The sequence below is a fragment of the Mobilicoccus sp. genome (assembly GCF_032060985.1).
In the GTDB taxonomy this organism is placed as follows: domain Bacteria; phylum Actinomycetota; class Actinomycetes; order Actinomycetales; family Dermatophilaceae; genus Mobilicoccus.
Genome location: NZ_DAMBGD010000018.1, coordinates 1 through 57,671 on the forward strand (window position 1 = coordinate 1; position 57,671 = coordinate 57,671).

47 protein-coding genes and 4 tRNA genes (1 of these 51 running past the window's edge) are annotated in these 57,671 nt (G+C 71.5%); 30 read left to right on the forward strand and 21 right to left on the reverse strand.

Features of this window, described 5'->3' with window-relative positions:
- Positions 1–608: 608 nt before the first annotated feature.
- Entirely contained in the window at positions 609–1,841 is a 1,233-nt protein-coding gene (locus RT054_RS13175; RefSeq protein WP_313024332.1) for a hypothetical protein, read from the forward strand.
- 196 nt (positions 1,842–2,037) lie between these two features.
- On the opposite strand, the gene RT054_RS13180 is transcribed toward RT054_RS13175, so the two are convergent.
- Positions 2,038–3,648 (reverse strand): alpha-amylase family glycosyl hydrolase, encoded by a 1,611-nt coding sequence (locus RT054_RS13180; protein ID WP_313024336.1) that lies wholly within the window; start codon positions 3,646–3,648, stop codon positions 2,038–2,040.
- A 196-nt stretch (positions 3,649–3,844) separates the two neighbouring features.
- Here RT054_RS13180 and RT054_RS13185 point away from each other — a divergent pair, with 196 nt between their 5' ends.
- From RT054_RS13185 to RT054_RS13195, 3 genes are all read left to right on the forward strand, one after another.
- On the forward strand, positions 3,845–4,432 hold the full coding sequence (locus RT054_RS13185; RefSeq protein ID WP_313024339.1) for a hypothetical protein: 588 nt from the start codon (positions 3,845–3,847) through the stop codon (positions 4,430–4,432).
- A gap of 12 nt (positions 4,433–4,444) precedes the next feature.
- Positions 4,445–4,630: a hypothetical protein gene (locus RT054_RS13190; protein WP_313024341.1), complete on the forward strand. Its 186-nt coding sequence runs from the start codon at positions 4,445–4,447 to the stop codon at positions 4,628–4,630.
- Between the two features lie 147 nt (positions 4,631–4,777).
- Positions 4,778–5,551, forward strand: coding sequence for a DUF4352 domain-containing protein (locus RT054_RS13195; protein WP_312717830.1), 774 nt, complete (start codon positions 4,778–4,780; stop codon positions 5,549–5,551).
- A gap of 234 nt (positions 5,552–5,785) precedes the next feature.
- Here the strand turns inward: RT054_RS13195 and RT054_RS13200 are convergent, their stop codons facing one another.
- On the reverse strand, positions 5,786–7,447 hold the full coding sequence (locus tag RT054_RS13200; RefSeq protein WP_313024344.1) for a helicase HerA-like domain-containing protein: 1,662 nt from the start codon (positions 7,445–7,447) through the stop codon (positions 5,786–5,788).
- 136 nt (positions 7,448–7,583) lie between these two features.
- Here RT054_RS13200 and RT054_RS13205 point away from each other — a divergent pair, with 136 nt between their 5' ends.
- From RT054_RS13205 to RT054_RS13240, 8 genes are all read left to right on the forward strand, one after another.
- Positions 7,584–8,081 carry a LytR C-terminal domain-containing protein gene (locus RT054_RS13205; protein WP_313024534.1) on the forward strand — a complete coding sequence of 166 codons (498 nt, stop codon included), beginning with the start codon at positions 7,584–7,586 and terminating at the stop codon, positions 8,079–8,081.
- A gap of 334 nt (positions 8,082–8,415) precedes the next feature.
- Positions 8,416–8,604, forward strand: coding sequence for a hypothetical protein (locus RT054_RS13210; protein ID WP_313024346.1), 189 nt, complete (start codon positions 8,416–8,418; stop codon positions 8,602–8,604).
- Between the two features lie 294 nt (positions 8,605–8,898).
- The gene (citC, locus tag RT054_RS13215; RefSeq protein WP_313024349.1) at positions 8,899–9,978 is read left to right on the forward strand and encodes a [citrate (pro-3S)-lyase] ligase; all 1,080 of its coding nucleotides are present in this window, start codon (positions 8,899–8,901) and stop codon (positions 9,976–9,978) included.
- Positions 9,978–10,262: a citrate lyase acyl carrier protein gene (gene citD / locus RT054_RS13220; protein WP_313024352.1), complete on the forward strand. Its 285-nt coding sequence runs from the start codon at positions 9,978–9,980 to the stop codon at positions 10,260–10,262. Before citC ends, citD begins: the two co-directional genes overlap by 1 nt.
- A gap of 44 nt (positions 10,263–10,306) precedes the next feature.
- Complete coding sequence (locus RT054_RS13225; RefSeq protein ID WP_313024355.1) at positions 10,307–11,350, forward strand: aldolase/citrate lyase family protein; 1,044 nt, start codon at positions 10,307–10,309, stop codon at positions 11,348–11,350.
- Entirely contained in the window at positions 11,347–12,939 is a 1,593-nt protein-coding gene (gene citF / locus RT054_RS13230) for a citrate lyase subunit alpha (RefSeq protein ID WP_313024357.1), read from the forward strand. Before RT054_RS13225 ends, citF begins: the two co-directional genes overlap by 4 nt.
- Positions 12,936–13,604, forward strand: coding sequence for a citrate lyase holo-[acyl-carrier protein] synthase (citX, locus tag RT054_RS13235; RefSeq protein ID WP_313024360.1), 669 nt, complete (start codon positions 12,936–12,938; stop codon positions 13,602–13,604). The genes citF and citX overlap by 4 nt, the downstream gene beginning before the upstream one ends.
- The gene (locus RT054_RS13240; RefSeq protein WP_313024364.1) at positions 13,601–14,578 is read left to right on the forward strand and encodes a triphosphoribosyl-dephospho-CoA synthase; all 978 of its coding nucleotides are present in this window, start codon (positions 13,601–13,603) and stop codon (positions 14,576–14,578) included. Before citX ends, RT054_RS13240 begins: the two co-directional genes overlap by 4 nt.
- A gap of 218 nt (positions 14,579–14,796) precedes the next feature.
- Here the strand turns inward: RT054_RS13240 and RT054_RS13245 are convergent, their stop codons facing one another.
- The gene (locus RT054_RS13245) at positions 14,797–16,104 is read right to left on the reverse strand and encodes a glycosyltransferase (protein WP_313024367.1); all 1,308 of its coding nucleotides are present in this window, start codon (positions 16,102–16,104) and stop codon (positions 14,797–14,799) included.
- Positions 16,105–16,168: 64 nt separating this feature from the next.
- Here RT054_RS13245 and RT054_RS13250 point away from each other — a divergent pair, with 64 nt between their 5' ends.
- Entirely contained in the window at positions 16,169–17,107 is a 939-nt protein-coding gene (locus tag RT054_RS13250) for an ABC transporter ATP-binding protein (protein WP_313024371.1), read from the forward strand.
- A complete protein-coding gene (locus RT054_RS13255) occupies positions 17,104–18,051 on the forward strand; it encodes an ABC transporter permease (protein ID WP_313024375.1) in 948 nt (315 codons plus the stop codon). The genes RT054_RS13250 and RT054_RS13255 overlap by 4 nt, the downstream gene beginning before the upstream one ends.
- Positions 18,052–18,296: 245 nt before the next feature.
- Here RT054_RS13255 and RT054_RS13260 read toward each other — a convergent pair whose 3' ends face one another.
- Positions 18,297–19,970: a glycosyltransferase gene (locus RT054_RS13260; RefSeq protein WP_313024378.1), complete on the reverse strand. Its 1,674-nt coding sequence runs from the start codon at positions 19,968–19,970 to the stop codon at positions 18,297–18,299.
- Positions 19,971–20,741, reverse strand: a complete 771-nt coding sequence (gene ddaH / locus RT054_RS13265) for a dimethylargininase (RefSeq protein ID WP_312717851.1) — start codon at positions 20,739–20,741, stop codon at positions 19,971–19,973.
- Between the two features lie 764 nt (positions 20,742–21,505).
- Here ddaH and RT054_RS13270 point away from each other — a divergent pair.
- The gene (locus tag RT054_RS13270) at positions 21,506–22,585 is read left to right on the forward strand and encodes an exonuclease domain-containing protein (RefSeq protein WP_313024383.1); all 1,080 of its coding nucleotides are present in this window, start codon (positions 21,506–21,508) and stop codon (positions 22,583–22,585) included.
- A 9-nt stretch (positions 22,586–22,594) separates the two neighbouring features.
- On the opposite strand, the gene RT054_RS13275 is transcribed toward RT054_RS13270, so the two are convergent.
- From RT054_RS13275 to RT054_RS13295, 5 genes are all read right to left on the reverse strand, one after another.
- Positions 22,595–24,346, reverse strand: a complete 1,752-nt coding sequence (locus RT054_RS13275; protein ID WP_313024386.1) for an FAD-dependent monooxygenase — start codon at positions 24,344–24,346, stop codon at positions 22,595–22,597.
- A 132-nt stretch (positions 24,347–24,478) separates the two neighbouring features.
- On the reverse strand, positions 24,479–25,438 hold the full coding sequence (locus tag RT054_RS13280; protein WP_313024389.1) for an MBL fold metallo-hydrolase: 960 nt from the start codon (positions 25,436–25,438) through the stop codon (positions 24,479–24,481).
- A gap of 55 nt (positions 25,439–25,493) precedes the next feature.
- Entirely contained in the window at positions 25,494–26,870 is a 1,377-nt protein-coding gene (locus RT054_RS13285; protein WP_313024392.1) for an MFS transporter, read from the reverse strand.
- 402 nt (positions 26,871–27,272) lie between these two features.
- Positions 27,273–27,359 (reverse strand) — tRNA-Ser (locus RT054_RS13290).
- A gap of 83 nt (positions 27,360–27,442) precedes the next feature.
- A complete protein-coding gene (locus RT054_RS13295; protein ID WP_313024395.1) occupies positions 27,443–27,988 on the reverse strand; it encodes a nucleoside deaminase in 546 nt (181 codons plus the stop codon).
- Positions 27,989–28,004: 16 nt separating this feature from the next.
- Here RT054_RS13295 and upp point away from each other — a divergent pair, with 16 nt between their 5' ends.
- The 3 genes from upp (at position 28,005) to RT054_RS13310 (ending at position 30,010) form a co-directional block, all read left to right on the forward strand.
- Positions 28,005–28,643 carry a uracil phosphoribosyltransferase gene (gene upp, locus RT054_RS13300; RefSeq protein ID WP_313024398.1) on the forward strand — a complete coding sequence of 213 codons (639 nt, stop codon included), beginning with the start codon at positions 28,005–28,007 and terminating at the stop codon, positions 28,641–28,643.
- Between the two features lie 287 nt (positions 28,644–28,930).
- Complete coding sequence (locus RT054_RS13305; RefSeq protein WP_312717861.1) at positions 28,931–29,104, forward strand: hypothetical protein; 174 nt, start codon at positions 28,931–28,933, stop codon at positions 29,102–29,104.
- A 15-nt stretch (positions 29,105–29,119) separates the two neighbouring features.
- Positions 29,120–30,010, forward strand: coding sequence for a PH domain-containing protein (locus RT054_RS13310; protein ID WP_313024401.1), 891 nt, complete (start codon positions 29,120–29,122; stop codon positions 30,008–30,010).
- A gap of 54 nt (positions 30,011–30,064) precedes the next feature.
- Here RT054_RS13310 and RT054_RS13315 read toward each other — a convergent pair whose 3' ends face one another.
- Complete coding sequence (locus RT054_RS13315; protein ID WP_312717863.1) at positions 30,065–30,631, reverse strand: VOC family protein; 567 nt, start codon at positions 30,629–30,631, stop codon at positions 30,065–30,067.
- Between the two features lie 173 nt (positions 30,632–30,804).
- Between RT054_RS13315 and RT054_RS13320 the strand changes: the two genes are divergently transcribed.
- Positions 30,805–31,467: a hypothetical protein gene (locus RT054_RS13320; RefSeq protein WP_313024404.1), complete on the forward strand. Its 663-nt coding sequence runs from the start codon at positions 30,805–30,807 to the stop codon at positions 31,465–31,467.
- Between the two features lie 240 nt (positions 31,468–31,707).
- Here RT054_RS13320 and RT054_RS13325 read toward each other — a convergent pair.
- Positions 31,708–31,783, reverse strand: a tRNA-Arg gene (locus RT054_RS13325).
- A 452-nt stretch (positions 31,784–32,235) separates the two neighbouring features.
- Here RT054_RS13325 and RT054_RS13330 point away from each other — a divergent pair.
- The 5 genes from RT054_RS13330 (at position 32,236) to RT054_RS13350 (ending at position 41,177) form a co-directional block, all read left to right on the forward strand.
- The gene (locus RT054_RS13330) at positions 32,236–34,050 is read left to right on the forward strand and encodes a phosphoenolpyruvate carboxykinase (GTP) (RefSeq protein ID WP_313024408.1); all 1,815 of its coding nucleotides are present in this window, start codon (positions 32,236–32,238) and stop codon (positions 34,048–34,050) included.
- Positions 34,051–34,245: 195 nt separating this feature from the next.
- Positions 34,246–36,393 carry a glycosyltransferase family 39 protein gene (locus tag RT054_RS13335; RefSeq protein WP_313024411.1) on the forward strand — a complete coding sequence of 716 codons (2,148 nt, stop codon included), beginning with the start codon at positions 34,246–34,248 and terminating at the stop codon, positions 36,391–36,393.
- Between the two features lie 11 nt (positions 36,394–36,404).
- A complete protein-coding gene (locus RT054_RS13340; protein WP_313024414.1) occupies positions 36,405–37,730 on the forward strand; it encodes a bifunctional glycosyltransferase family 2/GtrA family protein in 1,326 nt (441 codons plus the stop codon).
- 1,225 nt (positions 37,731–38,955) lie between these two features.
- Positions 38,956–39,678: a response regulator transcription factor gene (locus RT054_RS13345; RefSeq protein ID WP_312717872.1), complete on the forward strand. Its 723-nt coding sequence runs from the start codon at positions 38,956–38,958 to the stop codon at positions 39,676–39,678.
- Positions 39,675–41,177 (forward strand): HAMP domain-containing sensor histidine kinase, encoded by a 1,503-nt coding sequence (locus RT054_RS13350; protein ID WP_313024419.1) that lies wholly within the window; start codon positions 39,675–39,677, stop codon positions 41,175–41,177. Before RT054_RS13345 ends, RT054_RS13350 begins: the two co-directional genes overlap by 4 nt.
- Positions 41,178–41,426: 249 nt before the next feature.
- Here RT054_RS13350 and RT054_RS13355 read toward each other — a convergent pair.
- Positions 41,427–41,520, reverse strand: a tRNA-Ser gene (locus RT054_RS13355).
- A 372-nt stretch (positions 41,521–41,892) separates the two neighbouring features.
- Between RT054_RS13355 and RT054_RS13360 the strand changes: the two genes are divergently transcribed.
- Entirely contained in the window at positions 41,893–43,374 is a 1,482-nt protein-coding gene (locus tag RT054_RS13360) for an LCP family protein (RefSeq protein WP_313024422.1), read from the forward strand.
- On the opposite strand, the gene RT054_RS13365 is transcribed toward RT054_RS13360, so the two are convergent.
- From RT054_RS13365 to RT054_RS13380, 4 genes are all read right to left on the reverse strand, one after another.
- Positions 43,358–43,975: a hypothetical protein gene (locus tag RT054_RS13365; RefSeq protein ID WP_312717876.1), complete on the reverse strand. Its 618-nt coding sequence runs from the start codon at positions 43,973–43,975 to the stop codon at positions 43,358–43,360. The genes RT054_RS13360 and RT054_RS13365 overlap by 17 nt on opposite strands.
- Positions 43,976–44,118: 143 nt before the next feature.
- A complete protein-coding gene (locus RT054_RS13370) occupies positions 44,119–45,084 on the reverse strand; it encodes a VTT domain-containing protein (RefSeq protein ID WP_313024426.1) in 966 nt (321 codons plus the stop codon).
- A gap of 210 nt (positions 45,085–45,294) precedes the next feature.
- On the reverse strand, positions 45,295–45,498 hold the full coding sequence (locus RT054_RS13375; RefSeq protein ID WP_040159283.1) for a cold-shock protein: 204 nt from the start codon (positions 45,496–45,498) through the stop codon (positions 45,295–45,297).
- Positions 45,499–45,960: 462 nt separating this feature from the next.
- Complete coding sequence (locus RT054_RS13380; protein ID WP_312717880.1) at positions 45,961–46,971, reverse strand: LacI family DNA-binding transcriptional regulator; 1,011 nt, start codon at positions 46,969–46,971, stop codon at positions 45,961–45,963.
- Between the two features lie 179 nt (positions 46,972–47,150).
- On the opposite strand from RT054_RS13380, the gene RT054_RS13385 reads away from it, so the two are divergent.
- The 3 genes from RT054_RS13385 (at position 47,151) to RT054_RS13395 (ending at position 47,916) form a co-directional block, all read left to right on the forward strand.
- Positions 47,151–47,237: transfer RNA gene (locus RT054_RS13385), tRNA-Ser, on the forward strand.
- A 164-nt stretch (positions 47,238–47,401) separates the two neighbouring features.
- Positions 47,402–47,728 carry a YtxH domain-containing protein gene (locus RT054_RS13390; RefSeq protein ID WP_312717882.1) on the forward strand — a complete coding sequence of 109 codons (327 nt, stop codon included), beginning with the start codon at positions 47,402–47,404 and terminating at the stop codon, positions 47,726–47,728.
- On the forward strand, positions 47,725–47,916 hold the full coding sequence (locus tag RT054_RS13395; protein ID WP_312717884.1) for a hypothetical protein: 192 nt from the start codon (positions 47,725–47,727) through the stop codon (positions 47,914–47,916). Before RT054_RS13390 ends, RT054_RS13395 begins: the two co-directional genes overlap by 4 nt.
- Positions 47,917–48,016: 100 nt before the next feature.
- Here RT054_RS13395 and epsC read toward each other — a convergent pair whose 3' ends face one another.
- Both epsC and cysK read right to left on the reverse strand, forming a co-directional pair.
- On the reverse strand, positions 48,017–48,799 hold the full coding sequence (gene epsC, locus RT054_RS13400) for a serine O-acetyltransferase EpsC (protein WP_312717886.1): 783 nt from the start codon (positions 48,797–48,799) through the stop codon (positions 48,017–48,019).
- Between the two features lie 43 nt (positions 48,800–48,842).
- Entirely contained in the window at positions 48,843–49,778 is a 936-nt protein-coding gene (gene cysK, locus RT054_RS13405) for a cysteine synthase A (protein ID WP_312717887.1), read from the reverse strand.
- Positions 49,779–50,196: 418 nt separating this feature from the next.
- Between cysK and RT054_RS13410 the strand changes: the two genes are divergently transcribed.
- Both RT054_RS13410 and RT054_RS13415 read left to right on the forward strand, forming a co-directional pair.
- A complete protein-coding gene (locus tag RT054_RS13410; protein WP_313024436.1) occupies positions 50,197–53,994 on the forward strand; it encodes a (Fe-S)-binding protein in 3,798 nt (1,265 codons plus the stop codon).
- Between the two features lie 514 nt (positions 53,995–54,508).
- Positions 54,509–54,844, forward strand: coding sequence for a YnfA family protein (locus tag RT054_RS13415; RefSeq protein ID WP_312717890.1), 336 nt, complete (start codon positions 54,509–54,511; stop codon positions 54,842–54,844).
- A 32-nt stretch (positions 54,845–54,876) separates the two neighbouring features.
- On the opposite strand, the gene RT054_RS13420 is transcribed toward RT054_RS13415, so the two are convergent.
- On the reverse strand, positions 54,877–55,950 hold the full coding sequence (locus tag RT054_RS13420) for an alpha/beta hydrolase-fold protein (protein WP_313024440.1): 1,074 nt from the start codon (positions 55,948–55,950) through the stop codon (positions 54,877–54,879).
- A gap of 222 nt (positions 55,951–56,172) precedes the next feature.
- Positions 56,173–57,671, reverse strand: the 3' portion of a protein-coding gene (locus RT054_RS13425) for an ABC transporter ATP-binding protein (RefSeq protein ID WP_396837304.1). The gene runs 505 nt beyond the window's last position; the window shows 1,499 of its 2,004 coding nt (coding positions 506–2,004); its start codon lies beyond the right edge, outside the window; its stop codon occupies positions 56,173–56,175.

Consider the following 57,671-nt stretch of genomic DNA (forward strand, 5'->3'; position numbering starts at 1 on the left):
CAAATCAAAACCGACGACTCACAGAGCGACCGGACCGAATGAAGGGGGCGGCCCAGCACCCCACACGCGTGCGGCTCCCCGCTCGCCGCAACGACCCCTCCACAGCCGGGGCCCCACTCATAGTGGTCGTCACCCTAATCGTGACGCGCCTGGACGTACGGCGACTCACCAACACGGCACGCCGGACTCCACACCGGCAGCCGACTGCGCCCCTTGAGCGAGCGTCTCGACGTTTAGGCAGCAGAGATGAGCGAAAGTAGCGCGACTCCACGGCGATTGACGGCACAGCTGGGCGCAGCGGCCAAAAGCCCGGAACAACTTCGGCGGCCAATCTTGCCGCAGTCATGACTGCACGTGCTGCGAAATTGCCGCGCCCCCAGTGAGATTGGACCGATTCCTCGCGAATCGTCATGAAGGCCACGGCTTTAGGAGCTGTTACCAGTTCGTGATCCAAACATCTGCGTGATCCACCGGGTGCGGCCGAAAGGTCAGGCGAGAGACGCAGAGGCAGGCGGCAGAGCGCCCCCTCTTCGCCCCTGATGGACGTCTTTGGCCGGTCGCACACCCCACCCACGGAATGGGCGGCAGGTTGGCTCGCATCAATCCCCATGAAGCGCAGCCTCATCACGGAAGATACCCCAGAAAGAAGGATCGACATGACCTCCACGACGCGCACCCACAAGCGCACCACCAGCATCGCCGTTGCCGCCGCCCTCGCCGCGGCCCTCACCACCCCGGCTCTGGCCGCCTTCGCTGCCGACACCCCTGCCACCAGTGCCACCGCTCCCACCGTGACCGACGGCGTCGGTTGGGCTAAGGACACGTACACCGTGACCGCGACGACCGGCGTCACCTGGAAGGTGAAGGTCGGCTCGGAGAGTGAAGTGGCCGCATCCGGCGAGAACAAGGCCCTGTTCAGCACCCAGCCCGCCGCCAAGACCACGACCGTCGTGTTCACGCCCACTGCTGCCACCGGCTATGTCCTTGGCGCGGACGTCAAGCCGGTCACGCTGAAGGTGACGAACGTGCCTGCGAAGAGCGTCACGCCGAAGGCGCCGACAGCGGTGCTGGACAAGAAGACGAACCTGTACAAGAACGTCTCCATTCCCTACGTCGCCGGTGTCAAGTACACGGTGGGCAGCACTGTTGTCGACCAGGCGGATAAGAAGGCCAAGCTGGTGGCGGTGTCCGGCCAGAAGACGACGGTCAAGGCCGCGCTGGAGAGTGAGAGCTTTGTCCTCGACGCGACCAAGCCGATCGTCACCGAATGGGTGCTCGACACGCAGTCGGCCGACCGCTCCGTCGCAGTGAACGTCAGCAACCTGGTCACGGGGGTCGACGGCCCGGGCACCAAGGACTACCTGGAGATCAAGGGCTTGGACGGCGTTCTGTTCACCGTCGGCACCGGCAAGCCGATTGCTGTCAAGAGCGGTACGGTCAAGAGGATCGGCGTCAAGGCCTCCGCCACGCCCACCCTCCCGGTGAAGGCTGCGCCCGCGACAGGATATGTGTTCGCAGACGGCGCCGTCACCTCCAACAACTACACCTTCACGGCGCTGTCAGTCGCGGAGGTCAAGGACAACATCTCCGTGACCACCGGACGCGTGGTGACGCTGAAGGCGCACCCGGCGATCAAGTCGTGGAAGGTCGGCAAGACCACCATCGCCTTCCCGAAGAACGGCACCGAGGTCAAGTTCACCCTCCCCGCGGACGGTGCGATCGTGGCCACTCCGGCCGCTGGCTACACGCTCTCGGTCGGTACAGGCCAGAGCGCAGCGGCAACCGACGCCAAGGGAATCTTGACGGTCACCCCCGTCAAGGACACCGCCTTCCCTGCGTGATCTGGTCTGATTGATCTGGTCTGCGTCACGCCGCGGAAGTGCTGCCCCCTCTCGCTCCGGCGAGAGGGGGCAGCACTGTCTCACGTCAGTGTTCATGTCCGCTTTCGCCAGGCTGAGTCAGTCGAAGGGCGCTGAGAGACCCGTTGCCGTTCAGCGGGTCGAGCAGACCTGGCACCCGCCTCGCGCGGCGACGCCATCAATCCCGCAGCGAGATCACGCCGTATCCGAACCCGTCGACACGAACCTCGTCACCGTCGATCCTCACGCCCTCTCCGAGCAGTGCCGATCCTCCGGACGCGCCCGCGACGACGACACGGCCGGGCTCACGTCTCGGGTTGACGACGATGAGGTGCGACTCCCCGCGGCGGTAGACGAAGGGGTATCCGCGGTGGAGGACGGTCGTGGGGGCGCTGGTGCGGAGGTCCGAAACGCGGCGGCGCAGGGCGACGAGCCGGCGGACGAGGGCGAGGGTGGAGTGCGGGTCGCCCTCCTGCGCGGCGACGGTGGGGCGGGCGGGGTCGGGGTCGATCGGCAGGTAGAGGTCCTCCGGGGGTGCGCTCGAGAAGCCCGCGCTCCGGCCGTCGTCCCACTGCATCGGCGACCGGCACCCCGCCCGGTTGTAGTCCGGGTGGCACACCGCGCCCTCGACGTCGGGCAGACCCGGCAGATACCGCATCCCGATCTCGTCGCCGTAGTACAGCGACGGCACGCTCCCCCACGTGAAGAGGAACGTGAGGGCGGCGCCGAGCTGCTCGGCGGTGCGGGGTCCGCACACGAGGCGGTCGAAGTCGTGATCCGCCGTCGCCATGACGATCGGACGTCCCGGATCCTCCCGGCGCGCCGCCTCCCACGCGGTGAGGAACGTCTCGGTGCTGCCGCGACCCGCCGCGTCGAAGAACGGTTCGTGCGGCGGATGGAACGGCAACCGCCCGGCGGCGTGGTTGTCGAAGAGGCTGCCGTGCGGTTCGTGGATGACGAGGAAGAAGTCGGCGTCGAAGGCGAACGGTGCCCCGGTGCGGGGTTCGGCGCCCTCGGGGAGGAGGACGGCCTCCGGGTGGGCGCCCTCCATCCACGCCCGCAGCTCCCGCCAGATCGCCGCCGACGCCGCCGCCCCGGCGTTCTTGCCCGCATCGTCCTTGACCAACGAGAACGCCATGTCGACCCGGAACCCCGCGACGCCCTTCGAGAGCCAGAAATCGAGGACCTCCCGGAGCATCGCGACGTTGCGGCGGGGGCCGGGGTCATCGACGCCGTCGCGCCACGGCTGGTCGGGCGGGAGGGTCGTCCACCCGAAGTTGAGCGCCGGTTGGGAGTCGTAGAAGTTGCGGAGATACCACCCCGGGCGCGGCCCCGGCGAGGGCACCCAGCCGGGGGTGCCGGGGATGGTCGACGCGGAGGAGCGGTGCGGCAGCTCCGCACACCACACGAACCGGTCACCCTCGGGTGCCGGGCCCTCCGCGGCGAGTTCGGCCTGGAACCACGGGTGGTCGCTCGAGGTGTGCCCGACGACGAGGTCCAGCAGCACCCTGATCCCCCGCTCCCGCGCCGCCTCGACGAGCTCGACGAGGTCCTCGTTCGTGCCGTACCGCGGCGCGACGGTGAAGTAGTCGGCGACGTCGTACCCGGCGTCCCGGAACGGCGACACGAAGCACGGGTTGAACCAGATCGCGTCCACGCCGAGGGAGGCGAGATGGTCGAGCCGGTCGATGACGCCACGGAGGTCACCGATCCCGTCGCCGTTCGAATCCGCGAACGACTGCGGGTAGATCTGATAGATGACGGCGTCACGGAACCAGGTGGGCGTCATGGACCCGATCCTCCCCCAGACGGGTCACGCAGCGCCGCGCTGTCTGATCCTCCACCCTCGCGCTCCGGGGAAACGCGCCGATCGTGAGGGTCCAGGTTCGTCGTCCAGGACCCTCACCCTGCGAGCACCGACGCCGATCAGAGGAGTGGCTGCAACGAACGGATTCGTCGCCGACAGCTTCAGGGAAGAAGGCAGCATGACCACCGTCGCCCACCGGCCCGCGGCCGGCCGCCTCGTGGTTCCGCAGGACCATCACAACGGCCTCGGCATCGCCGGACTGGTTCTCGGGATCCTCGCCGCCCTCGTCTGTGCCGTGCCCCTCATCGGACTGCTCGGCGTCCCCCTTGCGCTCATCGCCCTCGTGTTGTCGGTTCTCGGCGTCATGCGGGCCTACTCCGGCGATGCCTCGAACTTCGGCATCGCGGCGGCCGGCCTGGTTCTGTCGGTCGCCGCCCTGGGCTTCGCGATCTTCTGGTTCACCGCTGCCATGTTGTCGGGCATCGACCCCACCGGCGCCTCGTCCGAGGACGTGATGCCGCTGGCCGTCGGCACCTTCACCGACTCGGAGACGGGCTCGTCGGCGACACGCACGGTCGCCAAGGGCGAGGATCTGGTGGTCGGCGGCCTGCTGAGCAGCGGCAAGGCCTCCTTCGTCGTCGACGACTTCGCGCCCGGCGTCAAGGGCAAGGAGGCCTGGATGGCCCCGAGCCCGGGAAACAAGTACGTCGCCGCCCACGTCATCGTGGAGAACCTGGGCAGCGACACCTACGAGAACATCAGCTGAATCGGCGCCAAGGTGTACACCAGCGAGGGCCAGGGATACCCGAGCTTCCCCCTGGTCTCCTCCACCCGGGGACCGGCCCTCCCCGACACCATCGATCTCAAACCCGGCAGCAAGATCGACGGCTGGCTCGTCTTCGAGGTCCCCGCAGGCGCCACCATCGCCTCGGTCGTCCTCGATGATGCCGAGTGGACTCTCTGACCGGTCCTTCCGAGCGGTACGTCTCCCGCACGGGGCACTCGGTCCCGACACCCCGAGACGTTCCCCGCTTGTGCTCACGTCGGGCACGACCGGTGAGACTGGCACATGAACAGGCCGACGATTCGGCACATCCCACGGAGGACGACCATGACCACTGCACCCGCCCGCATCGCCGCCCCCGAGAACGGTCTCGGCACCGCCGCGCTCATCGTCGGCATCCTGGCCGCGGTCATCTGCGCCGTCCCCGTCCTGGGATTGCTCGGAGCTCCCCTGGCGCTCATCGGGTTGGGGTTGTCCATCCCCGGGCTCATGAGGGCGAACGCCGGCCGCGCCACCAATCGGGGCTCTGCCATCGCCGGTCTCGTGCTCTCCATCCTCGCGTTGCTCGCCTGCCTCCTCTGGGTGGTCGTCGGTGTCGTCGCCGCATCGGACTCCTCCCCGCAGACCGGGACGACCAACAGTTCCGCGGAGGACGTGACCGGGGCGAAGGATCAACCCGCCGGCGCCGATGTCTCGAGCAGTGACAAGACGGTCGCCGTCGGCAAGGCAGTGGTGATCGACGATTTCGGGGGGCGCGGACGCGCCTCCGTCACGGTGACGGACGTGAAGTCCTCCGTCACGTCGACGAACGAATTCGTCACGCCGGACGCCGGCAACAAGTACGTCGCGGCGCGCGTCACCATCAAGAACGTGGGCAAGGAGACGTACGAGAACGTGAGCTGGTTCGGGGCGAAGGTGTACACCGCGCAGGGTCAGGCGTACGACGCCGATCCGCTCGGTGAAACCGCGCTCGACGAGGCCCTTCCGATGAACATCGACCTCAAGCCCGGAGGCACCGTCGCCGGGTGGATCCTCTTCGAGATCCCGGCGAAGGGCAAGGTCTCCTCGGTCGTCTTCGACGATGCCGAATGGGGGCTGTGAGCCCGGTCCTCGCGGACGGGCCGACTTCGCGCGCACAAGCCCCCGCCTGCGGCGCGACGTCGCCGACGAGGCGGCCCGTTTCGGCTACGAGCGCCCTTCCGTCGTACACCGATGCCGCGGAGGCGGGCCGGCTCGTCGTCCTCGGCCCCCGACCAGCGGTTCTGCCCGGCGCGACTCGGGCGCCCCGCATCGGTGTACGACGGAAGGGCGGAGACCCCGGCCGCTCTCCCGCCGTCAGCGGCGCCGTCGGGCCGTGCCGAAGAGGCTGCGGGTGATCTCACGGCCGAGGGTGGTGCCGGCCGAGCGGAGCATCGAGCGCATCATCGGGTTGTCCATGACCTGCTCGAACACCCCGGGCTCGTCCTTCGTCGCGGGCGTGCGGCGGGGGCGGGAGTCATCCTGCGGGATCGGGATGGGCTGGGGGCCACCGCTCGAGGGCGGGGCGGGCGGCGGGGTCGTGGTCGACACCGGTGCCTCGGCGGCGTCTCCCGCGCCGGCCACGCGCGCAGCGAGCATCTCGTACGCCGACTCCCGGTCCACGGCCTGGCCGTACGTCGCCGACAGCGGTGAGGCGGTGACGGCCTGCGTCATCTGCTCCGGCGGCATCGGCCCCATGAGCGACTGCGGCGCGCACATCCGGGTCCACGCGACCGGGGTCGGGGCACCGCGCTCCGAGAGCACCGTGACGACGGCCTCGCCGATCCCGAGACTCTGCAGCAGCTCGCCGAGGTCGTAGTCGCTCTTGGGGAACGTCTTCACGGTGGCACGCAGGGCCTTCTCGTCCTCCGGGGTGAACGCGCGCAAGGCGTGCTGCACCCGGTTGCCGAGCTGCCCGAGCACACCCGTCGGCACGTCCTTCGGCGTCTGGGTGACGAAGAAGATGCCGACACCCTTCGAGCGGATGAGGCGGACGGTCTGCTCGATCTGGTCGACGAACTCCTTACTCGCGTCGTCGAAGAGCAGGTGCGCCTCGTCGAAGAAGAACACGAGTCGGGGCGCGGCGACGTCGCCCACCTCAGGGAGGTCGGCGAAGAGGTCGGCGAGCAGCCACATGAGGAACGTCGAGAACAGCGCCGGCCGGTCCTGCACGGCCGGGAGCTCGAGGCACGAGATGATCCCGCGCCCATCGGAGGCGGTGCGGAGGAGGTGGTCGGTGTCGAACGCGGGCTCACCGAAGAAGACATCCGCGCCCTGGTCGGAGAACGCGACGAGCGACCGCAGGATCACCCCGGCCGTCGCGCTCGACAGGCCGCCAAGCTCCTTGAGGTCGCCCTTGCCCTCCTCGGAGGTGAGGTGGCGGACGACGGCCTGCAGATCCTTGAGGTCGAGCAACGGCAGACCGCGCTTGTCGGCGTAGTGGAAGACGAGGCCGAGGCTGGAGGTCTGGGTCGCGTTGAGGCCCAGCACCTTCGAGAGGAGCATCGGCCCGAAGTCGGTGATCGTCGCCCGCATGGGGACGCCGGTGCCGCGCCCGCCGAGGCTGAAGAACTCGACGGGGAAACCCTGGGCCTGCCAGGCCTGCCCCACCTCACCGGCGCGGGCGAGCGTCTTCTCCCCACCCTCCCCCGGCACGCCGAGTCCCGAGAGGTCGCCCTTGAGGTCGGCGAGGAACACCGGCACCCCGTTCGTGGCGAGTTGCTCCGCCATGAGCTGCAGGGTCTTCGTCTTGCCGGTGCCCGTCGCCCCCGCGATGAGGCCGTGCCGGTTCATCACCGACAACGGGAGGGTCACCGGGACGTCGGCGTGCGGCGTGGGCGCGGTCGCCTCGCCGGAGACCGCGGCTCCGAGGCGGATCACCGGCCCGGAGGCGGCGTAGCCGGAGCGGATGGCGTCGAGCTGCTCGGTACTCACGACGCGAAGCCTACGGGCGCCGACCCGCCGCTTGAACCCTCTCATCAGCCGTGTTCGAGGCGCCGACGCCCCGAGGGCCGTGGGACGATCGACGGGGAGGACGACGTGGCCGGTGAACGCCACCGGCATCGTCACGCAGGCGCCTGAGGGCGCTTGCACGCGAGGAGGATCCGTGAAGGACATGTACGAGGCGGGCATGCCGACGGCCCAGCGCCGTCGTCGCCGGGCCGTGCTTCTCGTCCTCCTCGCCCTCGGCGCCCTGCTGCTCGGCACGCTCCTGTGGGGCCTGCTCAGGCCCGAGAAGCCGGCACCCTCCGCGCCACCGACGCCCCCGGCCGGCTCGTCGACCGCATCGGCCTGCCCGGAGCCTCCTGCCGGCATCACGGTCGACGTCTACAACGCGACCGAGCGCGCCGGACTCGCCGGCCTCACCGCCGACACCCTGCGCGCCCAGCGCTTCGAGGTGGGCCAGGCGACGAACGCGCCGAGCGGCACGGTCATCACCTCCCCCGCCGAGATCCGCTACGGACCGGCGGGGAAGGTCGGCGCGACGGTGCTCGCCCGCCGGATCCGCGGCGTCGTCCTCCACGAGATCCCCCGCGAGGGGACGACCGTCGATCTCGTCATCGGCGCCGATTTCGGGGCTGTTCAGCCGCCCACGACGCCGCCGACGTGCTGACACCGGCCGCCGACCTCCTCGGTGCGTCTCACCATGCGAACATCTTGGACGTCCAAGAGAACAGGCGTTGCATCTCGGCGAAAACGTATGAGTTGCACGGCGTTTCATCAGGCGAACATCGTCCGGCCGATGACCTGCGCGGATGCCACCCGGCCCGCTGGGCCGAATAGCCCAGGAGACAACTCCGTTCGCCGGCGACCCACACACCCGACCAGGACGCCCGTCAAGTTTCTCGAATTCTTACTTGGACGCCTGCCCACCCCGCCGATAGGCAGGTGTCGGCAACCAGTCGACGCCCCGGCGGGGGGCCGGGCGGACAGATCGGGGAATCACCATGAGCACCAGCACCGTCCATGCAGACGAACTCCACGTCGCGCTCCAGGGAATGACGACCGCCGTCGACGTCGTCGAGGCCGTCTTCACGCCCTGGGACGACGACCAGCTCGCCGAGCTCACCGGCCTCCTCGCCGAGATGACCGGCCTCGAGCGGCTCGATGCCGCCGTCGAGACCGAGGTCGCCTGACACCTCGGTCGGCCCCGCAGGCCCGCGTGCCTCGCGCCACGGGATCGCGGTCGATGTCGAGACCGCGACGACCCACCTCACGACGGCCCGTGACCCGCGCCGCCCCACCGGGCGAGGCGCCGGTCGCGGGCCGTCGCCGTGGTCCGGTTGAGCCGCGAGGCCGCCCTCGATCTCGGGAAACACCGGATGCGGTCGAAGGGGCGCGTCTAGGCTGAACACACCAGGTGGCACCGGCCCGACGGGGGTCGCCGGCGCCGTCCCCACGCGTGTCGGACCTACGAAGGAGTGGGCGTCGTGCTCGACGAGATCGACCTCTCCGCGATGATCCCCACCGCCCATCCCGAGGAGATGGAGGAGATCCGCCGCTTCCTCGCGGCCCACTCCCTCGACCTCGACACGACGCTCGAAGTCGTCGTCACCGCACGCCACTACGGCCGGTTGCTCGGCTGCGCCGGGCTCACCGGCAGCGTCGTCAAGTGCGTCGCCGTGGACGAGGAGATGCAGGGACGCGACCTCCTTCCGCGGCTCATGCTCGAGGTGTCGTTCCTCGCCCTCGACCGGGGTCGGCCGCACCTGTTCCTCTACACCTCCCCCCGCAACGAGGCGGCGTTCCGCGCGTGCGGGTTCCACCCCGTGGTCACGGTGCCGGACCAGGTCCTCATGATGGAGAACACGCCCCGCGGCGTCCACGCCTACGCCGAGGAGCTCCGCCACTACCGGCGGGAACGGGAGCGCGTCGGCGCCGTCGTCCTCAACGCCAACCCGTTCACGCTCGGGCACCGGCACCTGCTCACCGTCGCCGCGGCGGAGTGCGACTACCTCCACGTCTTCGTCGTCGGCGAGGACGCGTCGGCCTTCTCCTTCGACCAGCGGATCGCCCTGGTGCGTGCGGGGGTCGCCGAGATGGATCTGCGCGACCGCATCCACGTCCACCCCGGCACCCGGTACGTCGTGAGCAAGGCGACGTTCCCCACGTACTTCCTCAAGGACCGCGGCATCGTCGACCTCGCGGCCACCGCCGTCGATCTGCTCATCTTCCGTCAGCACATCGCCCCGGCCCTCGGCATCACGCACCGCTACGTGGGCACCGAGCCGTTCTGCGCAGTGACGCGGCAGTACAACGCCGACATGCACTACTGGCTCGAACGACGCGATCTGCCCGCACCCCCGGTCGAGGTCGTGGAGGTCCCTCGGCTGGAACGCGGCGGCGCGGCGGTCTCGGCCACCGAGGTCCGACGACGCTACGCCGCCGGCGACCTCGAGGGTCTGCGCGACCTGGTCCCCCTGCCGACGTTCCGCCTCCTGGCCGCGGGCGACGCACCCGCGACCACGACCCGGACCCTCGTCCACTCCCCCACCAGTGGAGGTGCGTGATGCACATCGTTCACGACTCCCTCGCGGGCACACTGGAATCCAGCGATGCCGTCGTGCGGGTGTCACCGCTTCCGACCCTGGAGGTCACGGTCGTCTCGACCGTCGAGGCGCAGTTCGGCGCCCAGATCCGCGCCGTCGTCGCCGAGACCCTCGACGCCCTGGCCGTGGAGAGCGGACGCGTCGTCGTCGAGGACAAGGGTGCGCTCGACTGCACGCTCCGCGCCCGGGTGCAGGCCGCCGTCGCGCGTGCCTGCGACGAGCCGTTGGACTGGAGCGCACTGTGACCACCCTCCCCGGATCATCCTCCGATCACCCTGTGCTGCAAGGCGTGTCACAGCCCGGCGCGAGCGCGCACCACCCCCACCCGGACATGCTGGGCACCCTCGACGCCGACGCCCACGCCGAGCAGATGCCGCACCGCAGCATGTTGTTCATCCCCGGCTCCAACGCGGCGATGCTCTCGACCGCGTACATCTACGGCGCCGACGCGATCATGTTCGACCTCGAGGACGGCGTCGCCCTCCGCGAGAAGGACTCCGCGCGGCTGCTCGTCATGCAGACCCTCCGCAGCGGTCTCTACGACGGCGTCGAGACCGTCGTCCGCATCAACCCCCTCGACACCCCCTTCGGGCGCCCCGACCTCGAGGCCGCCGTGCGGGCCGGGGCCGACGTCATCCGCCTCCCCAAGACCCAGACCGCCGCGGACATCACCGAACTCGATACCGCCGTCGAGGAGATCGAGCGGGCATGCGGGCGCGAGGTCGGATCCACGAGGCTCATGGCCGCGATCGAGTCGGCCGCAGGAGTCGTCAACGCCGTCGCGATCGCCACCGCCAGCCCCCGCCTCGTCTCGATCGCGCTCGCCGGGTTCGACTACGTCATCGACATGCGGACCACGCGCGGCGACGGGTCCGAGCTGTTCTACGCCCGGTGCGCCGTGCTGCACGCCGCGCGCGTCGCCGGCATCGCCGCCTACGACGTCGTGTTCTCCGATGTGGACGACGAGGCCGGGTTCCTCGCGGAGGTCGAGACGATCCGGCGCCTCGGCTTCGACGGGAAGTCGCTGGTCAATCCACGCCAGATCGACCTGCTCCACAACGCCTACGCGCCGACCCAGGACGAACTCGACCACGCCCGACTCGTCGTCCAGGCCGCGGAGCGCGCCGCCGAGGACGGCCTCGGCGTCGTCTCCCTGGGCGGCAAGATGATCGACGCTCCGATCATCGAGGCCGCCCGCCGCACCCTGCGCTACGCCGCGTCCTCCGGGGTGCGGCGTGAATCTGGAGGGGTGACGACGAGTGTGAGGACACGAGCGTCCGCGGGGGCCGGAGCGCCGACGAGTTCGTCCCGACCGGAAGGGGTTCGTCCATGACCGCCACCAGCACCCTGTCCTCCGGCATGCGTGGACGCGGGCAGGGGTCGAGCAGTCGGGACAGACTCGCAGGCCTCGGCGAGGCCGACCGCACGGCGCTCGGTGGACACCGGCTCTTCGAGGGCTGGGCGGCTGCGACGCCTCATCTCACCGACCCCGCCACGAAGCGCTCCCGCAAGGTCCGCGACTCCCTCGAGGCCGCGATCGCCGAGTCCGGGCTCGTCGACGGCGGCACGATCTCCTTCCACCACCACTTCCGCGAGGGCGATGCGTGCCTGCTCCTCACCCTCGACACCCTCGCGCGCATGGGGTTCAAGGACCTCACGCTCGCCGGAAGCTCACTCAACTCCTGCCACGCAGGCCTCGTCGAGCACATCCGCAACGGGGTCATCGCCCGGATCTACACCTCCGGCATGCGCGGCGAGCTCGCGCGGCAGATCTCCGCAGGGCTCATGGACGAGCCGATCAACATCCACAGCCACGGCGGCCGCGTCGCCCTCATGCAGGCGGGCGAACTGCAGGTCGATGTCGCGTTCCTCGGCGTTCCCGCGTGCGACGTGATGGGCAACGCCGACGGCGTCACCGGGCGGTCCCGCTGCGGCTCACTCGGTTACGCGAAGGTCGACGCCGGGCGTGCCGGGTGCGTCGTCCTGCTCACGGAGGAGATCGCCGACTACCCCCACCTGCCCGCGAGCCTCACGCAGGACCAGGTCGACATGATCGTCACCGTCGACACGATCGGCGACCCCGCGAAGATCAGCGTCGGCGCCGCCCGCATCACGAGCAACCCCCGCGAGCTGCTCATCGCCCGCCACGCCGCCGACGTCATCGAGCATTCCGGATACTTCACCGACGGGTTCTCGATGCAGACAGGCTCCGGCGCCAGCGCCACGGCCGCCACGAGGTTCCTCGAATCGCGCCTTCGGCGCCGTGGCGTCACGGCCGGGTTCGCCCTCGGCGGCATCACCGCGGGGATCGTCGACCTGCACGAGAAGGGACTCATCGAGAGGATCCTCGACGTGCAGAGCTTCGACACCGTCGCCGCACGATCCCTCGCCGAGAACCCGCGGCACCGTGAGATCTCGGCCGACGAGTACGCGAGCCCCCTCGGCAAGGGGGCGGCCGTCGACGCGCTCGACCTCGTCATCCTCTCGGCCCTCGAGATCGACCTCGACTTCAACGTCAACGTCGTCACCGGTTCGGACGGCGTGATGATGGGCGCCTCCGGCGGGCACTGCGACACCGCGGCGGGGGCCAACCTGTCGATCATCGTCGGCCCGCTCATCCGTGGCCGAATCCCCACCGTCGTGCCGCGGGTGACCACGCTCGTCACCCCGGGCGAGAACGTCGGCGTCCTCGTCACCGACCACGGCATCGCGGTCCACCCCTCCCGACCCGAGGTGCGCGAACGACTCCTCGCCGCCGGACTGCCCGTCACGACCATCGAGGAACTCCACGCCCGCGCCACGGCCATCGCCGGGGTGCCCGCCCCCATCGAATTCGACGACCGGATCGTCGGCCTCATCCGCTACCGCGACGGCAGCGTGATCGACGTCGTCCGACAGGTCGCAGGAGGGACGGTCCGATGAGCACCGCACTCGAGGAGAATCCCCACCCCCCTCCGCTCACCGACGTCTCCGACACCGCGGATCTCGCCGGGCCGGACACCACACCCGACGGCGTCGCCCCGGGGGTCGGGCTCGATGATGGCCGGGTCGGCGGACCCCCCACCGGTGCGGCCGGACTCGGCGACGTGCTCGCCGCGCGTGACGCCCGGGCCGCCCGCCAGCGCACGCTGGCCGGGGAGTTCGGTGCTGACGGTGCCGCTGACGGCGGTCCGCCCGTCGCCTCGGTCGTGAGCCTCACGCTGGTCGCGCCGGGCCCGGACAAGAACCCGCCCTGGGCACCGACGGTGTTCGCGGCGGCCATGGAGGCTGCCGCGGCAGCGTTCGACCCCGAGGCTCTCCGGCACCGCGAGGCCCACGAGTCCCTGGCCGGACCGCAGGGGTACCTCGTGCTCGCTCTCCCCCCACCCGAGGTCAAGCGGCGTCTCGTCACCGTCGAGGACGCCCACCCGTGGGGCCGGCTGTTCGACCTCGACGTGGTCGTCGACGGGCGCCCACTCGCCCGAACGGACGTCGGTTCACCGCCGCGCCGCTGCCTCGTGTGTGACGGGCCCGCCGCCCCGTGCGCCCGTTCCCGGGCCCACGACCTCCCGACCCTCGCCTCGGCCATCGCCGCGGTGCTGGAATGAACGGCCGCGTCGTGTCGCGCTCCGTCAACGCCGACCTCGACCGACTTGCTCGGCTCGTCGACTCGGCCCTGCGCATCGAGGCCCGCCTCACCCCCAAACCCGGCCTCGTCGACCACCGCAACGACGGCGCGCACATCGACATGGACCTGCGGACCCTCACCGCGAGTGCCGACGCCCTCGGCCCGTGGTGGGTGGAGTTCGCCCTGGTGGGGGCGCAGCACGCGAACGGAAACGGCACCGGCAGCCGCCCTGGTCTCGGCCAGGGCGATGGCCACGGCGACGATGACGATGACGATGACGACGCGAGGTTCCTCGCCGATCTGCGGGCCGTGGGGCGCACCCTCGAGCAGGTGATGTTCGATGCGACCGACGGGGTCAACACCCACAAGGGCGCCATCTTCGCGTTCGGTCTCCTGCTCGGGTGCGCCGGACGGCGCCTCGGTGAGGGGCGACGGATCGACGTCGGGGTGTGCGACGACGTCGGACGACTCGCCACCACGGTGCTGCTCGACGATCTCGTCGCGAGCGACCGTGCCCCGGTCACCGCAGGTGAGCGCCTCTACCGCGAGCACGGACTCACCGGTGCCCGCGGCCAGGCGGCCTCCGGGTACGCGGCGGCGCGCGAGGTCGGCCTCGTCGCCTACCGCGAGGCCCTCGAGATCCTCAACGCGCAGCCACACCTCGCGCTCGGCCCGATGATGCGCGACCGTGCCCTGCTCCACGCCCTGCTCGCGTTGTTGTCCGTCAACTCGGACACCAACCTCGCCCACCGCGGCGGCGTCGAGGCGATGTCGTGGGTGGCACGTCGGGCCGAGGCGATCCTCGCCCAGGGCGGCGCCCTCAACCCCGACTACGTCCGGCTCGTCGAGTCGTTCGACGACGAACTCATCCACGCCCACCTCTCCCCCGGCGGCACCGCCGACCTCCTGGCCGTGACGATCTGGCTCTCCACCCTCCCCCCGGTCCAGGACTGACCTGGCCGCGCCCCGATCGGGGCGGCGTCCCCGGCGAGCGGGGACCACACACGCGACCCATGTGGCAAGAACAGCGGAGTCGACGACTTCCCCCTCACGGGGCCGGCTCCCTGAACTGCAAAGATGTCAGCGGACGACTCCGCGGTCCGAGGTCGACTCCGCCGGTATTGCCACATCGCAGGCAGCCACGCGCCATATCACCCGCCGACGGACGGGGATCAGAGCGCAGGGATGGTCCGGGTGAGGCCGAGATGGGCGATGAGGGCGGCGCCGTCGCGGCCGGCGTCGTGGGCGCGCATCTGCTCGGCGATGCGGTGTGCGGCAGCGCGTTCCGGAGAGTCGCCGAGCACCCGGGTCACGGCGCCGCGCACGTCTGCAGGGGTGGGGCGGGTCGTACGGAGCACGACACCGGTCCCCGAGTACCGCACGCGCGCACCGATGTCGGCCTTCTCCTCGGTGACGCCGGCATGGACGAGCGGAACCCCGTGAGCGAGGGCGAGGGTCACCCCGGTGTACCCGCCGTTGGTGACGAAGACGTCGGCCTCCGCGAGGACGGCGTCGTAGGGGGCGAACGGGACGACGACCGCGTTGTCGGGGACCGAGCCGCCGCACGCGCGGGCGAGGGCCTCGACGGAGGCCGACCCGCTGGTCGCGAGCACCGTGACATCGAGATCGGCGAGACCCACGAGGGTGGGGGCGAGGAGTTCGGTGACGTCGTCGCGGATCGTTCCCTGGCTGACGAGGACCACCGGGCGCTCGGGGCGATCCCGCCACGCCGCCGGCGGTGACCACGACCCGTCGACGGGCCGCAGCGCCCCGACCCACCGCACGTGCGCGGGGAGGTGCCTGCGTGGGTACTCGAATCCCGATGTCGCGCCCTGCAGGTGGAGCATCGGTGACAGGTTAGCGGTGAGGACCGACCCACGCCCCGGTGGCAGGCCGCATCCCTGCCGGGCCCGGGAGAGCCGTCGCGCGGCCCGCGCGAACACGAGGCGGGTGGCGCCCGTGACGACGAGATTGCGCAGATCCCACGGCCACCCCGTGACGTACGGCAGCCCGGAGCCGAACGGCGGGGTGTCACGCTCGGCGTAGTGCAGCGGGCCGTCGCCGAAGCTCACCCACGGAATCCCGCAGGCCTCGGCGGCCATCCCGGCACCGAACGCCAGGGAATCGGTGAGCAGGACGTCGACGCCCTCGGCCTCGATGACGGCGCGCAGGTCACCGCACCGCCGGGCGGCCTCCCCCACGAACGCGGTCTCGAACGCGGACCGGATGTCGGCCAGACCGTCGAACCGCACGGCCGACGGCGCCGGTCGGCTCGGAGAGATGGGCTGGGCGCCATGGCGTCTCGCGCGCGCGTGGAAGGCGGGATCGCAGTACCAGAGGACACGGTGCCCGTTCTCGACGAGACGCGCGACGAACGGTGTCGCGTTGAGGGTGTGCGCGGGGATCTCGACGCTCGCCACGAGCACGGTGACCTGCCCGTCCATGCCCTCCCCCGTTCCTGCGGCCTGCGCCGCGTCCACCACGCTATCGGCTGCCGGGCCCCGTAGCCTGGCGGGACCGGCATCCCCGACGAAACGGACCCCGATGACCCCTTCCCCGGCCGCACACCGGGACGTCGTCCTCGACCTCACCGGGGTGCGACGCCGCTTCGGGGCGCACGTCGCGCTCGACGGCGTCGACCTGCAGGTGCGGGCCGGCGAGGCGATCGGGCTGCTCGGTCCGAACGGGGCGGGGAAGACGACGCTGCTGTCCCTGGCGACGGGACTCCGGCGACCCGACGCCGGCACCGTCCGGCTCTTCGGGCGGTCTCCGCGCGATCCCACCACGCGTGTCGGCCTCGGGGTGACGCCGCAGTCCACCTCGCTGCCCCAGGCGTTGCGGGTGCGGGAGGTCGTCACCCTGGTCGCCGGCCACTACCCCGACCCCGTGCCGGCCGGCGAACTGCTCGAGCGGTTCGGCCTCACGAAGGTCGCGGGTGCGCAGTGCGGTGGGCTGTCGGGAGGGCAGCAGAGGCGGCTGCTGGTCGCGCTCGCGCTCGTCGGTCGGCCGCGCCTCGCGGTGCTCGACGAGCCCACGACGGGCCTCGATCTCGACGCCCGCGACGTGCTCTGGCGCGAGCTGTCGGACTACCACGCCGACGGCGGCACCCTTCTCGTCACCAGCCATTACCTCCCCGACGTCGAGAGTCTCACGCAGCGCCTCGCCGTCCTCGTCGCGGGGAAGGTGGTGGCCGACGGGCCGATCGCCGAGATCCGGGGCCTGGCACGCGTCGCGCGCGTCCGGCTGCGCACCGCGCTCCCCGACGCCGTGCTCCTCGATCTGCCAGGGGTGCTCGAGGTCGCCGACGCCGGGCGCGACGGGTTCGCGATCGCCGGTGACGGGCAGCTGCGGGAGATCCGCACACGGAACGGCGACGCCACCGTCCGTGCGCTCGTGTCCGCCGGGATGCCGTTCACCGACCTCGACGTGCGCCCCGCCTCGCTCGAAGACGCCGTCCGCCACCTCACGGGAGGGCTCCGATGACGCGCGCCGACACCGACGGAGCCGCCGCCGAGCGCCTCGACCCCGAGGCGGGGGCCGGGGAGCCCGTGGCGCACCGCGCGATCGATCGCGACGACGGGGTGTCGACGACGTCGGGCTGGACGACGTCGCACCCCCGGTCCCACCGCCAGGGGCAGTCCACCGTGAGCCCGAGGGCCACGTGGCGTCTCGTCCTCGCCCATGCGAGGGCGCAGGGCCTGGAGGTGGTGCGCAGCCCGTTGGCACTGGTCACGAACACGATGTACCCGACGTTGGCGTTCGCGTTCTTCGTGCTGCCGCAGCGGGCCATCATCTCCGATCCGGTGCAGTCCCTCGTGGCGACGACGCAGCTCTCGCTGTTCGGTGTCTTGACGGCCCTCGTGTTCGGATACGGCATCTCCGCAGCTCAGGACCGCGCAGACCCATGGACGACCTACCTGCGGACCCTGCCCGCCGGTGCGCTCGCCACGACCGCGGCTCGGTTCGTCGTCGGCCTCGTCGCGGTGTCGGCGAGCCTCGTCCCACTGCTCCTCGTGGCGCTGTTCGCCACGGCGGCCCCCGACGCGTTCACCTCCGGAGCGCTCGAATGGTGGCGCGCGCCGGCGGCTGCGGCCATCGTCCTCGCCGCGGGACTGCCGTTCCTGTCGATGGCCGTCGCGATCGCGTATACGACGACACCGCGCTCCGCCCTGGCTCTCGCGCAGCTCGTGACCTTCCCGTTGGCGTTCGTCGGGGGGCTCATGTTCCCGCCCGAGATGTTCCCCGACTGGGCGGACGTGTTCTCCCTCGCCACCCCCGTGCGTGCCGCCCGGGACCTGGCCGTCGGGGTGCTGTTGGATGCCCCGATCCCCTCGTCGTCGCTGCCGGTGCTCCTGGGCTGGACGGTCGCGCTCCTCGGCCTCGCCGTCTGGGCCAACCGCCGCGACGAGGGTCGGCGCTTCCGCTGACGCGCCGGGCCGCCCCGGGGCCGGCGTCCCGCGACGCCTCGTGCGCCGACGCCTCGGGTCGCGACGTCGGCGGCGGCGCCGGGACCCGTCGCACATACACGCGCAGGTCCGACCACTCCGAGGGACCGTGCACGCGAGGCACGTCCGCCTCGAGAGCCCCCTCGACGCCGGGCCCCTCACCGGCGGCGTCGCGGACTCGACCCACGTGCCGCCCGGGGACACGGGTGCCGGCGAGGCGGGAGACCCTACGCCGACGTGTCGACCCGACCCATGTGGGTGAGGGGGGCGGCCCCGGTGAGGTGGGGCCGTTCGGGTCCCGAGGCGGCGAGGCCGAGGATCAGGTCGGCGGCGTGGTCGGCACCGTCGGAGCGCAGGCGTGGGCCGAGTGCACGGGCGGCTCGGCGCATGGCGGGGGCTCCAGGGCCGGTCACGTCGCGGATCAGCCGGGTCAGTCGCGTCGTCGTGAGGAGGGCCCTCGGCACGGGACGGGGCCCCAGGCCGAGGTCGGCGACCCGCCGCCCCCAATAGGCCTGGTCACCGAGGTGGGGAACGACGGCGCTCGGGACCCCGGCCCGAATCGCCGCCGACGTCGTGCCCGCGCCGCCATGGTGCACGACCGCTGCCATCCGCGGGAAGAGCCAGGCGTGCGGATACTCCCCGAGCACGAGCACATCGTCCGCGTCCGAAGGGGCCGCGCCGGGAGGGGGCTGCAGGACGACCCGCACCCCGGCGCGTCGGGCGGCGTCCACGAACATCCGCTGGTCCTTCGCAGGATCGGCCGCCGGGCACGAGCCGAACCCCACGTACACGGGTGCGGGACCGGCGGCGAGGAAGGCTGCGAGCCGATCGGTCCCCGGGAACGGGTCGTGCCGGACCACCGCTCCGCCGATCGAACGCTCGTCGACCGCGGGCCCCGACTCACGGGCCTCGCGTGACCGTCCCGTCATGAAGCACGGCTCGTCCGCGGACCATTCGTCCGTCGCCACCCGACCGTCCATCGCGGCGGACGGAGGCTCCCCGCATGGGGTCTGTGCCGGTGAACCGTCGCCGACGAGGGGCCTGTCCACCCGCGGAGTGCCCCCGGGATCGCCGTGCGGGTTGCGGCACGCGGTGCTGACCGGGGGCCGGCTGCGCTCACCCACGACGTGGGTGGGTCTCGGCGTCGGCGAGGTCCAGAACCCCGTCTGCCGGACGCCGGAGGGCCAGTCGGGGGCGGGGGGTGTGAGGGCGGGGTCGACGGCGAGGAGGATCGGCAGGCGCCCGGCCGCCACGGCTGCCGCGGGCATCGCAAGGCCCCCTCCGATCTCATCGAGAACGCCCGAGATCGCGGACCTCCCGGCCACTCCTGGCCCCTCGTGGCGTCCTGGTGGTCCGCCGCCGAACCGGTGACCTGCGAGTCGCCCGGCGCGACTCGACATCGCGGTCGACAGCATCCACCCCCACGTCGAGGTGAACGTCGTCGCCGGGCCGGGGACACCCGGTGTGAGGACCGTCGAGGCCGGCCGACTGCTCGGCAGCACCGGCGCGAACAGGGCGAGGACGGCCCGACGATCCGACAGGGCGGTGGCGACCTGCGCGGTCGCCAGACCCGCGACGACGACGTCCCCCGGGGCGCTCGCCCGTGCGACGGCCTCGACGAGGAGGGACGCCGCGCGTCGCAGCCGTGCCGTCATCTGCGCGAGCATCAGTCCCGGCTGGGCGAGGAGTGCCCGGCGTACCCAGGGGTGGGGATGCCACACGACGTCGGCGAGATCGGCCTCGATGGGGACGCCTTCGAACCCGGCCGCACGGACCAGCTCGGCGTACTCGCGCAGGGCGACCACGCGCACGACCTCCCCCCGTGCCCGCAGCGCGTCGGCGAGGGCGAGCATCGGGGTCAGATCGCCTCGCGACCCGAGGGCGAGGAGGACGACCGCCACTCAGCCGCGCAGCCGCACCGAGAGGCAGGTGACACAGCCCTCGAGCTTCTCGAACTCGGAGATGTCGACCGTGACCACGTGCAGACCCCGCTCGCGGAACAGCTGGGCCGACTCCGGCGCCGACGCCGACATGAGCACTCGGTCCTCACCGAGGAGGACCACGTGGGAGCCTGGCTCCTCGGGGACGGGGAGGAACTCCTCACCCCAGGTCAGCGGGGCGTCGACGAGCGGCGGGTAGCCGATGACCGTGCCGTCCGGCAGCGCCGTGACGGCGGACTTGAGGTGCAACACCGACTCGAGCGGCACCCCGACGACCTCGACCCCGAGCGGATCGAGCAGGTCCCTGAGCTGGGACAGCCCCTCCTCGTTCGTGCGGCCGCCCTGCCCGACCCACACCTTGCCGTCGAACTTGAGCACGTCGCCGCCGTCGATGGTCGCGGGCTCGGTGATCTCGGCGACCCGGTAGCCGTGTTCCTCGAGCACCTCGCGAAGACCCCGCGTCTCGCCACGGCGCTCCGGCGCCCCCGACCGCATGAGGATCGCGAGGTCGCCGTACACGAACACCGGGTCCTCGATGAAGACCGAGTCGGGGTGCTCCTCGGCGGGCGGCACCTCGACGACGTCCCACCCGGCGTCCTCCAGTGCCGCGACGTAACCCTCCCACTGCCGCACCGCGAGATCCACGTCGACGGGAGACCTCTCGATGTGGGTGACGAGACCCTCGGCGAGACGGCTGCTGGGGCGGCGGACGAGCGCGACGCGGCGGTTCATGCGCCCAGCCTGCCACCGATGCTCGACGGTGTGCAGGGTCTTTCGAGACCCCTCGCGCCCTCGCCACGCAGGACCCGCCTCGACCAGCGGGCGCCACCTGGCTCAGGTCGACACCGACGAACCCGATGGGGCGAGGGATACAGAGCCTTCTTCACGACCCTCGAACCGGAGGCCGGTGTCGACACCGGAGGTTGTGCGCTCCGGTCTCAGCGCCGGGCTCCGGTTCGAGGGTCGGCGTGGTGGGACATCGCGGGGGACGAAGGGGGATGCGGGGTGGGGGCGGGATGACGCAACTCGTGAGCATCCTGGTGCTCGTCGTCGTCCTGGTCGTCCTGTTCCAGATGTTCGGCGCCGGCCCGGACGAGGACGAGGCCCGACCCCCGGAGCCCAGGCCCCGACGCCCTGGTCCGGCTCTCCGCTCCAGCCCGGCTCTGGGCCCCGGCCCAGCTCTGCGCCAGGGTCCGGGTCCGCGTGCGGACCACGGTGCACCCTCGACGTCTCCCCTCGTCACTCCGAGTTCGGGCAGCACTACTCCGAGTTCGGGCGGCACTCCGGGCGCCGCGGCGTCCGGGACGCCAGACGGCCCCTCGCCCTCGGACCGGACGACGCCGCACCGTTCGACGGCCCCCACGCCCACCGCCCCCGGCGCCCACCGCACACCCGGTGGCGCCGGCTCGGGTGTCCCCCGGCGCTCCCGCACGCGTCTCTTCGGACTCGGCGGCACGGACATTCCCGACGGCACACCCCATCCCGGCCCGTATGCCGTGGCCGGGTACACGACGACCGGGTTCACCCCCGTCCGTGACCGGCTGGTGGCGCTCGGGGTGCTGCACGTGGACGCCGAGGGGAGGATCGAGGGGCGTTCCGAGGCGCTGCTCTCCCCGGGCGCCGCGGCGATTCCACCGCACCTCGCCCACCTGGCCGGACGACTGCCCGAGGCACCGTCGTTCGCCCGCGTCGCGCCACACCTGCTCCGGCTGCTCGAGGGGCGGGTCGTCGTCGCCCACGACGCCGAGGTGCTCGAGTCCTTCCTCGACGCCCACCTCATGGAGGCGGGCATCCTGGCGCCGAGCCTGCCGGCGCTCTGCACGCACGAGCTCGGCCGGGCGACGTTCCCGACCCGCAATCACCGTCTCTCCACGCTCGCCCGACACGTGGGGAGCGACGTCGTCGTCGGGCGCAGCGCGGTCGACGACGCGCATGCCGTCGCGGCGCTCCTGCCGAGGATTCTCGCCCGCCACGGCGCGACGCTCACCTATCCCTGTGCCGCGGTCGGAGATCCGTCGGCGATGGTCCTGCCGACCGGCCGGGCGCCGGTGGCCGGTGGCGACGCGCCCGATCCTTGGCTCGCCGACCTCTTCGCCCGCACCTCCGGTCTCGCCCGCGAGCTCAACGACGCGCGGGTGGCGCGGTACGTCGACGTCCTCGTGACGGTGCTCCTGCGCGGGCAGCTCGTCCCCGAGGAGGTCCGCGGCCTCACCCGCCTCATGGTCGCGGCGGGGTACGGCGCGGCCGAGCTGCGCCAGGTGCAGGAGCGGCTGCTCGAGTCGATGCGCCGAGCAGCGTTCGAGCACGGCAGGATCCGAGCCCGCGAGCTACGGCATCTGCGCGCGTGCGCGGCCTCCGTCGGCATCCCCGGGTACTTCGACGACCTCATCCCGCCGGAACCCGAGCCTGCGCCCGAACCGGGATCCGGGTCGTTCTCGCGCCCGGTCCGCAAACCACTTCCTCCCGCACCACCCCCGCAGCTGCCGCGCTGCGGACACTGCCTCGGGGTCGGCCACTACACCTCGTCCTGCCCCCGGCGCGAGAGCGGCCCGGTACAGGCGATCGGCCCGGTCTGAGGGCGGCGCTCACACCCGCGCGGGCACGGCTCCGAGCAGACGCTCCACGGCCCCGACGACCTCCGACACCCCCGGTGTGCGGAGCACCGCCGCGATGTGACCGTCGGGCCGCAGCACCCAGACCTCGTCGGCGCGGGCCGAGAGGGCCTCGGCGAGCTCGGCGTACCCCGACGTCCCGAGGCCGACGACCTCGACCGGCGCCGCCACGCTGCCGGCGACGGTGTCGAACGTGCCCGACTCGGGGCCGACGAGCAGGGTGATGCCGCGGCGGGCGAGGTCGCGGGAGCGGGTGACCCCGGGGCGGTCGGGATCGGAGACGGGCACGTCGGGGACGAGGACGCCCGGCACCGGCGCGGGCGCGTGGCCCTTGGGCGGACGCCCGCCGAACGACCTCTCCGGGGACGGCGTCGTGAGCGGGGAGTCGACGTACCAGAACGGCTCGGCGAGCCGGCCGGAGTCGACCCGTGCGCGGGCGGACTCGTCGGTGTCGGCCGTTTCGAGGATCTCGCGCCGGGTGCGCCACTCCTCCTCGGTCTGCGGGACGAGGAAGCACATCGTCGCGGTCGTCACCGCGAGGTTCTCGGCCGCGGCGGCGTGCCGTTCGTCGTGGTAGCTGTCGAGGAGGGCGTCCGTCGCCCAGGCGTGCCACACGAAGGCGAGCTTCCACGCGGCGTTCTCGGCGTCAGGTACCCCGGAGTTGAGTCCACGCGCCCCGAACGGCGAGACGAGGTGGGCCGCGTCGCCGGCCACGAGCACCCGCCCCACCCGCATCCGGTCGACCTGACGGGAGTGGAACCGGTACTGGCTCTTCCACACGATCTCGTAGTCGCGGTCGCCGATGACCTGACGGATGCGCCGGTCGAGCGCACCGGAGGCCTCCTCGTCGGCGAGGTCGTACTCCGGCGGCACCTGCCAGTCGATGCGGAACGTCGAGTCGGGGCACGGGTGGATGAGGACCTGGCGGCCGGGGTTCCACTCGGGGTCGAAGTAGAACCGCCGCTCCGACTCCCACCCCGGCAGGTCGGTACGGATGTCGCAGATGAGGAACTGGTCGGCGAACGTGTGCCCCTCGAAGCTCACGCCGAGGGCGCTGCGGAGCAGGTCGCTTCGGGCGCCGCTGCACATGAGCACGTAGCGTCCACGGACGTCGACGAACGTGTCGTCGCCACCGTGGTCGAGGAGGGTGTCGACGGCGCAGCGCAGCGTCACCCCGCCGTCGCGCTCGTCGAACGCGACGACCCGATGCCCCCACCGCACCTCGACGAGGGGTTGCCGGGCGAGGCACTCGTCGAGGATCTCCTCGGTGCGCGTCTGGGAGATGTTGACGAAGGGCGGGAACGGAGACGCGCCGTTGTCGACGAACCCCTGGCAGAACAGCTCCCGGTCGCGGTAGAGCGTGCGGGCGCGGACCCACGTGAGACCCTCCTCCGCGATCCGATCCCCCGCCCCGACCGCCGACCAGATGTCGAGGACGTCGCGCTGCTGGCACAGGGCCTTCGAGCCGACGGCGTCGCGCGCGGGTCGCGCGTCGAGGAGGAGCACCGGCACCCCCCAGCGGGCGAGCAGCAGGGCCGCCGTCTGCCCGACCGGCCCACCACCGATGACGACGACCGGCTCGCGGACGCCGCCCGCGTCGCCGGCGCCGTGGCCGCCGTCGCCGTGCCCGCGGCCACCACCGTCGCGCCCATGCCGCGCGTCCTCACCACCCGACCGCGCACCAGGGGTGTCGTGCGAAGCGATGTCGACGTCGTCGTCGCGCATAGCCGTTCCTCTCGAAGCGGGGTGGGGGGAGCGGGGCGATGGGGAGGGACAGGAGGCCGCGGGGCAGGAGGCCGCGGGGCGGGAGGCCGCGGAGCGGTGGGGAGGAGGTGGCGGCGAGCGCCGGGTCGGAGGTCAGTCCTGCAGCTGGTCCCAGACCTCGCGGTCGCGCTCGGCGGTCCAGATGCGGGGCCAGTCGATGCCCTCGTACTCGTCCCACACCCTCTGGACGTCGAACGGGAGGCAGTGCTCGAAGATCGGCCAGTGCCCGTAGGTGGGCGCGAGCGCGGCGTGGGTGGCCTCGAACGCCTCCTTGAGGGTGCCGCCGCGCTCGTGGACGGCGCCGACCTCGCGGAGCATGATCGCGATGAAGTCGCGGGTCTGCTCGATGGCCGCGTCGACCTGCTCCCGGCCGTGCGTCACGCCACCGCGACCCCCGATGAGGGCCTCGGCCTCGAACGCCTTGACGGCGTCGAGCGTGGCGCCGGACCAGTCGTGATGGAACGCATCCCCGGTGTACAGCGCCGCCTCGGCCTCGACGAGGTCACCCGCGAAGAGGATCCGCGGCTTCTCGACCCACGCGACGATGTCGCCCGCCGTGTGCCCGCGGCCGCAGTACGCGAGGACGAGATCGCCTCGGTCGCCGCCGAGCGCGATGCGGTAGGTGTCGGAGAACGTCTCGGTCGGGTGGGTGAGCCCGGGGATGGTCTCGGGGTGGGCGAACAGGCGCGGCATCCGGCCGTACTCGCTGTCCCAGTCCTCCTGCCCGCGTTCGTCGATGAGCCTCCTCGTGTTCTCGTGCGCGACGATGATCTCCGCGTCGTACGCCGCGGCGCCGAGCACCCGCACCGCGTGGTAGTGCGACAACACGAGGTACTTCACCGGCTTGGCGGTGTGCGTCCGGAGTTCGTCGAGCCATCCCTTCGCCGCCGCCGGGGTGGCGAGCGCCTCGAAGCACACGAGGAAGTCCTCCCCCTCGATCGCGCCGATGTTGGGATCTCCCTCGGCGGTGAGGGCGTACACGCCGTAGGCGAGGACCTCGAGGGTGCGGGTCTTCTCGCCGAGGTCGGCGGAGGAGGCGAAGGGCTTGGCCATGGTGGCTCCGTTCGGTGATCGAGGGGACGGACGGTCGTGCCGAGGTCGGCGCCGGTCAGTGGCCGGACATCGTGTGCAACGGCTTGTTCGTGCGGTCCTTGATGAAGAAGATCGACACGAGCGAGATGACCGTCACGGCGCTGAGGTACCAGGCGACGTTGACGACGCCACCCAACTGGATGGTGATGTACTCGGCGATCATCGGGGCGAACGCGCCTCCGAACACCGCACCGATCGCGTAGGACAGGGAGACGGCCGAGAGTCGGATGCGCGCGGGGAACATCTCGGCGAACATCGCCGACTGCGGGCCGTAGGTGAAGCCCTCGGGGATCGCGATCCACAGCAGCGCGAGGCCGACGAGGAGGACCTCGCCGCGCTCGACGCCGGCGTGGACGAGCCAGAACGTCGGGAACATGCCGACGAGCATGAGGACGTACCCGATCTTGTAGGTGAGGGTGCGGCCGATGCGGTCCGAGAGCATCGCGCACGCCATCGTCGTCACGGCCCACAGCGCGGCCGACACGAGCGCCCACATGAGGACCTCGGAGCGGGGCAGCCCGTTCTTGCTCGCGTAGCCGAGGATGAACCCACCGACGAGCATGTAGCCGAAGGCGTTGTTGGCCATGAACGACGCCGCGGCGATGACGATGTCCTTGAAGTTGTGGTGGAGCAGATCGCCCTGCTTGACGGTCGCGACGTCCTTGATCTCCTTGAGTTCCTCGAACACCGGCGACTCGGCGACCCGGCGGCGGATCCACCAACCGATGACGATGAGGACGACGGAGAAGAGGAACGGGATGCGCCATCCCCACGCGTCGAACTGCTCCTTGCCGAGCGCCATCGTGAGGACGGTGAGGAACGTCGTCGCGAGGAGCATGCCGAGCGGCACGCCGATCTGCGGGTAGGCCCCGAACTTGCCGCGCTGCCCGTGAGGGGCGTGCTCGACGGCGAGCATCGCCGCGCCACCCCACTCGCCGCCGGCCGAGAAGCCCTGGAGGCAGCGCAGGACGATGAGGAGGATGGGGGCGGCGATGCCGATCTGGTCCGCGGTGGGCAGGAGGCCGACGAGCGTCGTCGCGACGCCCATGAGGCCGAGGGTGAGGACGAGCACGACGCGGCGTCCGAACCTGTCACCCACCCACCCCATCGTCAGTGCGCCGGCGGGACGGAAGAAGAACGCGACGCCGAGCGTGGCGAACGCCGCGAGGTCCCGCCACTCCCCGAGGCCCGAGAAGAACAGCTTTCCGAACAGCAGCGCCGCGACGTTGGCGTAGATGAAGAAGTCGTACCACTCGATCGTCGTGCCGATCATCGTGGCCATCGCGACCCGGCGGTACTCCGACGGGGACGTCGTGGGGGCGTCGGCGTCGTGGTAGATGTCCGGCTCGACCGGCCCGGCGGAGGGGGTCGAGGGATGAGGGGTCGATGACATCGTCGTCCTTTCCCGGCGCACGACGTCGTCCAATCCCGGCGTTCTCCCAGTGTGCGGGGGAATAACCGACCGGTCGGTCGGTCACTGCGACACCGTAGGGCCCCCCTCGTTGTGACCGGGAGCACAGCGCGACGAACGCGCGACGAGGGGCCGTTTCTCCGCGGTCAACGGTCGTGCGATACCGCTCGTCGCGGGGGCGACGCGAGGCACGAGGCACGATCCATGGCGAGCCCCCGAGGATGCAGCCGAGGCCGCAGGCAAGGATGAAGGCACGTGGCTGCCATCACGACCACCCCACCGCATCCTCGAAGGCATCCTTACCCCGGCGGGATGCGCATGAGGAGAGCCCCCGACCGTGGCGGTCGAGGGCTCTCGGTGCTCCGGATGACCCGGCGCTCGCGGCGGTGGCGGTGGGATTCGAACCCACGGTGGAGTTGCCCCCACACACGCTTTCGAGGCGTGCTCCTTTGGCCGCTCGGACACGCCACCGTGGGTCACCCTACAAGAGCGTGAACGGGCCCGTGAAATCCGCAGGGGCACAGGGCCGGGGGTGCCGAGACGTCACTGCGGAGTCAGGCGTCTGCTCCGTGTCCTCGGGTCGGCGATCCCTCCTGCACGGTCTTCGAGGCGCGGCGGGCGGCGAAGAACTCGGCGAGCGGGGCCGCGCAGGCGTCCTCGTCGAGCCCGCCGACGACCTCGACGTGGTGGAGGGCGCGAGGATCGCGCACGAGATCCCACACCGATCCACAGGCGCCGGCCCGGTCGTCCCAGGCGCCGAACACCACTCGATCCACACGCGCCTGGACGAGCGCGCCCGCGCACATCACGCACGGTTCGAGGGTGACGACGAGCGTGCACCCGTCGAGACGCCACGAGCCACGCGCCGACGCCGCCTGACGCATCGCGACGATCTCGGCGTGACCGGTCGGGTCGCCGCGCTCCTCCCGGACGTTGCGGCCTCGGCCCACGACGGCCCCGGTCGCATCGAGGACGATCGCGCCCACCGGGACGTCCCCGTGGGTGAGGCAGTCCTGCGCGAGCGCTCGGGCCGCCGCGAGCCATGGCGTGAACTCCGCCGCAGCCGGCAGGCGAGGCAAGGTGCCCGAGTCGAGATCCACCGGATAAGTTTCCCCCATGCGCGTCCACGTGGCCGATCACCCGCTCATCAACCACAAGCTCACCTATCTGCGCGACGAGCGCACCGACTCCCCCACGTTCCGGCGTCTGGCGGAGGAGCTCGTCACGCTCCTCGCCTACGAGGCCACGCGGGAGGTCCGGGTCGAGCCGTTCGACATCCGCACGCCGGTCGCGCCGACCTCCGGCATCAAGCTCGCCAACCCCAAGCCGGTCATCGTGCCGATCCTGCGCGCCGGCCTCGGGATGCTCGAGGGCATGACCCGCCTTCTGCCGAGCGCGGAGGTCGGGTTCCTCGGGATGGTCCGCGACGAGAAGACCCTGGGGGTGACCGCCTACGCCAACCGCCTCCCCGAGACGCTGCACGGCCGCCAGGTGTTCGTCATCGACCCGATGCTCGCCACCGGTCACACCCTCGTCATGGCCTTCGAGTTCCTGCGTGACCTCGGCGCCGACGACATCACCGCGGTGTGCCTCCTCGGCGCCCCCGAGGGCATCGAGGCCGTGCGTGAGAGCGCCGACCAACTCGGCATCCCCGTCACGCTGGTGCTCGGGGCGATCGACGAGAGGCTCGACGAGAACGGGTACATCGTGCCGGGTCTCGGCGACGCGGGCGATCGTCTCTACGGCGTGGTCTGACACACCCCGTCCGGGTCGATGGCCCCGGACGGGGTCGGCCCGATCCCACCACCGCGCGACCGCACCGCGCGAGGCCCCACCGCCGTCGGCGCGGGACCGTCCCCGGCGCGCCGCAGGCGGGGTGACGCCTCGGGTGGGGGCGGTGTGGTTCGATGGCGTGGGGTGTCAGGCGATCCCGCGCGTTCGCGACCCCAGGAGCCCGACCAGGAACACCCGAGCCTGGAGGACCGTTTCCACACCACGCGCATCCGGACACGTCCACGACCCGACCGAAAGCGAGGAGATCGATGCCCCTCTCGATCAAGAAGGTGTTCACGTGGATCTTCTGGATCTTCATCCTGTGGGCGATCTTCACCTCTCCCAACAAGGCCGCCGACATCATCGTCACGATCTGGGAGATCATCGTCAACGGCCTCAACGCGATCGCGACGTTCTTCGACCGACTGCTCACGGCGTTCTGACGCCCGGGAGGGCCCATGGGGGAACACCGGCTCGACAAGTACCTCACCCCCGGTGAGCGCGTCGTCGTCGCGACGCACCGCCACTGGGCCGCCATCGCCGAGCCCATCGCCACCGCGGCGGTGACGCTGCTGCTCATCGCCTTGGCCTTCGCCGGGGGCGCGCCGCCCGGCCTCGTCCAGGCCCTGCTCGTCGCCTGGCTCATCGTGTTCGGTCGCGCGGCGATCAGCGTGTGGGAATGGAACGACGAGTGGTTCATCGCAACCGACCAGCGTCTGCTCCTCATCTACGGATTCATCATCCGCAAGGTCGACATGCTGCCCCTGTCCAAGGTGACGGACATGACGTTCCGCCGTTCGGTCCCCGGCCGAATTCTCGGTTACGGCACCTTCATCCTCGAGAGCGCGGGCCAGGACCAGGCGCTGTCCGACGTCCACTTCATCCCCAGCCCCAACGAGACCTACCTCGACATCGTCGCGACGATCTTCAAGACCGGTGACGACGACGCCCCGCCCGAGGACCACCCGGAGCGGGACGATCACGACCCCGACGATCCGGACGACCACGACTGGCTCGGCAGGGGGTCCGAGGGCCGGTCGCGCCGGGAGGACAGGCGCGGCGGCCGACGTTCCCGGCGCGAGGCCCGCGACGAGCGGGAGGAGGACGACCCCACGGCGCGGGCCGTCCTCCGGGGCCGGGTCGTGCGTCTCAACCACCACGACGACCGTGGCTGGGACGACCCCGACACCGAGAGCTTCGACCTCCCCCGGGTGCACCGCCGGGCGGGCGAGGGGGCGCCGACCGGCGAGCGACACGTCGACAGGCACCGCCTTCGGCGGGATCCGGACTACGCCGAGAGCCTCTACCGCGCCGGCCGGCGGGACGATCGTCGGGGCCGCGGGCGCTGAGACATCCCCGCCAGGCCGCGGCCGGGGTCGCTCCCCGGACTCGGCCCGCCCAGATCAGGGGGTGGCCGGGGCGGCCTCGGAGGGCCCGTCGGGGCGCGGTGCAGCGGGACGGCCGGGGGGCAGACCGATCTCGGCGCGGAGGGCCTCGATGTCGACCTCGCCGGGGTCGCCGCCCTCCTCGTAGACCCGACGTCGCTCGGCGCGGACGCGCTGATCGAGCTGTTGCCGCATCCGCTCCTCCTCGGTGACGAGGGGCCGCGGCGCGAGCAGGTGGTAGAAGCCGAGGGCGTTGCCCCAGTTGTCGGAGAAGTTGGCGAACTGCACGACGTCGGGGACGGTGACGACCTCGCCGTAGGGAACCCGGGCGTCGTCGAGACGCCGGACGGCGACCCCGATGTCCTCAACCTCGAAGCGCACCCGGGCGTTGTTGCCGCCCGGCCGCTCGTGGCCGGTGGAGATCTGCAGCCACGCGCCCTCGCACACCTGCCATTCGAGGAAGTCGTCCATCGGCTTGGTGTCGGGGCCTCGGCCGAACACGTGGGTGTAGAACTCCTGCACGTCGTCGTGATCGCCGGCGTTGATCGCGAAGGTCATGCCATGGAGTGAGCGCGGGTCGGCCATACGGCCAGGGTAGAGCACCTGCGCAGCCCGCCCCGCCGCCCGCGGTTCCGGACGTATGCACTGAATCCGGCTGCGCGGTGGCGCGACTGCGACCGGCCACGCCGAACGGTCAACCCCGGCACGACCCGGACGATGAGGGGGTATCCACTGTGCGCGGACGACTGGAGGGACCCGTGAGCGGCCACGCCGACGACACCCTCCTGTACTGCATCGCCGCCGCCTGTGGAGTGGTCCTCGCCCACGGCGTCGACGCCTTCGCCTCGCGGGGCCGCCGGGTCGACGGCGGGCATCCCCTCGCACTCGCGCTCCTCGGCCTGGCTGTGGTCTCACTCGTCGCCGGTGGTCTCGTCGCGACGTCGGCGACCGACGTCCTCGTCGTCGTCGCGTCGTGCGCCGCGGTGGCCGTGAGCGCGCTGCCCCTCACCGGCGTCCGCCTCGGCCGCGCCGAGGACGGCCCCGCCAACCCCTGGGACCGGGCCTACCGCGTCCAGCCCGGGCGGGTCGCCCAGCTCCTGTCACGGCGCCCCGGGCGGCGGGCGGAGGTCCACCCGGGGCCGGACGACGGCGAGCGGCCCGGCGCGACGATCGCGGGCGCCGTGCGCCCCCCTGGCGCGACGCCTGACCCCGAGCCCGTGCCGCCTGGCGCGTCGACCCCCAACCTCGACCCGGGCGGCGCGCGCCGGGGCGTCGTCGTCCCTCCGGCGGACTCCGGACGTCCCCCGGCCTCGACCCCCGAGGTCTATGAGGCGGAGGAGACGCTGCACGACGTCACCGAGGTCATCGGCGACCTCGGCCGCCTCCTCGGCCTCGACCGGCGCCCGCGGCGCGAGGTCTGAGTCGCGCGGTCTGAGTCGCGCGGTCTGGGTCGCGCGGTCTGGGTCGCGCGGTCTGGGTCGCGCAGTCCGGTCGCCCGGGCCCCTGAGGAGGCCGCACCGCGCACGGTGACGTCTCCGACCCGGACCCGCCCGTGAGGATGACCCGCTCGTGGACATGGCCCGCTCGTGGACGTGACTCGCTCGTGGACATGAAGAGACCCCGGTCGCGTGGATGCGAACCGGGGCCTGTGCTGATGTCCGTGGCGCGCCCGAAGGGATTCGAACCCCTAACCTTTTGATCCGTAGTCAAATGCTCTATCCGTTGAGCTACGGGCGCTCGTCACTTGCGGCGACGTCGTGAGACTGTACCCGCCTCCGACGCGGATTGCGAATCGGGCAGCCTCCGGCCGGAGGGGCGCGAACCGGGGCCGGGCACCCGGGCACGACGACCCGCGGCGCGTCACGGCATCCGCGGCGGTCGGCCCGTCGTGAAGTCGTCGAGCAGCCGGCACCAGGCCGTCGGGGAGGGCGTCCGGCAGGGGGCACGACCCACTGCCGACGCGGTGCCGACGCCGTGGTGAGGCGTTTCACACGGCCGCGCGAGGACTGTGCTGACCGTCCGTGACCCAGTGATCCCCCTGCCCAGCTACGGTGAAAAGCCTCATCCACGTCCACCACATGGAATAAGAACAGGCTCCGCTCGGGACGGACGGCACGCAGCACACGCCTCCGATCTACGCTGGAGAAGACGTGACTCACTGGAGAGACCACGAAAGGGATGGCGTGACCATGACGACGACCTCGACGGAGATCCCCACCACCGGGGGTACCACGCACAAGGAGCTCGCGGACTGGGTCGAGGAGGTTGCCGCCCTCACGACCCCCGACAAGATCGTCTGGTGTGACGGTTCCGAGGACGAATGGAACCGGCTGACCCAGGACCTCGTCGACGCGGGCACCTTCGTCAAGCTCGACAAGAAGCCCAACTCCTTCTGGGCGGCCTCGGACCCGGCCGACGTGGCCCGCGTCGAGGACCGCACCTTCATCTGCACCAAGGAGCAGGAGGGTGCCGGCCCGACGAACCACTGGATGGCGCCCGACGAGATGAAGAGCATCATGTCCGACCTCTACCGCGGGTGCATGCGCGGCCGCACGATGTTCGTCATCCCGTTCGTCATGGGTCCGCTCGACTCCGACACCCCGATGTACGGCGTCGAGATCACCGACAGCGAGTACGTGGTCTGCTCCATGCGCATCATGGCCCGCATCGGCAAGGACATCCTCGCCAAGATGGAGGAGACGGACGCGCCGTTCGTCAAGTGTCTGCACTCGGTGGGTGCGCCGCTGGAGGAGGGGCAGAAGGACGTCGCCTGGCCCTGCAGCGACACCAAGTACATCTCCCACTTCCCGGAGGAGCGCACCATCTGGAGCTACGGCTCCGGCTACGGCGGCAACGCCCTCCTCGGCAAGAAGTGCTACGCACTGCGGATCGCCTCGGCGATGGCCCACGACGAGGGCTGGCTCGCCGAGCACATGCTGATCCTCAAGCTCACCAGCCCCGAGGGCAAGGTCCACTTCATCGCGGCGGCGTTCCCGAGCGCCTGTGGCAAGACCAACCTCGCGATGATCGAGCCCACCGTGCCCGGCTGGAAGGCCGAGATGGTCGGTGACGACATCGCGTGGATGCGCTTCCGCGACGGCAAGCTCTACGCCGTCAACCCCGAGAACGGCCTCTTCGGCGTGGCGCCCGGCACGGGCTACCCCACGAACGAGAACGCGATGCACGCCATCGAGAAGGGCAACTCGATCTTCACCAACGTCGCCCGCACGCTCGACGGCGACGTCTGGTGGGAGGGCATGACCGACGAGGACCCCGCGGAACTCATCGACTGGCACGGCAACAAGTGGACGCCGGACAGCGAGAACAAGGCCGCTCACCCGAACAGCCGGTTCTGCACCCCGATCCAGCAGTGCCCCGTCACCGCCCCGGAGTTCGAGGACCCCAACGGTGTGCCGATCTCCGCGATCCTCTTCGGTGGCCGCCGCAAGACCACGGTCCCGCTCGTCACGGAGGCCCGGGACTGGAACCACGGCACGTTCATCGGCTCGACGGTCTCCTCCGAGACCACGGCCGCGGCCGCCGGTGCGGTCGGTGTCGTCCGCCGCGACCCCATGGCCATGCTGCCGTTCATCGGCTACAACGCCGGTGACTACCTGCAGCACTGGGTCGACCTCGGCAAGGAGCACGCCGGCGCGATGCCCAAGGTGTTCCTCGTCAACTGGTTCCGCCGCGACGAGGACGGCGGGTTCGCCTGGCCCGGATTCGGCGAGAACAGCCGCGTGCTCAAGTGGATCGTCGAGCGCCTCGAGGGCACCGGTGAGGGCGTCGAGACCCCCATCGGCACCATCCCCGCCGAGGGCGCGCTCGACGTCGAGGGGCTGTCGATGAAGGACGGCCAGCTCGAGACGGCGACGAAGTTCGATGCCGAGGAGTGGAAGGCCGAGATCCCGCTCATCGAGGAGTGGTTCGAGAAGTTCGGCGACAAGCTCCCCCAGGAGCTGCGTGACGAGCTCGACACCCTGAAGAAGAACCTCGGCGCCTGACGCACGATCCGCTCGAAGGCCGGTCACCGTTCTCGGTGGCCGGCCTTCGGCGTCTCCGCCGAGGGGCACCACGCCCCGAGGTGACCGCCCCCGCGGCCCGGTCGCTGCACGCCGACGGTCGGCGTCGCCTCGTCCATCCTCCGGCGACAGTGGGCTCACAGGGGTGGCAAAGCCTCGACGCGGACCGTCGAGGACATGGCTACCGACACCACCACCGCCGACCGTCGCGTCCTCGACCGCGCCCGCCGGCTCCTCGATGAACGACCTCGCCGTCGTCGACACCCGACCTCCCGCCACGACCCGACCCCGACGTCACCCTCACCCGCCATCTCACCTCCGCCTTCGCCTCGCCCGACCGAGGCGAAGGACGGGACGCCGACGTCGGCACCGGAGCGTCGCGTCGGCGAGACGCGGTCATGGTCCGTCGGCGAGCGGCTGTCCCTTGCCGCTCTGCTCGTCGGCACCCTCGGGTTCTGGCTGTACGGACTCGACGCCAACGGCTACGGCAACTCCTTCTACGCAGCGGCCGCTCAGGCCGGCTCGCAGAGCTGGTCGGCGATGTTCTTCGGCTCCTCCGACGCCGCCAACGCGATCACCGTCGACAAGCCGCCCGCCTCCCTGTGGGTCATGGCGCTCTCGGTGCGCCTGTTCGGGCTGAACTCGTGGGCCCTGCTCGTGCCGGAGGTCCTCATGGGCGTGGCCACCGTCGCCCTCGTGTACGGCTGCGCCCGTCGCCACGCGGGCCACGTCGCGGGGCTCGTCGCCGGGCTCGTCCTCGCCGTCACCCCGGTCGCGACGCTGATGTTCCGGTTCGACAACCCCGACGCCCTGCTCGTCCTGCTCCTCACCGCGGCGACCGCCGCGACGCTCAGGGCCGTCGAGAAGGCGTCCGGGCGGTGGGTCGTCCTCGTGGGGGTCCTCCTCGGGTTCGCGTTCCTCACCAAGACGCTCCAGGCGTTCCTCGTGCTTCCCGTCCTCGGCCTCGTGTACCTCGTCTGCGCTCCGACGACGCTGTCCAAGCGCCTCGCGCACAGCCTCGCCGGCACCCTTGCCCTCGTCGTCTCCGGTGGGTGGTGGGTCGCGATCGTCGAGCTCCTCCCTGAGTCCGCGCGGCCGTACATCGGCGGCTCGCAGACCAACTCCTTCCTCGATCTCACCTTCGGCTACAACGGGCTCGGACGCCTCAGCGGTGACGAGTCGGGCTCGGCGGGTCCGAACTCCGGGACGGAGAGCATCGTCCGCCTGTTCTCCAGCAGCGTCGGGGGCCAGATCAGCTGGCTCATTCCGAGCGCTCTCGTCTTCCTCGTCGTCGGGCTGTGGGCGACCGGCCGTTCCCCCCGCACGGACCTGCGACGCGCCTCCCTCCTCCTGTGGGGCGGCTCGCTCGTCGTCACCGGGCTCGTCTTCTCCCTCATGGCCGGCATCTTCCACGAGTACTACACCGTCGCCCTCGCCCCGGCCGTGGCCGTGCTCGTCGGCACGGGCGCGGTCGACGCCTGGCGGCGTGTCCGCGCCCAGGAGAGGCGGTGGGGGTCGGTGACGCTCTCCGTCGCGACTGCCGCAGCGTCCGTGTGGGGCTTCGTCCTCCTCACCCGCGTCGCCGACCAGGCGTACGGCACCCTGAGGTACGTCGTCCTCGCCGTGGGTGGCGCCTGTGCTCTCCTCCTGCTCGTCACCGAGCGGATGCACCGACGTCTCGTGCCGGTCGTCCTCGCCGGGGCCCTCCTCGCGAGCCTCGCCGGCCCCACCACGTTCTCGATCTCGACCGTCAGCCAGGGCTACAGCGGTTCGATCGTCACGGCGGGTCCGGCCGGCGCCGCGGGTGGTCCCGGCGGGATGAACGGTCCCGGTGGCTTCCCTCCCCCGCAGACGCAGGGGACCACCGGAGCGACCAGCGCCACCGGAGCGGGCGGCCCCACCGGCCGCAGCCTCGGAGGCCTCCTCGATGCCGGCACGCCGGGTGACGAGGTCGTCGCGGCGCTGCGAGAGGAGGCCGACGCCTACACGTGGGTCGCCGCGGCGGTCGGCTCTCAGAACTCCGCGGGCCTGCAACTCGCGAGCGGCGAACCCGTCATGGCCGTCGGCGGGTTCAACGGCTCCGACCCCTCCCCGACGCTCGCCCAGTTCCAGCAGTACGTGGCCGAGGGGAGCATCCACTACTTCGCCGGCAGCGGCCAGGGTGCAGGGCCGGGAATCGGCGGCAACGGAACCGCCGCGCAGATCACGAGCTGGGTGACCGAGAACTTCACCGCCGTGACGCTCGACGGGTCCACGTTCTACGACCTCACCCGACCCGTCGCCGACTCCGCGACATCCACCACCACCACGACGACCACGAACTGAGGTGACCCCCGATGAACCCCGATACCACCCTGACACCGACACCCGTGCTCGACGTCGTGGTCCCGGTCCACGACGAGCAGGCGAGCCTGGCTGCGTGCGTCACGCGGCTGCACGCCCACCTCGCGATGTACTTCCCCTACCCGTTCCGCATCACGGTCGCGGACAACGCCAGTACCGACGACACGTGGTCCGTGGCCGAGGCCCTCGCCCGCGACTTCCACGAGGTCACCGCCATCCGCCTTCCGGAGAAGGGGCGCGGTCGAGCGCTCACGGAGGCCTGGCAGGCCTCCGACGCGACGGTCCTCGCCTACATGGACGTCGACCTCTCGACCGACCTTGACGCATTGTGGCCGCTTGTCGCGCCACTCTTGAGCGGCCACAGCGACGTCGCGATCGGGTCCCGGCTCGCGAACGGCTCCCGGGTCGTACGCGGCACCCGTCGCGAGGTCGTCTCCCGCTGCTACAACCTCCTCCTCCGTGCCTCCCTGGGCGCACGGTTCACCGACGCGCAGTGCGGCTTCAAGGCGATCCGCGCCGACGTGGTCCGTGCCCTCCTCCCGCATGTCCGCGACACGTCGTGGTTCTTCGACACCGAACTCCTCGTGCTCGCCGAGCGGTGCGAACTGCGGATCCACGAGGTGCCCGTCGACTGGTTCGACGACCCGGACAGCCGCGTCGACGTCGTCGCCACCGCCCTGGACGACCTCCGCGGTGTGGCCCGACTGCATCGGGCGCACGCACGCGGAGAGGTGCCCACGAGACAGATCGCCTCCACACTCGGCCGGGGACGTCTGCGCACCGGACTCGTGAGCCAGGTCGCCCGGTTCGCCGGGGTGGGTGTGTTGAGCACCGGTGTCCACCTCGGTCTGTTCGCCACGTTCCATGGCGCCGGCGTGGGGTCTCAGACGGCGAACACGCTGGCGCTGCTCACCGCGACCGTCGTCAACACCGCGGTGAACCGCTCGTGGACCTTCGGCGCGACCGACGGCGCGTGGCGCCAGCAGGCCCAGGGCCTCGGCCTCTTCGGCCTGTTCTGGGCCCTCGCGGCCGGGGCGCTCGGCCTCCTGGACGCCGTGGCCCCCGGGGCCGGGACCGGGGTCCGGACCCTGGTCGTCGCGGTCGCCAACGTCCTCGCCACCGTCGTGAAGTTCGGGGTCTTCCGCCGGAGCATGGACCCCGATCGCGGAGACCGCGGCTTCTTCGTCGCCGACGACGACCAGGCGGAGTTCTCGCGCTGCCCCGCCCAGGATCGTGACGATCGCGAGGATGCCCATCCCGGTCGCGTCGGACGCCCCCTGTCTCTCCTCGTGCCACCTCGGACCCCCGCTGTGGCCTGACCCGTGGACCCATGGAGCCGGCCACTCCTCGGAGCCGTCGTAGGCGTGTCCCCCACCGTTCTCGCGGTGGGGGACACACCTGTGTTCGTTCCATGACGGCGCCCCTGCGTGTGGGCTGCTCCCCACGGTCGTCCTGTGCGAGATGTCGACGTCCCCCGCTGCTGTCGGCGGGCCTTGGCCTCTCTGCGTCCCTCACGGTGGTCACCCCGGGCGCGCCTCGTCCGCGATGAACCACCATCGAGGCGGGGCCGCGTGTCCCCCTGACCGTGGTGAGGCCGACCGAGCCGTGACACGCCAGGACGCCGACCGATCACCGTGAGCAGGTGACCGGTCGGCGCCGTCGTGGGGATCCTCGGGTCGATCTCAGGAGGCAGGGCCGCCTCGGGGTCGGGGTGTCTGTCGAGACAACGGGGGCACCGACAGGGCCGACGAGACAGGGAACACGCCTGCGGCAGCGCGGAACTCGGCCGAATGAGGAGCAGGCGAAGCGGCGCGGTGTCGACCTGTCCCCCGACGCGACCGGCCGTTGAAGAGGCCGAGAGCGGGGCTCATCCGTCCGTTCCCGTCTCGGGCACCGCGTCGGTGTCGTCCTCGGCCGCCGGGACGTCGCCCCTCGCGACGTCGCCCGAATCGGCGGACGTCCCCCGGGTGCGATCGGAGCTCGGGGCACCCGCCGGCGCGCCGGGGGGGCGCCCTCCAGCCTGTGGCCCCCCTTCCATTTCATCCCCCTGCGGTCCGCCGTCGTGGCCCCCGCCGGACGCGTGTGGCCCGTGCATGCCGGCACCACTCGACGCGCCCGTGCCGGCAGGCATGGCCGCGGCAGCGGCAAGGGTTCCCGCCGAGGCGAACGAGAGGGCGAGCGCAGCGGCGACTGCCGTCTTCCTGCCCGACCACCGTGGCGGGGTGAGGGCAGGTGCAGTGGCCGGGCCGCGCGAGCCCGGCGGGTCGACCGCGGCGGGCGCGGTGCGCCTCATGTGATCACGGAATGGCATGAGTCCTCCTTCGCGACCCCGATCTGCGGGGACGACGGTGCGATGGCTTCACCGTCGTCCGCGATCCCATGACCCTGCTGTGGAGAGGCCACGACCCTGCCCAGACTCCGCAGCCCACCGCCGCCGTCTGTTCGCGATCGCGACGGTCATCCCCCTTCGAAAGCCTGCGTCCACAGGCGACACATAGGCGGCGCACAGTCACGAGGGGGGAGCCTGCGTGTCTACTGGTGGCCATGACCTCAGCACCCCGCCTCACCCGCCCCGACGGCTCACCGGTGCGGGTGCTCGTCGTCGACGACGAAGCCAACCTCACCGAGTTGCTGTCGATGGCGATGCGGTACGAGGGCTGGGAGATCCGCACCTCCCACGCCGGCGCCGACGCCGTGCGCGTCGCACGCGAGTTCCGGCCCGACGCCGTCGTGCTCGACTGGATGCTGCCGGACTTCGACGGCCTCGAGGTGCTGCGCCGCATGCGAGGCGAGGACCCGAACATCCCCGTCCTGTTCCTCACCGCCAAGGACGCCGTCGAGGACCGCGTGGCCGGGCTCACTGCCGGTGGCGACGACTACGTCGTCAAACCGTTCAGCCTCGAGGAGGTCGTCGCACGCGTGCGGGCTCTCATGCGCCGCACGGCCGTGACGACCGACGACTCCTCGGCGCTGCTCGTCGTCGGAGACCTCACCCTCGACGAGGACTCCCACGAGGTCACCCGGGCCGGCGACGACATCACCCTCACCGCCACCGAGTTCGAGCTGCTCCGGTACCTCATGCGCAACCCCAAGCGGGTGCTGAGCAAGGCGCAGATCCTCGATCGGGTGTGGAATTACGACTTCGGGGGGCAGGCGAACGTCGTCGAGCTCTACATCTCCTACCTGCGCAAGAAGATCGACGTCGGGCGCGACCCGATGATCCACACGATGCGCGGCGCCGGGTACGTCCTCAAGCCGGCGTCGTGAGCAGCAGACTCTCGGGCGTCGTCGTCCCCTCGGGCCCGGCAGCGGGCCCCGCGGGGGGACGACGCCGCGGACCGTTCTCCGGGTGGACGTTGCGCCGGACGCTCGTCGTCTCGATCGTCGCCCTGTTCGCGCTGGTCACGCTGGCGAGTGGCCTCGCCATGAGCGCGCTGCTCGAGCGCAGCCTCGTCGCCGAGCTCGATTCGCGGGTGGCGAGCACGGCCACCCGCGTGCTCGGCCCGGAGGGTCGGCGCGACGACCGCCGAGGACCCCCGGCGGACGCGGGGCAGCGCCGTCCCCTCGCCGACATGCTCGTCGTGGTCGTGCGAGGGTCGACCGTGCAGACGAACACCGTCGCCACCCGGAACGGGGGGTCGCGGTCGCTCTCCATCCCGCAGGTCCAGGCGTTGCTGGAGGCGGGCCTGACGAGCCGCCCCACGACGGTCGACCTCGGCGAGGACCTCGGTCGATACCGCGTCGTCGGGGTGACGACGCCCGACGACGCGCGCGTCGTCACCGGCCTGCCGATGCACCCTCTCGAGGACTCGGTACGCCAGATGCGACTCATCACGGCCGGCCTCGGGCTCCTCGGGTTCCTCCTCGTGGGGATCGGCACGGCGTTGCTCGTGGGCCGCGCGTTGCGCCCGCTCGATCGCGTCGCCGCCACGGCGACACGCGTCGCCACCCTGCCGCTGTCGAGCGGCGAGGTGGACCTCGCCGAGCGTGTCCCGAGCCGCGACACCGACCGGCGCACCGAAGTCGGGCAGGTGGGCGCGGCGCTCAACGACCTCCTCGACCACGTCGACGTGTCCCTGCGGCACCGGCAGGAGAGCGAGACTCAGCTCCGCCGGTTCGTCGCCGACGCGAGTCACGAGCTCCGCACCCCGCTGGCCTCGATCCGCGGCTACACCGAGCTGTCGCTGCGCGACGAGCAGCTCCCCGGCGACGTCCGCACCTCGTTGGAGCGCGTGGAGTCGGAGTCGGCCCGCATGGCCACCCTCGTCGAGGACCTGTTGCTGCTCGCCCGCCTCGACGCGGGACGCGACCTCGCGCGTGAGCCCGTCGACCTCACCCGACTACTGCTCGAAGCGACGAGCGACGCCCGTGTCGTCGGACCCGATCACCGGTGGCGCCTCGACCTGCCCGAGGAGGCCGTCGAGGTCGTCGGTGATCAGCCGCGCCTCACCCAGGTCCTCGTCAACGTGCTCGCCAACGCGCGCCTGCACACCCCTCCGGGGACGACGGTGACGGGGGCGCTCCGCGCCGAGGGCGGCGAAGCGGTGGTGACGATCTGCGACGACGGCCCCGGCATCGACCCGGCGCTGTTGCCGACCGTGTTCCAACGGTTCTCCCGCGGGGACGCCGCCCGCGCCCGCACCCAGTGGTCGACCGGGCTCGGCCTGTCGATCGTGCAGGCCGTCGTGACCGCCCACCGCGGCACGGTCGACCTCGAGTCCCGGCCGGGCCGGACCTGCCTCACCCTGCGCCTCCCCCGGGCGTGAACTCGCGCGCTCACCCCGTCGCGCCGCGGGCCGCCCCTCCGTCGTCCACCGATGACGGCACACATCGGCCAGATCGCAGCACGCCGCCAGGCGGCCTCGGTCACCGCGCGGATCGCCGCGGCGGACCGCGTCGCCGCACGACGGAGGACGGATGGCGGAGGACGGATGGCGGAGGACGGTCGACGGAGGACGTCGCGGAGGAAGCCCGACATGCGAAAGCGCCCCCGACGGTGGTCGGGGGCGCTTCTCTGGCGGAGGCGGAGGGATTTGAACCCTCGATGGGGTTTAACCCCCAAACCCGCTTAGCAGGCGGGCGCCATAGACCGGACTAGGCGACGCCTCCACGCCGAATCCGTGACGCCGCGAGCAGGACCCGCAGCGTGAGACACAGCAGAGGTCAGCCTACCCGGCGCCCTGCGCCGAGACAAAAAACCGACAGCGACGAGACCGACGGTGGTGCCGCGGCGAGCCTCCGCTCGACCTCGTCCGAGGTCGCCGCCGACCCACCGCGCTCGCGCGACCCCGCCCGCACCATCGCCGCGCCCTGGCGACCCCACCGTCGCCCGACTCCGCACGACCGGAGGACCGGCGGGGGCACCTCCGCCCGCGCGTTATCATGGGAGGTCGGGGCTGGCGAATTGAGGCCGGACGACGTAAGACGGCCGATGACCACAGGGGCGGCGTCGGTCGGCCGTCCGACGCGAGGGGAGAAGCGATGAGCAGCGGGAATCCCGGTGTGCCCGGGCCCGAGCCGCGACGCGGGCTCGGCGCCCTGCTGGGTCTCACGACGCTCGGAGCCATCCTCCCCGGCTCGGGGTTGCTCCTCAGCGGTCGACGCTGGCTGGGCGGGCTCATGCTCTCGGCGTTCGTCCTCTCGGTCGTCGGCGCGGCGGCATTCGTCTACGTCAAGGGCCCGACCGAGGTCGCGCTCTTCCTCGGCGTCCGACGCAACCTCCTCCTCGTCCTCGTCATGGCCGGGATCGTCGCCCTCGTCCTGCTCGCCGCCTCCCTCGTCCACACCGCCGCCCTCAACTGGCCGTCACGCCCGCAGACCGCCAAACGCGCGCTGGCCGGCGTGTTCACCAGCGTGCTCGTCCTCGGCGTCCTCGCGCCGGCGGCGCCCGCGATGCAGTACGTGATGATCCACCGCGACACGGTGTCGTCGATCTTCTCCCACGGTGACGTGCGCCGAGGTGCGGGCGCGGCCACCCCGATCGGCAGCGGCAAGGACGCCTGGCGCAACTCCCCCCGCGTCAACGTCATGCTCATCGGGTCGGACGCCTACCCCGGCCGCCCCGGCATCCGCACCGACTCGATGATGGTCGCGAGCATCGACACGGTCACCGGTGACACCGTGCTCTTCGGCATCCCCCGCAACCTCGAGAACGTGCCCCTCGGCCCCGGCAACCCGCTCTCGCAGGTCTACCCCAAGGGGTACGACTGTGGCGACGAGTGCCTGCTCAACGAGGTCTGGAACGAGGGCGACAAGCACAAGGACCTCTTCCCCGGCGACCCCATGCCGGGCCTCACCGCCACGCGCCTCGCCCTCTCGGAGATCCTCGGCCTCGGCATCGACTACGCCGTCGTCATCGACATCCGCGGGTTCTCGGCCCTCGTCGACGCGATGGGTGGGGTCGACATCACGGTCAAGGAGCGCATCCCGATCGGCGGCAAGGTCAAGAACGGGCAGATCGTGCCGGGATCGATCAACGGCTGGATCGAGCCCGGACCGCAGCACATGGACGGCTACACGGCCATGTGGTTCGCCCGGTCCCGCGCGACGACCGACGACTTCAACCGCATGGGGCGGCAGCGCTGCATGGTCGGCGCGATCGTGCGCCAGGTCGACCCCGCGACGATGCTCGAGCGCTACCCGGAGCTCGCGAAGGTCGCCCGCGACCACGTGTACACGGATGTGCCGCCGGAGCACCTGCCCGCGTGGGCGGAGCTCGTGAGTCGGATCCAGAACGGCAAGATCCGGTCGCTGCCGTTCACGAACAAGATCGTCAAGGTCACCGACCCCGACTACGACCACATCCACGAGGTCGTCCAGAACGCGATCTCGCCGCACCCCACCGAGGGCGTCCCCGCGCCGACGGGGTCGACGCCGCGCTCCACGCCCACCCCGCGTCCCTCGTCGAGCCCGTCCCCCGGGGAGCCGGCCCAGGGTCTCGTCGACGTCAAGAACGCGTGCTGACCCGCGCGCGCCACGACCGCACGGCCGCCACCGTCATGACCAGCAGGGCGGCGATCGCCACCCACCCGGCATAGAGCGCGTACTGCTTCACGACGACGACGGCCGCGGCCCCCAGCCACGCCCCGAGGAGGACGCACACGGTCTGGGTCGCCGCCGCCGTCGCGACGTCGAGAAGGACGAACGTGCGAAACCGCCCACGGGCCGTCCCGAGCGCGACGATGACGAGTTCCCGTGCGACGGGTAGCGGGACGTAGGTGAGCACGATCGCCACCGCCTGGTAGCGCCGCACGAACGCCTTGGCCCGAGTGATGCGCCGCAGGGCCCGTGGGGAGTCGCCGCCGACCCGGGTGAGCGCGGCGTCGCCCCACAACCGTCCCGCCCACCAGAACACCCAGTGGAACTTGACGATCGAGAGGATCCCCCCGAGCAACGGCCACAGCCAGGGGCCCTCCCCGACCCTCGCGGTGGCGCCGACCGCCACCAGCGCGGGCCTGCTCCCGGTGATCACCGCGAGCAGCGCGGGGTCGACGCCCAGCAGCCATGCCCGCAGCGGGATGGCGACGAACCCGTAGGCGGTCACGAGCAGCAGCCCCCCGGCCACGACCGCCTCGGTCGCACGGCGTCGCCCCTGCGGGTCGAGCCTCGCGTGCGGAGTCGGGTGGGGAGCGGGTGCTCTCGTCGGTGCGGTCGCGGCGGAGCTCGGCACGGCCGGGGATGGCCCCTGGCGACCGACGCGTCCGATGTTCACGCGCGCGTGGACGCGCCCGGCTCAGGCGGTCGACGATCTCCGGAGACGCCCGGGGTGCCGGTGTCGGCCGTGTCGGCCGTGTCGACCGTTTCAGCGGTGTCGGCCGTGTCGACCGTGTCGGCCGTGTCCGCGGCGCGGGCGCCCTCCCGTTGGGCCTTGCGCATCGCCCCGATGACGATGACGACGAAGATCGCGACGGTGAGCCACAGCGAGTACCGGGCGATGACCTCGACGACCTGGACGACCGGCTCGCCGATGCGGTAACCGAGGTAGAGCCACACGGCCTGGACCACGGCGGAGGCCGTGAGGTCGACGGCGAGGAGCTTGCGGAACCGCGTGCCGGAGACACCGAGCACCGCGGCGATGAGTCCTCGGGGGATGGGCAGGACGGGGACGTTCATGAGGATGATGACGAGCGACTCGTACCGTCGTGCCCATTCCCCCGCGCGGGCGGCCGAACGGGCCTTGCGCTTGGAGTCACCGACCATGCTCGTGACGAAGACGTCGCCCCAGAGGCTCCCGGCCCACCACATCAGCAGGTCGAGCTTGATCGCGCTCACCGTCGACAGGACGAACGCGACCACGACGACGGTCATGGAGGTGAGTCCGACGGCGTGCTGCGCGCCGATCGTCACGAGCGCCGAGCGGCTTCCCGAGAGCCCGGCGAGCACGAGGGGGTTGTATCCGAGCAGCGTCGGGCGGGCGAGCATGATGACGATGCCGTACACCGCGCTGAGGGCGATGAGCGCCAGGCAGACGTGGTCGGCGCGGGTGGGGGTGTACTCCTCCGGCCAGAACCCGGCCTGCGCCCCGGCGCTCACCTTCTTGGCCGCTGTCGCGCCCGAGCCCCGCTCACCGGAGGCCGTCTCCGGGGCTCGTTCGGCCGCGATCGGATCGGGACCCGGCTCACGCGATCCGTGGGGCGGGGGCCGCCGGCCGTCGGTGGGGTGCTCGTCACTCACGGTTCCCCAGGGTAGGCCACCGACCGCGGCGACCCCGGCGGCCGAGCGCGGACCCGGGCGGGAGGGGTGACTCGCCCCCGCCGGATGACCGGACCTCCCGGGGACCACCGGACCTCCCTGGAACCACCGGGACGACCGCCGTGATCTCCCGAGATGCCGCGAGGGGCTCCCGGACGAACCGGGAGCCCCTCGGGGAAGTCTGCGGACGGATCAGAGCGGGCGGACGTTGTCGGCCTGCGGACCCTTGGGACCCTGCGTGACCTCGAACTCCACGCGCTGCGCCTCGTCGAGCGAGCGGTATCCGTTGGTCTGGATGGCGGAGTAGTGGACGAACACGTCCGGGCCACCCCCATCCTGCGCGATGAAGCCGAAGCCCTTCTCAGCGTTGAACCACTTGACGGTGCCCTGTGCCATGGGGAAAACAACTCTCTACTGGTGTGGCGATGGACGTCGCACTTCGCGGCGTCCCGGCTGCCGCACGACCCCAACTTCAGCAGGCCACCGGAGAGACCCCGGAGGGTCTTCGAGTGGCGACCGTCGCCGTACTGCGAGGAACTGCACTTGCAACCACAATCACGTTAACACGATGACCCCCTCGTGAGGAGGGACTCCGCCCCACATCCACACACCCGGCCGATTGCCGGACTTTGCCTGGTCAACGCCTGTTTCGGGGGTCGCAACGCCCCGATTCGACGCGCCCGGGCCACCACCCGTTCACGAACTCGCCACCGCGGCGACGACGAGGGGACGCCCCGGCGCGGACACCGCGGTCCGACACCGCTCGCGGACACGGCCTCCGCGGCGCCGTGAGCGCTGCCCGAGGCCGGGCTGAGCGGCGCGATGCGCCGAGGGTGCGCACGGGCGACACCGCGCGGTTCAGGGAGTCGGACGGCAGCCGCACGAGCTGCGGTGGGTGACTTCGCCGCGGAGGCGCAGGGTCTGCGGGGTGGCGTCGGGATCGGCGATACGCCGGGCGAGCAGCTGGACGGCCCGCGCACCCATCGCGAACGTGGGTTGCGCGATCGCGGTGAGACCGGGCGTCGCGAGGTCCCCCCAGGGCGGATCGTCGAAGCAGACGAGGGCGATGTCACGGGGCACCACGCGTCCCGCCTCGCGCAGGGCCCGCAGCACGCCGAGGCTCATCGAGTCGTTGCCGACGAACACCGCGGTGGGGGCGTCCTCGAGCGCGAGGAGGGCCCGCATCGCGCGACGCCCTCCGGAGTCGGTGGAGTCGCCACCGACGACGAGCCGATCGTCGATCGGCAGCCCGGCCGACCGGAGGGCCGCCCTGTAGCCCGAGACGCGTTCGTCGGTCGTCGACAACCCGTCCCGGCCGGAGATGCAGGCGATGCGGCGATGGCCCTTGACCACGAGATGCTCGACGAGCATCGCGGTCGCGCGCTCGTTCTCGACCCCGACCTGGTCGATGGGTTGATGCTGCAGCCGGTCGACGAGGACGCACGGCAGCTGGTGATCCCGCACGACGCGGGACGCGCCGCGGGCCCACCCGGCCGTCGGCGAGACGAGGACGCCACGGACGTGGTGGGCGATGAGGTTGGCGATGACCTCGCGTTCGCGCTCGGGCTCGTCCGAGGTGTCCGACACGAACACCGAGAACCGCTGACGTCGCGCCTCCCCCTCGATGCCCGCGAACAACTCCTGATGGAAGGGGTTGCCGGACAGCGGGATCGCGACTCCGATGGTCGTCGTGTTCCCGGCCGCGAGGGAACGGGCGACGGGCTGATGGGTGAACCCCAACCGATCCATCGCGTCGAGCACCTGACGCCGCGTCACCTCCGCGACGGGGCGGGTGCCGTTGATGACGTGCGAGACCGTGCTGACGGAGACCCCCGCCTCCTTCGCCACCTGCGTCATCGTCACGGCCATGTGTCCATCGTTGCGCAAGACGGGTGGTCCTGACACGTCGGCGCCTCCCCGAATGTCGACCACCCCCGGGACGGGCGGGAGGCGTCGCGCCGACACCACGGCAGGACCGGGGAGGAACTCGACCCGGCGCCCGAGATGGGTACCCTCGGAAGAGTGCCGTCGCCGCGACGACGGCATCTGGAGGGCTCGCATAGTGGCCTAGTGCGGCGGTCTTGAAAACCGCTATGGCGGCAACGTCATCGTGGGTTCGAATCCCACGCCCTCCGCCGAACGGTTCCTGCGACCGACCGCGTTCCTCCCCCATCCGTCACCGAGGCCACGGCCCCGGCGATTGCGGGAACTCCGACCCGTCCTCACTCGTCGCACTGAGGACGCCTCGCGAGTGGCGAACCCGTAGAGTCGCCCCCAGTCGAACGAAAGGGATCACCCCATGAAGCTCAAGCTGACGTTCCTCACCGGTGCCGCCGTCGGTTACGTCCTCGGCACCCGCGCCGGCCGCGACCGTTACGACGAGATGAAGAAGCAGGCCGACGCCCTGTGGCACGACCCGCGCGTCCAGGAGAAGGTCTCCGCCGCGACCGACACGGTCAAGGAGAAGGCCCCCGACGTGGGCGCCAAGATCAGCGCCGCCGCCGAGAACGCCGCCTCCACCGTCAAGGACAAGGTCGGCGACGCGGGCGGGGACGACGGCGCGCTCATCGGTCAGGAGAAGGGCAGCGACTACACGCCCCGCGAGACCAAGGTCCAGTCCACGTGACCGACGCGTTCGAGGACGTCTCCCCCGAGGACGTCGAGCGCCGCGCCGATCTTCTCCCCGAGGAGATCGCCGCCGGCAGCGACGACCCCGAGTCCCAGGCCGAGGCCATCCTCGCCGAGTCGGAGGAGCGCACCGAGAACGAGGCGGTCGGCATCCGCAGCGACAACGTCGCCTCCGACGGCGACTGAACGCGACAGGATCCCCACGCACGACGCAGGCCCCGACCGGTGACAACCGATCGGGGCCTGTGTCGTGCGCGGTACGCCGGGTGTCGGCGTCGGGGTGACCTCAGATCCAGAGGGCGGGGTCGGCGAACATCGCGTCGACCGGGTCCTCCTCGCCGCTCAGCACGCGGGTCTTGGCCGGGATGCCGGTGGCGACGTGGTTGGGGGCGACGTCCTTGACGACGACCGAGTTCGCGCCGATCTGCGAGCCGTCACCGAGGGTGACCGCGCCGAGGATCTTCGCCCCGGCCCCCACGGTGATGCCGTTGCCGAGGGTGGGGTGGCGCTTGCCCTTGTTCAGCGTGCGACCGCCGAGGGTGACGCCCTGGTAGAGCATCACGTCGTCGCCGATCTCGGCGGTCTCACCGATGACGACGCCCATGCCGTGGTCGATGAAGAACCGCCGCCCCACGGTGGCGCCGGGGTGGATCTCCGTGCCCGTGACCGTCCGCGCGACGTTGGAGAGCAGCCGCGCCGGGATGCGCAGCTTCTCCCGCTGCCACATCGAGTGGGCGACCCGGTGCGCCCAGATCGCGTGCAATCCGGGGGACACGAGCGCCATCTGCGCCCGGGAGGTGGCGGCCGGGTCTCGTTCGACCGCGGCGTCGAGGTCCTCGACGACCGCGTCCGCGACGCGACGCCACCACGGGCGCGCGGCGCGATCGGCCTCGAGGACGGAGTCCTCGTGGGTCGTCGTGATGCCCACGCACGCCTTCTCCTCCGGCGTGGCCGGCGTGGAGTCGGAGTCGTCGCGGACCTGGCCGACCAGACGGAGCCTCGGCAGCGCCTGACGTGCCGCGTCGACGACCGAGGAGGCCTGGGAGAGCGTGTTGGTCGACGTCGTCATGGTTTCGTCCTCGCTTGTCGCGTCGATACGGGGATGGGGTGGCTCAGTCCCGCAGGCCGTCGAAGAGCACCGTGGACAGGTAGCGCTCCCCGAAGCTCGGGATGATGACGACGATCGTCTTGCCCTTGTTGGCGGGACGCTGCGCGACCTGCTGGGCCGCGGCGAGCGCGGCGCCGGAGGACAGGCCGACGAGCAGCCCGTCGAGCGTGGCGGCCCTGCGGGCGAAGTCGACGGAGGTGTCGATGTCGACGTCGATGATCTCGTCGTAGATGCCGGTGTCGAGGGTCTCGGGAACGAAGTTGGCGCCGATGCCCTGGATCTTGTGCGGACCGGGCTTGCCGCCGTTGAGGATCGGGGACTCCTTGGGCTCGACGCCGATGAGTGCGACCTCGGGCTTGCGCTCCTTGAGGGTGCGGCCGATGCCGGTGATCGTGCCGCCCGTGCCGATCGCCGAGATGACGATGTCGACCGCGCCGTCGGTGTCCGCCCAGATCTCCTCGGCGGTGGTGGCGGCGTGGATGGCCGGGTTGGCCTCGTTGGCGAACTGGCGGGCGAGGATGCCACCGCGCTCGGCGACGATCTGCTCGGCCTTCTCCACCGCGCCGCGCATGCCCTCGGGCCCGGGGGTGAGGACGAGCTCGGCGCCGAAGGCCCGCAGGAGGGCCTTGCGCTCGGCGCTCATCGTCTCGGGCATGGCGAGGACGACGTCGTACCCGCGGGCCGCACCGACCATCGCGAGGGCGATGCCGGTGTTTCCACTGGTGGCCTCGACGATCGTGCCGCCGGGCTGGAGCTCGCCCGACGCCTCGGCCGCGTCGACGATCGCGACGCCGATACGGTCCTTGACGGAGTTCGCCGGGTTGTAGAACTCGAGCTTGGCCGCCACGGTCGTGGAGGCGTCGACACCCTGCAGGGTCCGGTTGACGCGGACGAGCGGGGTCTTGCCGACGAGCTTGGTGACGTCGTCGTAGATGGGCACGTGGACTGCCTTCCGTCGCGGATGTGTCGGTGTTCGTCAGTGATGTCGGTCGTCAGCGACTCGTTCGTCGGTGACGTCGGGACGAGTGCTCAGGTCGCCGCCCGCGCGGGCGACTCCTCCTCGTCAACGAGCCACAGCTTATCGGTATTCCAATGGCGACTTATACATGTGGGGGGCGGACGACACCCTCCCGGACGGCCTCCCCGGCGATCCACGGTGCGACCAGGGCCGATCCCCCGGGGCGTGAGTCCTGCCACACCATGGTTACCGGCCGGTCACTTAAGGGCCGACGAATGTGCACGTGAAGAGGGGCGCGGGCGTCCCTCCGCTCGCCGCCGTCGTCACGGCCTCGACGCGCCCCCCGAACGGGAGACCCCGGTCACCGCGAGATCGCCATACGACTCCGTATCCTTTGCGCATGTCAGCGCTGCAGATCACGGCGATCGTCCTCTGTCTCATCGTGCCGACGATCGGATGGTGCCTGCTCTTCTGGCGGGTCTACCGGTTCACGGCCCTCTACCGCTCCGGAGCCCCGGACACCACGCGTACGGGCAACCCCGGCGCCCGCACCGCCACCCTGCTCAAGGAGTTCCTCGGCCACACGAGGATGAGCCGGCTCCCCGTGGTCGCGATCGCGCACTGGTTCACCGCGATCGGGTTCCTCGTGCTCTTCAGCACGCTGGTCAACGCGTTCTTCCAGCTCGTCTGGCCCGACTTCCGGCTGCCGATCATCGGGCACTTCCCGCCGTTCGAGTGGCTCGTCGAGCTCCTCGCCTGGGGCTGCCTCATCGGCATCATCGTCCTGGTCTTCATCCGGCAGAAGAACCACCCACGCAACGCCGCCGGTGACCACGGCCGCCGCAGCCGCTTCTTCGGATCCAACTGGTGGCAGGCCTACTTCGTCGAGGGCATCATCCTCGTCGTCTCGATCTGCATCCTGTCGCTGCGGACGCAGGAGGCCGCCCTCCTCAAGTTCACCGAGCCCGAGACCAACCTCGCGCTGCACTTCCCCCTCACCGCGTGGCTGAGCCCCATCTGGGCCCCGCTCAGCCAGGAGTGGCTCGAGGAGTCCATCTACGTCGTCGCCGCGATCAAGATCCTCGTCTCGTTCACGTGGATGATCGTCGTCTCCCTCACCCCGACGATGGGTGTCGCCTGGCACCGGTTCCTCGCGTTCTTCAACATCTGGTTCAAGCGTCACGCCGACGGCCGCACGAGCCTCGGCGAGCTTCAGCCCATGCGTGTCAACGGTGAGGCCGTCACGGCCGAGAACCTCGAGGACATCATGGAGATGGACTCCGAGGACGAGGACGCGATGCCGAAGATGGGCGTCGGCCACGTGCAGGACTACACGTGGAAGCAGCTCCTCGACTTCTCCACCTGCACCGAGTGCGGCCGCTGCCAGAGCCAGTGCCCGGCGTGGAACACCGACAAGCCGCTGTCACCCAAGATGCTCGTGATGACGATGCGGGACCACTCCGCCGAGATGGCCCCGTGGCTGCAGGCGAGCGCGGAGGAGCGCGCCGGCACCCCCGAGCACGTCCGCAAGCTCGCCACCGTGCCCCTCGTCGGCGACACCGGCTACGACGCCGAACACCCCCTCACCGCCTACGACGCCCTCGGCCCGGACGCGATCATCGACTCCGACGTCCTCTGGTCGTGCACGACGTGTGGGGCGTGCGTCGAGCAGTGCCCCGTCGACATCGAGCACGTCGACGCGATCGTCGACATGCGTCGTCACCAGGTGCTCATCGAGTCGGCGTTCCCGGCCGAGTTCGGTGGCCTGTTCAAGAACCTCGAGTCCAAGCAGAACCCGTGGGGCATGGCCCCCAAGATGCGCCTGGACTGGGCCAAGGGCCTCGAGTTCGACGTCCCGGTCGTGGGCGCCGACGTCGAGGACCTCTCCGGCGTCGACTACCTGTTCTGGGTGGGCTGCGCGGGCGCCTTCGAGGACCGTGCGAAGAAGACCACGCGTGCGGTCGCCGAGCTGCTCCACGAGGCCGACGTGAGCTTCGCCGTCCTCGGCGACGCGGAGGCCTGCACCGGTGACGCCGCCCGTCGCGCGGGCAACGAGATCCTCTACCAGATGCTCGCGGCGCAGAACGTCGAGATGCTGGGCGAGGTCGGCGCGAAGAAGATCGTCGTCACGTGCGCGCACTGCTTCAACACCCTGCGCAACGAGTACCCGCAGAACGGTGGGCAGTACGAGGTCGTCCACCACACGCAGCTGCTCAACCGCCTCGTGCGGGAGAAGCGCCTCGTGCCCGTGGCTCGGCCCGAAGAACACCCGGGTCTGTCCTCGGCCAAGAAGGTCGCCTCGACGGCATCGACGGTCACCTACCACGACCCCTGCTACCTCGGACGTCACAACAACGTCTACGCCCCGCCGCGTGAACTCATCGGTGCCCTCCCGGGCGTCGAGCTGCGGGAGATGCCGCGTCACGGCATGAAGTCGTTCTGCTGCGGCGCCGGTGGTGCGCGGATGTGGGCCGAGGAGAACCTCGGCACCCGCGTCAACCTCAACCGCACCGCCGAGGCCGTCGAGACCGGTGCCGACCGCATCGCCATCGGCTGCCCGTTCTGCCGCGTCATGCTCACCGACGGGCTCACCGCGATGCAGTCCGAGGGCTCGGCCCGCGAAGAGGTCGAGGTCGTCGACGTCGCCCAGATGCTCCTCGCCGCGGTGCGCCGGGGCGAGCAGGCCACCGACGCCCCCGACCCGGAGGTCGACGTCGACTCCGCCGGGCAGACCGGCGCCGCGGGTGCCGACGCGCCTGCCGAGGTCGAGGCCGAGGCTCGCGACGAGGCCGCCGAGGGCGGTTCCGGCGAGTTCGAGACCGACGACGCGACGGCTCACGCCGCAGCCGAGGCGCGTGCCGAGCAGGGTGCCGAGCAGGCACCGGCGCAGGGCGAGGCTCCGGCCAAGCCGGCGGGCGGCAAGATGTCCGCCGCCGACGCGCTTGCGATGATGCAGGCCCAGGGCGGCCAGGGCGATGACGCCGCCCCGGCGGCCGGGGCGGCACCCGCGACGCAGGCGGCACCTGCTCAGGAACAGAGCCCCGCCAAGCCCGCGGGCGGCAAGATGTCGGCGGCCGACGCACTCGCGATGATGCAGGCTCAGGCGGCCGGACAGTCCGGCGAGTCTGCAGCCGAGCCGGCTCCGGCGCCCCAGGGCGCTCCCGCCCAGGGTGCGCCCGCGCAGCCCGCCGCTCAGAAGCCGGCCGAGATGCCCAAGGGCAAGATGTCGGCGGCCGACGCGCTGGCCATGATGCAGGCCTCGGCTCCGGCCTCGGACGCGACCGAGGCGCCCGACGCCGAGGCACCGGCGGCGGACACGGCGCCGACGGTGCAGACCGGGTCGGCTCCGGCCGGCGCCCCTGAGGCGAAGGCCGCTCCGGCGACGATGCCCTCGGGCAAGATGTCCGCGGCCGACGCCCTCGCGATGATGCAGGCACAGGCGGCCTCCGCTCCCGCGGCCGACGAGACCCCGGCCGCGGCCGAGTCCCCCGCGGCGCAGGCGCCGGAGGCGCAGGCGCCGTCGGCGGAGGCGCCGCCGGTGCAGGCCCCGGCTCCTGCGGAGGAGGCCCCTGCAGAGGCCGACACGGCACCCGCACCCGCGGCCGAGACGCCGAATGCTCCGGCCTCGTCCGCACCGGCGTCCGCGGCTCCGGCGCGCAAGGTCGAGTTGCCCTCGGGTCGCATGTCGGCCTCCGACGCCCTCGCGATGCTGAGCGGCGCCGGGGCCGCATCGGCCGGCCAGTCGCAGACGGCCGACACGTACGAGGCTCCGGTGGCGCAGGCGCAGACCCCCGCGCCGGCACCCGCCGCCCCCGTCGACGAGCAGCCTCAGGCGGAGGCCACCCCGGCCGCGGCGGAGCCGTCGACGGTGTCGGAGTCCGCACCCGAGCCGGTTGCGCAGTCCCCCTCGGCGCCGACGACGGAGGAGCCGAGCACGTCCGAGCCCGTGACGCCGGAGGCCGACCCGACTCGCGGTGAGTCGCAGGGGAACGAGTCGGAGGCCCCGGCCCCCGACGACACCGCGGCCACGGTCACCACGCCGGACACCCCGGCGCCTGCCACGCCGACGCCGACGGAGGCCCCCGCTGCCGCAGCCGGCCCGCGACCCGGCTCGGGCGCCTGGCAGAAACTCGTGGACGCGGCGGACGGCAAGCCGATCGCCGCATCGGAGGCGCTGAAGATCCTCGGCGGTCAGTGACCCTCGACGCGTGAGCACACCGACGACGCCGCCCCCGGGAATCTCCCGGGGGCGGCGTCGTTCGCCGTCGGAGAGCGCTCGTGAGTTCACGCCCGGACGCGGTCCGACGAACCGATCGGGAGGACGCGAGGTTCGTCGGTGCGGGCGACCAGGACCCTACGGCTTCGCGACGGAGGTCCCGGCGACGGGTTGACGGCCCGTCGTGGCCCATCACGATCGCGGCCGTCGTGCTCGGCGTGGAGGAAGGGCGAGGCCGAGGCCCGTGACGCCTTGGCCCCTCACACCCCCTGGTGGTGGAGGCGGCGGCGTCCGACCGCGTGGCGAACCCCGCCCGCGGGGCCCGTGCGGAGGCCGGTCACGACCTCGCCAGGCGCACGCGCGCGAGGCACACCGAACGGGCCCGGCGCCCGGGGCGCGTCACCACCGACACCGTCGGTGGATCCCACGGGAGGGAAGACCCCCGAGGACGGACATCCACCCGAGGAACAGCCGCGCGGAGGTGCAGGGTGTGGACATGGACATCGTTCGTTCGATCCTGCTGTTCGTCCTCGCGGCCCTCACGGAGATCGGCGGGGCATGGCTGGTGTGGCAGGGGGTGCGGGAGCAGCGCGGTGGACTGTACGTCGGCGCAGGGCTGATCGCCCTGGGCCTGTACGGATTCGTGGCCACGTGGCAACCCGAGGCGCACTTCGGGCGGATCCTCGCCGCGTACGGCGGCGTGTTCGTCGCCGGTTCGCTGGCCTGGGGCATGGCCCTCGACGGTTTCCGACCCGACCGCTACGACGTCGCCGGCGCCGCGATCTGCCTCGTCGGGGTCGCCGTCATCATGTACGCCCCCCGCGCGGCGTGAGCGGGGGGCGGTCGCTCCTTCGCCCAGGCGCCTCATCGCTGCGGACGGAAGCCGAGGATCTCGGCGCCCAGCCACCGGAGGGCGTCGGGCAGCCTGGCCTGCCACACGCTCCAGCGGTGCCCGGAGTCCGGTTCCACGACCGTCGTGAGCGACGTCGGCGGACGCACGGCCTGCTCGAGGGCCTGGATCTGGGACCAGTACGGGCTCTGCCTGCCGGCCTGCACCCACAGCGCGACGGAGGGGGTGTGCTTCCGCACGGCGGCGACGAGGTCGTATCGTCCCGCGGCGGGCGAGCCGGCCGGGAGGACGGGCGGGCCGTCCGCGAAGTCCGGCCGGACGTATCCGCCCATGACGATCGCCGCACCGAAGGTCTCGGGGTGCAGGATCCCGGCGACGGCCGAGCAGTAGGCGCCGGCGGAGTAGCCGATCGTCGCCCACGCGGAGCGATCCTCGATCGTGCGCAGACGGGCCTTCGCGAACCGGGGCACGTCCTCGGTCAGCCAGGTCTCCAGCTGCGGGGTGCCGGCCGGTCCGTCCATGCACTCCCCGTCGCGCGACAGCGGCGAGTTGATCTGCGGGACGACGACGATGGTCTTGGCGAGACGGTTCGCGGCGACCTGCTCGTCGATCGCCTGCCCGACGCGCATCGTCTTCGTCCACCCGCTCGGCGCGCCCGGGTACCCGTGGTAGGCGATGAGGACGGGGTATCGCCGCGTCGGTGACGTCGCGTAGGAGGCCGGCAGGGTCACCGGCACCGGCAGGGTCAGATGACTCGCGTCGCCCGTGACGGTGAACTCCTGCCTCCGCGTTCCCGGTGAGGGCAGCGGCGGCCGCTCGGTCGATGCGTGGGTCGTGGTGGCGTCCTGGGACCGGCCGGGCGCCGCAGCCGCGGCCGCCGCCGCGTCGCCCTCCGTGCTCACCTGCGCCTGGGCCTGCGCGCCTGCGAGGTCCTCCCACGAGACGTACCAGCCGTTGTCGCCGTTGAGCTGCAGGCCCACCCCGACGAGGAGCCCCACCGCGGTGAGGAGCACGAGCGCCGCCCGGGCGAGGACCCCGACGACGAACAGTCCCCCGGTGACGATCCACGCCGTCACCAGCGTGGTCATGTCGGTCAACCCCACGACGTCTCCGATCACCGCCGGCCCATGCGGGCCGCCGGTCCCCCGACCGGCGCGCCAACGGTAGACCCGGCGACTGTGGCCGTGCTGAGGATCCGCTCCGACCCCGCCGCACACGTCGCCCCCCCCCCGCAGCCGCCCCGGTGCGCATGTGCGTCTCACCCCCGGCGCCCCACGCGCGCCCCGACGCACGTGGGCCTCACCGGTCGATCAGGTCTCCTCCCCGGCGAACTGGGCCGCCTGGAGCCGTGCATAGGCGCCGTCGGCGGCGACGAGCTGGTCATGGCTGCCCTGCTCGACGATGCGGCCGTTCTCCATGACGAGGATGAGGTCGGCGTCGCGGATCGTGGAGAGCCGGTGGGCGATGACGAAGCTGGTGCGATCACTGCGCAGGGCGGCCATGGCCTGTTGGAGGAGCAGTTCGGTGCGGGTGTCGACGCTCGAGGTGGCCTCGTCGAGGATGAGGAGGCTCGGCTGTGCGAGGAATGCCCGCGCGATCGTGATGAGCTGCCGCTCCCCCGCGCTGATACTGCTGCCGTCGTCGTCGAGCACGGTGTCGTACCCGTCGGGGAGGTGTTGGACGAACCGGTCGACGTACGTGGCCTCGGCGGCGGCACGGATCTCGTCGTCGGTGGCACCGGGCCGGCCGTAGGCGATGTTGTCGCGGATCGTGCCCCTGAACAGCCACGTGTCCTGGAGCACCATGCCGATCTGGCTGCGGAGCTGCTCCCGGGACATGTCGGTGATGTCGACACCGTCGAGGGTGATGCGGCCTCCGTCGAGTTCGTAGAACCGCATGACGAGGTTGACGAGTGTCGTCTTGCCCGCGCCGGTGGGTCCGACGATGGCGACGGTCTGGCCCGGTTCGGCGATGAGGTCGAGGTGCTCGATGAGCGGGCGCTCCGGGTCGTAGGAGAACGAGACGTCGTCGAACGCGATGCGCCCCCGTGCCCGCTGCGGGAGGTCGGGGTGCTCCCGGTCGAGCTCCTGTTCCGGTGCGTCGAGCAGTTCGAAGACCCGCTCGGCCGAGGCGACGCCCGACTGCAGGAGGTTCGCCATCGAGGCGACCTGCGCGAGTGGCTGGGTGAACTGCCGCGAGTACTGGATGAACGCCTGCACGTCGCCGAGGCTCATCTGACCGGAGGCGACCTTGAGTCCGCCCACGACGGCGACGAACACGTACGTGAGGTTTCCCACGAACATCATCACCGGCATCATGAGACCGGAGACGAACTGGGCCCCGAACGTCGCCTCGAACAGCTCGTCGTTGGTCCGCATCGCCTGGGCGACGGCCTCCTTGCGGCGACCGAAGACGGTGACGAGCTCGTGGCCGGTGAAGGCCTCCTCGATCTGCCCGTTGAACACACCCGTGCGGTTCCACTGGCGCACGAACAGCTTCTGGCTGCGCTTGCCGATGACCGCGGTGGCGACCGCCGACATCGGGATCGCGACGAGGGCGATGAGCGTGAGCGTCGGGCTGATCCACAGCATGATCGCGAGGATGCCGACGACCGTGACGAGCGAGTTGAGCAGCTGCCCGAAGGTCTGCTGCAGACTCTGCCCGAGGTTGTCGATGTCGTTGGTGACGCGGCTGAGGAGTTCGCCGCGGGGTTGGGCGTCGACGTGGCGCAGCGGCAGACGGTGGAGCTTGTCCTCGACGTCGCTGCGCAGACGCCGCATCGTCACCATCGAGACCTCGTTGACGATCC

Bases quoted from the DNA above. Each gene is read 5' to 3' on its own strand.
- RT054_RS13175 (WP_313024332.1), top strand. From the start codon at position 609: ATGAAGCGCAGCCTCATCACGGAAGATACCCCAGAAAGAAGGATCGAC.
- RT054_RS13180 (WP_313024336.1), bottom strand. From the start codon at position 3,648: ATGACGCCCACCTGGTTCCGTGACGCCGTCATCTATCAGATCTACCCG.
- RT054_RS13185 (WP_313024339.1), top strand. From the start codon at position 3,845: ATGACCACCGTCGCCCACCGGCCCGCGGCCGGCCGCCTCGTGGTTCCG.
- RT054_RS13195 (WP_312717830.1), top strand. From the start codon at position 4,778: ATGACCACTGCACCCGCCCGCATCGCCGCCCCCGAGAACGGTCTCGGC.
- RT054_RS13200 (WP_313024344.1), bottom strand. From the start codon at position 7,447: ATGAGAGGGTTCAAGCGGCGGGTCGGCGCCCGTAGGCTTCGCGTCGTG.
- RT054_RS13205 (WP_313024534.1), top strand. From the start codon at position 7,584: ATGTACGAGGCGGGCATGCCGACGGCCCAGCGCCGTCGTCGCCGGGCC.
- RT054_RS13210 (WP_313024346.1), top strand. From the start codon at position 8,416: ATGAGCACCAGCACCGTCCATGCAGACGAACTCCACGTCGCGCTCCAG.
- citD (WP_313024352.1), top strand. From the start codon at position 9,978: ATGCACATCGTTCACGACTCCCTCGCGGGCACACTGGAATCCAGCGAT.
- citF (WP_313024357.1), top strand. From the start codon at position 11,347: ATGACCGCCACCAGCACCCTGTCCTCCGGCATGCGTGGACGCGGGCAG.
- citX (WP_313024360.1), top strand. From the start codon at position 12,936: ATGAGCACCGCACTCGAGGAGAATCCCCACCCCCCTCCGCTCACCGAC.
- RT054_RS13240 (WP_313024364.1), top strand. From the start codon at position 13,601: ATGAACGGCCGCGTCGTGTCGCGCTCCGTCAACGCCGACCTCGACCGA.
- RT054_RS13250 (WP_313024371.1), top strand. From the start codon at position 16,169: ATGACCCCTTCCCCGGCCGCACACCGGGACGTCGTCCTCGACCTCACC.
- RT054_RS13255 (WP_313024375.1), top strand. From the start codon at position 17,104: ATGACGCGCGCCGACACCGACGGAGCCGCCGCCGAGCGCCTCGACCCC.
- ddaH (WP_312717851.1), bottom strand. From the start codon at position 20,741: ATGAACCGCCGCGTCGCGCTCGTCCGCCGCCCCAGCAGCCGTCTCGCC.
- RT054_RS13275 (WP_313024386.1), bottom strand. From the start codon at position 24,346: ATGCGCGACGACGACGTCGACATCGCTTCGCACGACACCCCTGGTGCG.
- RT054_RS13280 (WP_313024389.1), bottom strand. From the start codon at position 25,438: ATGGCCAAGCCCTTCGCCTCCTCCGCCGACCTCGGCGAGAAGACCCGC.
- RT054_RS13285 (WP_313024392.1), bottom strand. From the start codon at position 26,870: ATGTCATCGACCCCTCATCCCTCGACCCCCTCCGCCGGGCCGGTCGAG.
- upp (WP_313024398.1), top strand. From the start codon at position 28,005: ATGCGCGTCCACGTGGCCGATCACCCGCTCATCAACCACAAGCTCACC.
- RT054_RS13305 (WP_312717861.1), top strand. From the start codon at position 28,931: ATGCCCCTCTCGATCAAGAAGGTGTTCACGTGGATCTTCTGGATCTTC.
- RT054_RS13310 (WP_313024401.1), top strand. From the start codon at position 29,120: ATGGGGGAACACCGGCTCGACAAGTACCTCACCCCCGGTGAGCGCGTC.
- RT054_RS13315 (WP_312717863.1), bottom strand. From the start codon at position 30,631: ATGGCCGACCCGCGCTCACTCCATGGCATGACCTTCGCGATCAACGCC.
- RT054_RS13330 (WP_313024408.1), top strand. From the start codon at position 32,236: ATGACGACGACCTCGACGGAGATCCCCACCACCGGGGGTACCACGCAC.
- RT054_RS13335 (WP_313024411.1), top strand. From the start codon at position 34,246: ATGGCTACCGACACCACCACCGCCGACCGTCGCGTCCTCGACCGCGCC.
- RT054_RS13340 (WP_313024414.1), top strand. From the start codon at position 36,405: ATGAACCCCGATACCACCCTGACACCGACACCCGTGCTCGACGTCGTG.
- RT054_RS13345 (WP_312717872.1), top strand. From the start codon at position 38,956: ATGACCTCAGCACCCCGCCTCACCCGCCCCGACGGCTCACCGGTGCGG.
- RT054_RS13360 (WP_313024422.1), top strand. From the start codon at position 41,893: ATGAGCAGCGGGAATCCCGGTGTGCCCGGGCCCGAGCCGCGACGCGGG.
- RT054_RS13375 (WP_040159283.1), bottom strand. From the start codon at position 45,498: ATGGCACAGGGCACCGTCAAGTGGTTCAACGCTGAGAAGGGCTTCGGC.
- RT054_RS13380 (WP_312717880.1), bottom strand. From the start codon at position 46,971: ATGGCCGTGACGATGACGCAGGTGGCGAAGGAGGCGGGGGTCTCCGTC.
- RT054_RS13390 (WP_312717882.1), top strand. From the start codon at position 47,402: ATGAAGCTCAAGCTGACGTTCCTCACCGGTGCCGCCGTCGGTTACGTC.
- epsC (WP_312717886.1), bottom strand. From the start codon at position 48,799: ATGACGACGTCGACCAACACGCTCTCCCAGGCCTCCTCGGTCGTCGAC.
- RT054_RS13410 (WP_313024436.1), top strand. From the start codon at position 50,197: ATGTCAGCGCTGCAGATCACGGCGATCGTCCTCTGTCTCATCGTGCCG.
- RT054_RS13415 (WP_312717890.1), top strand. From the start codon at position 54,509: ATGGACATCGTTCGTTCGATCCTGCTGTTCGTCCTCGCGGCCCTCACG.
- RT054_RS13420 (WP_313024440.1), bottom strand. From the start codon at position 55,950: ATGACCACGCTGGTGACGGCGTGGATCGTCACCGGGGGACTGTTCGTC.